Here is a 57,671-nt window from a genome sequence, read left to right on the forward strand (position 1 = left end):
GTTTCATAGCAGCTTAGCGCTCCTACAAAACGTGTTTAGATTCTTATAAAATATATCGACTCATATTCTTCACCAACGTCAATTGACAAAGAACCCATATATCGTCTTATTATTATACATTATAAATGGAGGAGGAAGAGGGATTCGAACCCCCGCGGGCGGTGAAGCCCCTGGCGGTTTTCAAGACCGCTCCCTTCAGCCAGACTTGGGTATTCCTCCGTGAGCTGACGACAAAAATAATAATATCAGCTTCCATTATAACTGTCAATAGAATTTATAAATTTTTTAAGAAATAATTGTTTTTCCACCCATATAAGGTTGCAAGGCCTTAGGCACAGTCACTGTTCCATCTTGATTTTGATAATTTTCTAAGATCGCAGCAACCGTTCGACCAATCGCTAGACCTGAGCCGTTCAATGTATGAGCAAATTCTGGCTTCTGTTTTTCCTCACGACGGAAACGAATGCCTGCTCGACGGGCTTGGAAGTCTTCAAAGTTTGAACAAGATGAAATCTCTCGGTACGTTTCATAACTTGGCATCCATACTTCAATATCATACTTCTTCGCTGCTGTAAAACCTAAATCACCCGTACACATACTCATCACACGATAAGGTAATTCTAAGCGTTGTAAAATCGTCTCCGCATGCTTCGTTAATTCTTCTAACGCTTCGTAAGAATCTTCTGGCTTCACAAATTGAACTAACTCGACTTTGTTAAATTGGTGCTGACGAATCAACCCTCGTGTATCACGTCCAGCTGATCCTGCTTCTGAACGGAAATTTGAGCTAAACGCTACGAATTTTGCAGGTAGATCATCGATTGATAAGATATCATCACGATAATAATTGGTCACCGGCACCTCAGCTGTTGGAACAAGGAAATAATCCCAACCATCAATTTTAAACGCATCGTCTTCGAATTTAGGCAATTGACCCGTTCCTGTCATGCTATCACGATTCACCATGTATGGTGGTAACATTTCTTCATACCCGTGTTCATCAGCATGCAGATCCATCATAAAGTTTAACAACGCACGTTCAAGACGTGCTCCTAATCCTTTATAAAATACAAAACGACTACCTGTGACTTTTGCGGCTTTTTCAAAATCAAGTAAGCCTAAGTTCGTTCCAATTTCCCAATGCGGCTTTAAATTTTCCGCGCTTGGTACGTCTCCCCATGAGCGTACTTCCACGTTATCTTCTTCCGTCTCACCGACAGGCGTTGATTCATGTGGAATATTTGGTATTGAGAGCATCAACTTATCGAGTTTTTCCTCAACTTCTCTTAACTCTTGGTCGATTTTTTTGATTTCTTCCCCTACAGCACGCATTTTCGTAATATAATCATCCGCATCTTTTTTCTCTTTTTTCATTTCTGCAATTTGTTTTGAGACGTTATTACGTTCTGATTTTAATTCCTCGGTTTTAGCAATTAATGTACGACGAGATTGATCCAACGTTTCAAACTGTTCTAAATCCGATAAATCTTCACCGCGTGCATGCAATTTGTCTTTAACTTCTTCAAAATGATTTCGTAAATACTTAATATCTAACATTTTAGAACCTCCTCTTATTATTTTTTCCAATTTAACGTACAAAAAAGCTCCCATCCCTAATAAACATTAGGGACGAGAACTTCCCGCGATACCACCCTGGTTGGAGAGCTCACTCTCCCGGCTTGATTTTAGATAACGGCTCTTCACCGGACATATTTTAAATCCATATGTCACTCAAGGATGGATTCGCAATTTATTCGCACTAGTTCGCACCGACCACTAGCTCTCTTAAGTCGATATAAATTGTTACTCGTTCCTCTCATCGTTTCTTTTTAATGATGATTTTTTTATATCATAGCTAAATTTTAGTTAACATGCAAGTTCTTTTTTCTGTTCTTCAACCATCTTAACAAAATAAGCCGTTAAACGGTCATCATCCGTTAATTCAGGATGAAAGGCTGTACATAAAAATGGACCTTGTTTAGCGGCTACAATCGCATCATTGTGTGTCGCTAGCACTTCCACATCGTCACCTACTTCGATAATATAAGGTGCCCGAATAAAGACTGCATCAAATGGTTCATTCATCCCTTTTAGAGAAAGAGGTGCTTCAAACGATTCACGTTGACGGCCAAATGCATTACGCTTCACTTTCATATCCATTAATGCGATATGAGGTGACGCTTCACCGACAATTTCTTTAGCTAAAAGAATTAAACCAGCACATGTGCCAAAAATCGGCTTATTTTGTTGACCGAATTGCTTAAGTGGTTCTAAAAATCCATACTGATTAATTAAGCGACGCATGGTCGTACTCTCGCCACCTGGTAAAATCAATCCATCAATATCAGCCAATTGTTCGACTTTTTTCACGATCACGGCATTCGCACCGCTTCTTTCTATTGATTTCACATGTTCTCTAACTGCCCCTTGCAAGCCTAAAACACCTATTGTAGCCATCTTCATCGTCCCTTTATCTCTAGTCTAGATTACCATCCACGATCTTGCATACGATCTTCTTTTGCAATTGTTGAAATCTCTAAACCTTTCATCGCTGTTCCAATACCTTTAGAAACCTTAGCAATTAATTCATAGTCATCATAGTGTGTCGTTGCTTCAACAATTGCACGTGCAAATTTTTCTGGGTCATCTGATTTAAAAATACCTGAACCAACAAAGACACCATCTGCACCTAATTGCATCATTAACGCCGCATCAGCTGGTGTTGCGACACCACCTGCAGCAAAGTTAACAACTGGCAAACGGCCATTTTCCTTAATTTCAAGCAACACTTCATAAGGTGCGCCAAGTTCTTTAGCGAAAGTCATCACTTCATCTTTTGACATATGCACTAACTGGCGAACTTGACCATTTACTTCACGAATGTGACGAACCGCTTCAACAATATTCCCTGTACCTGGTTCACCTTTTGTACGTAGCATAGAAGTCCCTTCACCAATACGACGAGCCGCTTCACCTAAATGACGGCAACCACAAACAAATGGTACCGTGTATTCTTTTTTATCTAAATGATATACTTCATCAGCTGGTGTTAATACTTCACTTTCATCAATATAATCGACACCCATTGATTCTAATACACGCGCTTCTACAACATGTCCGATACGTGCTTTGGCCATAACTGGAATGGATACAGCATTCATCACTTCCTCAACGATCGTTGGATCCGCCATACGCGCAACGCCACCCGCTGCACGAATATCAGAAGGAACACGCTCTAATGCCATAACAGCAACAGCACCTGCTTCTTCAGCGATTTTTGCTTGTTCTGCATTGACAACGTCCATAATGACGCCACCTTTTTGCATTTCAGCCATTCCTCGTTTTACACGATCAGTTCCTTGATTAGTCATTCTAACTCCCCCTATATTTAAATCATTGTACTAAACAAATTCAAAAATTCTAACGATTTGATTAGCTAACATTTTATCCTAACGCCTAAAGACTTGCAACATTATTTTAGACAAAAACTCAAGAACATGCGCATGTTCTTGAGTTTTATATTAAAACCATCCAGTTACAGAATCGACAACAGTTGAAAATAAATCGCTGAAGAAATCACCAATTGCCCCCATTGATAACATAAACCAATTCGCTTGTTCAACGTCAGAGGTTGCAATTAAATCAACGCGTTGATCAGATTGATCTTCGTATATATTGCCGTAATGATCTTCACCGCCATAAACAAGACGAACTTGTCCGACAACATCACCCTGTTCAATCGGTGCAACGAGTTCTTCATCATCATTTAAATAATCCGTATCGAATTCATATTCAATTGAATAGAGATCTTCCTCGCCATCTTTGACCATTGCAGATAAGTCATCAGCTAATTCAACTTCAACTGTATCTTCTCGACCTTTGTCAACATCAATCACAGACTCATCTTCTAACTGATCGCCCGCTTCGAATAATGTTTGTTTCTCGAATTCACTAAAACCATAATCTAGAAGTTCTTGAGTTTGTTCAAATCTTGCTCCATAACTATCTGTTCGCATAACAACGGTAATTAAACGTTGACCATCTTGCTCTGCTGTTGATGTAAATGAATAACCGGCCTCCGTTGTGAAGCCTGTTTTTAATCCGTCAACGCCTTCAAAATAGTATTGGGCAAAGTTTGTATTATCCCATGGTAACATCCAGTTTAAATTCTCAAGATGCTCTCCATCAAGCTCTGAAGTCAACATACTTGAAAACTCGAGTACTTCTGGATAATCATTAACTAAATGATAAGCTAATATAGCCGTAGCACGTGCTGACATCAAATTATCAGCATCTTCTGCTGTCCCTTCTGGATGCTCACCATCAAGGCTTGCGTTATTTAATCCAGTTGAATTCACAAACTCATAATCTGTTAATCCTAATTCTTCACCTTTATCATTCATCATTTCAACAAATTCTGTTTCAGAACCGGCTACCAGTTCCGCTAAAGCAATCGTTGTTGCATTATCTGAAATGATTGCCATACCTTCATACAACTGACGTACTGTATAATCTTGGCTTTGTCTTAAACCAATGCCTGAAAACGCAGGATTAGCTGATATTGCGTATGGATAATCATCGATTTGAATCGTTGTATCCCAATCGAATTCCCCGTTATCAATCGCTTCTAAAACGAGATATTCTGTCATCATTTTTGTCATACTTGCTGGCGGTAATTTAATATCTGCTTCTTTTGCAAATAATATTTCACCTGTTTCAGCATCGACTAAAATCGCTGACTCTGCCTCTAAATCTAATGATGCTGCTGATACTGAATTTAGTGAACTAGAAGTTAAAACAATCGCTATACTCATAAGTAAACTTACTGTCATCTTTTTAAAATTAATCAACTTTCTTTACCTCCAGAAAAAATGTCTACTTTATTATTCTATCACAGTCTAGGTGTGTTTCGACATCAACTTTTTGCCTATCTTTAAAATATTTTCATTATCTAAAAAACAGTTTAGCCTTTTAAAAAGACTAAACTGTTTTCATATCTTATTAAACTGAATAATTCGGTGCTTCTTTTGTAATTTGAACATCATGCGGATGTGATTCTCTTAAGCCTGCACCAGTCATTCGAATAAATTTCGCATCTTTTCTAAACGTTTCAAGGTCTTTTGTTCCACAATACCCCATACCTGAACGAAGTCCTCCAAGTAATTGATGAACCGTATCACTTAATGGCCCTTTGTAAGCAACACGACCTTCAATACCTTCTGGAACTAGTTTCTTCGTATCATTTGTATCTTGGAAGTAACGATCTTTAGAACCTGATTTCATCGCAGTGACACTTCCCATACCACGATACACTTTGTAGCGACGTCCTTGGAAAATCTCCGTTTCACCTGGACTTTCTGTTACACCAGCTAACAAGCTACCAAGCATGACAGCACTTGCACCGGCTGCAATTGCCTTAGCAATATCACCAGAATATTTAATACCACCATCAGCAATGACAGGTACACCATAAGCATCTGCCATTTCTGCACAATCATTAATCGCTGTAATTTGAGGAACACCAACACCAGCAACGACACGTGTTGTACAAATTGAGCCTGGCCCAATGCCCACTTTAATGATTGATGCACCTGCTTCAATTAAATCTTTCGTCGCTTCTTTTGTCGCAACATTTCCAGCAATGATTATGATATCAGGGTATTTAGATGATACACGTTTTACTTGATCCGTCACACCTTGTGAATGACCATGAGCTGTATCAATCACAATGACATCAACACCAGCTTCTGCTAGCTTATCGACACGTGTCATCGCATCAACGGTCACACCTACAGCTGCACCACATAACAAACGGCCTTGTGCATCTTTTGCTGAGTTTGGAAATTCAATAACCTTTTCAATATCTTTTATCGTAATCAAGCCTTTAAGCTTACCACCCTCATCGATAAGCGGTAATTTCTCAATTCGATGTTTTTGTAGAATCTTACCTGCTTCATCAAGCGTTGTGCCAACAGGTGCTGTCACTAAATGATCACTCGTCATGACTTCGGATATTTGAATCGAATAATCTTCTATAAAACGTAAATCACGGTTCGTTAAAATACCCACTAAAACTTGATCTTCTTCATTGTTAACAATCGGAACACCTGAAATACGGAATTTGCCCATTAAATGTTCCGCTGCAAATACTTGACTTTCGGGTGTTAAGAAGAATGGATTGGTGATCACACCACTTTCTGATCGTTTCACACGATCAACTTGTTCAGCTTGTTCTTCAATGGACATATTCTTATGAATAATCCCAAGTCCACCTTGACGCGCCATTGAAATCGCAAGTTCTGCTTCAGTTACTGTATCCATACTTGCACTAATCAATGGAATATTAAGGTGTAGCTGATCTGTTAGCTGCGTTTTAAGTGATACATCTCTTGGTAATACATCCGATTTAGCTGGCACGAGTAACACATCATCAAATGTTAAACCTTCTTTTTCAAATTTGTCCGCCCTCATGATTTATGAATCCTCCTTTAAAATATGGTGTTTCTATCTCTTTTAGCGATACTTATTGTTATTTACAATACGATATCACACCTTACTTTTCAACCTTTTTTTTTAGGTTTACCCATTAATCTAAAAAACGATTGTGAAAAAGCGTACAAATAACGAATTCAACAGAAAAAATACGCACCTCAATTAAGAGCTGCGCACTTCTTTACTAATTAAATAATATGTTCAATCGTGACACCATTCGATTGTTCTGCAACCGATATAATTTGTTTTGAATCATGCATTTGAACAAAGACTTCAGGCTGTTGTTCAAACCCTAATGCAACCAGAGTGCCTGTTTTGCCATTTGATAAGTAAACGTTCTTTTTTAACAACGCATCTTCCAACGTGACAATAAATACATCCAGAAAATCCGGATCAAACTGGCTACTTTTCAAGGATTGCATTTCTGGGACGACTGAGAAAAAAGGTTTTTTGTTTTGGTGATAACGGTCTGATGTCATCGCGTGATAAGCATCAGCAATCGCAATCATACGTGCATAAGGGTGAATTTTATCCGAATTAACTCCAAGCGGATAACCCGAACCATCTAATTGTTCATGATGTTGTAAAATACCAAGCTTAGCTGATTTTGTAAGTGCTGGTGATTTCTCAACAAATCGATATGAATAGGTTGGATGCTTTTTCACTTCTTCATACTCTGGTTGAGGTAGATTCCCTTTATACATCAATAGCGATTGATTCATTTTAGCCATTCCACTATCTGCTATAAGTGCTGATAGACTCACTTGAACCCATTCTTTATCGTACCCTTTTCTTTTTGCCAAGATAGCAACAAGCAAGCTTTTCGCTACACTATGGTGATAAATATAATCAGATTCTGTAGCTTGATTTGCAATTAAAAAGACTTGATCTTGATGCGTTTCTACACGTTCAAGTAGAGGGACTATCAGTTGTCTTAATGCATGAATATCAATATTTTTACCGCTCTGCCATTGTTTAAACAGACGCTCATATTCCTTGACCACTTGAACATAGTGATCAAGGAATGCATCTGGAAAGGGTGGTTCTTCTTTCTGTGTCTTTTTATGTTTAGATTCAGATGACGCTAGATGATCGGGTTTATAAGGTAACCCATTAGCTAACGTTTTTGAGACTTCAACTTCTTCAATTAAAAAACGCTGTAAAACTGTGATATGTTCTTCTGTTACAACGGTATCGCGCCTTACGATCGGACGACTCGTTTTACTATAAACATCGGATAAAATCACACATTGGGGTACTAATTGCTCCGGATGTACTCGCACACCTTCACCAACCTTACGTCAAAAGTTTAACTCTCTTGTTGATCTGATTCATCTATTGCGGTTAAATCCTCTTCTTCTAATTCATCATCTTTTTCTTCAACACAAGCAACGGTTGCGACTTTTTCATCTTCTTGTAAGCGAATCAAGCGCACACCTTGTGTATTACGCCCCGTCATCGAAATACTTTCAACGGGCATTCTAATTAATACACCTGACGCTGTCATGATCATTAAATCTTCGGTTTGATTAACCGCTTTAACCGCAACAACAGGACCTGTTTTTTCTGTAATATGGCAAGTTGAAACACCTTTACCGCCACGATTAATTAAACGATAATCTTCTGCTTTTGTCTGTTTGCCGTATCCGTTCTCTGTCACATTTAAGATGTATGCATCAGGTGCAAGAATTTCCATTGAGACTACTTCGTCACCATCACGTAACGTGATCCCTTTAACACCCGCAGCTGTACGTCCCATCGAACGGATTTGAGATTCTTCAAATCGAATTAAGGAACCGAATCGAGTAGCAATCATGATATTTTGATCCCCATCCGTTAAACGAACAGAAATTAACTCATCATCATCTCTTAAATTCAAAGCAATCAATCCGCCACGGCGAATTTTTGCAAATTGGCTCAACTGAGTCCGCTTACTAATACCGTGTTTGGTTGTGAAGAACAGGTAATGGTCATCCTGGAATTCATTAACCGTTATAACTGCATTAACCCATTCGTCCTTATCGATCTCTAACATATTGATAAGTGGAATACCTTTTGCTGTTCGAGAAAATTCAGGCACTTCATAGCCTTTCAAACGATACGCTTTTCCTTTATTCGTAAAGAATAGAACCGTATCATGTGTCGACGTTGAAATGAGATGTTCAACAAAATCATCATCATTCGTATCCATACCTTGGACACCTCGACCGCCACGTCGTTGCGTACGATACGTTGATGAAGGCAATCGTTTGACATAGCCACGATGTGTCAGTGTAATCACAATATCTTCTTCTGGAATTAAATCTTCATCTTCAAAGAAATCAATACCACCTGAGACAATTTCAGTACGTCGTGCATCATTAAATTGTTTTTTAATCGCTTCTAGTTCTTCTGTAATAATCTCTAGTAATTTCGTTTCGTTTGATAAAATCGCTTTAAGTTCTTCGATTAAATCTTGAAGTTCACTATATTCAGATTCGATCTTGCCTCGTTCTAAACCAGTTAGACGTTGCAGGCGCATATCAAGAATCGCTTGTGCTTGCTTTTCCGTTAACTCATATTGGTCTATCAGTTCTGCACGCGCAATATCAGCTGTATCCGATTGGCGAATCAATTGAATAATCGCGTCAATATGATCAAGTGCAATACGTAAACCTTCTAAAATATGAGCACGCGCCTCTGCTTTATCTAATTCAAATTGAGTACGTCGTCTTACAATCACTTTTTGATGTTCTAAGTAGTGACTGAGTGCTTGTTTTAAATTTAATACTTTCGGTTGCCCATCAACGAGTGCAAGCATATTAATACCAAAAGAGGTTTGAAGTGAAGTTTGTTTGTATAAATTATTTAATAAAACGTCTGGATTGGCATCTTTTCTGAGCTCAATCACAATTCGCATACCATTACGATCCGATTCATCACGTAAATCTGTAATACCATCAATCTTCTTATCCCGAACAAGATCAGCGATTTTCTCAACGAGTTTTGCTTTATTAACTTGATAAGGCAGTTCATGAACGAGAAGAACAGGTTTACCATTTGCCATTTGTTCAACGGACACTTTAGCACGTACTGTAATCGAGCCTTTACCCGTCTCATATGCTTTTCGAATACCTGAACGTCCTAAAATCATACCACCCGTTGGAAAATCAGGGCCGAACATATGATTTTCTATCAATTCTTCAATTGTAATCTCAGGATTTTGACTAACAGCTAAAACAGCATCAATCGTTTCACCTAATTGGTGAGGTGGGATATTTGTTGCCATCCCAACTGCAATCCCTGATGTACCATTGACAAGTAAGTTAGGGAAACGAGATGGAAGTACTTGTGGCTCACGTTCTGATCCATCATAGTTATCCATATAATCAATCGTATTTTTATTAATGTCTTTTAAAATCTCCATTGAAATTTTAGACATTTTTGCTTCCGTATAACGCATTGCAGCAGCTGGGTCACCATCTACTGAACCGAAGTTACCATGCCCGTTAATAAGCATATAACGATAACTAAAATCTTGAGCCATCCGAACCATTGCCTCATAAACAGCCGAGTCACCGTGTGGGTGATACTTACCGATGACATCACCTACGATACGTGCTGATTTTTTATAAGCTTTATCTGCATGCATACCTAAATCATTCATCGCGTAAAGAATACGACGTTGAACAGGTTTAAGACCGTCTCTGACATCTGGAATCGCACGAGAGACAATGACACTCATAGCATAATCTAAAAATGAATTACGCATTTCTTTACCAATATTAACTTCCTGTACTTGGGGACGATTTTGTTCCACCATTATTTACCTCCTATCCAACTGAGGACACTTCATTCACTGATCATTTTAAATATCTAGATTTTTAACATATACAGCATTATCTTGGATAAAGTTACGTCTTGGCTCCACTTTATCTCCCATGAGCATGTCAAAAATTTGGTCTGCTTCGATCGCATCATCCAAATTAACTTGCAACAATGTGCGGTTATCAGGATCCATTGTCGTCTCCCATAACTGCGTTGCATTCATTTCACCTAAACCTTTGTAACGTTGCAAGCCTGGTTTCGGTTGCTTTGGAATTTCGCTTAATATCTTTTCCATCTCTCGCTCATCATAAGCATAATAGGCGGCTTTACCTTGTTGTATTTTATAAAGTGGCGGTTGGGCAATATAAATATAGCCATATTCAATCAACGGGCGCATGTAACGATATAAGAACGTTAAGAGCAATGTTCGAATGTGCGCACCATCAACATCAGCATCCGTCATAATGACGACTTTGTGGTAACGAGCTTTTGATATATCAAATTCTTCACCAATACCTGTCCCCATTGCTGTAATCATAGAACGCACTTCATTATTTGATAAAATACGGTCAAGACGCGCTTTTTCTACGTTCAATATCTTACCTCTTAAAGGCAGAATCGCTTGGAAGTGACGGTCACGCCCTTGTTTAGCTGAACCACCCGCTGAGTCACCCTCAACAATATAAATCTCACTGATCGATGCATCACGTGATGAGCAGTCAGCAAGTTTACCAGGTAAATTAGACACTTCAAGTGCACCTTTACGGCGGGTTAACTCACGTGCTTTTTTCGCAGCCATACGCGCTCTTGATGCCATTAACCCTTTTTCAACGACAATCTTAGCTGAATCTGGATTCTCAAATAAGAATTTTGAAAACAGTTCGCTAAATGAAGAATCTGTGATCGTACGTGCTTCACTGTTCCCTAATTTTGTCTTCGTTTGCCCCTCAAATTGAGGATCAGGGTGTTTAATTGAAACAATCGCTGTTAAGCCTTCTCGAACATCATCGCCTGTTAAGTTTGGATCGGTTTCTTTAAATAAGTTATTTTTACGTGCATAGTCGTTAATGACACGTGTCAATCCAGTTTTGAAACCAGATTCGTGCATACCACCTTCATGTGTATGAATATTATTCGCAAATGAATAAATATTACTTTGGAAACCATCATTATACTGAATAGCAACTTCAACATTAATACCATGTTCCTCTTTTTCAGCATAAAATGGTTCATGAAGGACTTGTTTGGATTGATTTAAGTATTCAACGTAAGAACGAATACCACCCTCATAATAAAATGATTCTTTCTTATCTTCTACACGTTTATCTTCAACTGTTACTTTTAAACCTTTGTTTAAAAACGCCAATTCTCGCAAGCGATAAGCTAATGTATCATAATTGTAGACCAATGTTTCTTCAAAAATTTCTGGGTCTGGGGAGAAGTGGATTTTTGTTCCTGTGTAATCAGGGTCTGTTTCCCCAATCACTTCTAGCTCGGTATTCACAATCCCTTTCTTGAAATCTAAGTAATAAATTTTACCATCACGATAAACATGCATTTCTAAAGAAGTCGACAACGCATTAACAACAGACGCACCTACACCATGAAGACCGCCTGATACTTTATAACCGCCACCGCCGAACTTCCCACCAGCGTGTAATACCGTCATAATCACTTCAACAGCTGGACGATTCGATTTTTCATGGATCCCAACTGGAATACCACGACCATTATCCATAACTGTAATACTGTTATCTTCTTCGATAATGACTTGAATATGGTCACAATAACCTGCTAATGCTTCATCAATACTATTATCTACAATCTCCCAAACTAAATGATTAAGGCCACGTTCACTCGTTGAACCAATGTACATACCTGGACGTTTTCTTACTGCCTCTAGGCCTTCTAGAACTTGAATTTGACTCTCATCATATTGTTCAGAATTCATATTATTTTCTTCAATTGCCAATCGATTCACCTTCATTTCTGAAATAGACTCACTTACTTACATAAGAATCGTCTTATAATTATATATAAAGTCGATCACTTTTTAGTCATCGAACGAATCACCATTTGAATAATCGTCTAAATGATCAAGCGTTGAAATCATACTTGATCGTTTCTTTAACGTTAAAATCGATAATGAACTGTAATAAATACTGTCAGTTGTAATAATAATTGATTTTGTGACATCATCATCTAATGATAAATCCTCTTGAAGTTCTTCTTCGTGTTCAATCATCTCTTCGTTGATTGATGAGGAATGGACATATTGTTGATCAATCATTGCCACAATCTCTTCTGCTCGAATCACTTGATCATCGCCTATATGAATAAACATAAAATCCCCTCATTTCTGCTTCGTGATCGTTCCAGATGTGACGTTAAACAGTGCTGCTTGTTCGATCGTTTGATGTTTAATATCAGACACACTTGTTGTTGAGACAAACGTTTGAACTTTACCTTGAATCGTATCTAATAAATGTGACTGCCTATGTCTATCGAGTTCACTTAAGACATCATCTAATAAAAGAACCGGATATTCGCCGACTTCACGTTTGATCAATTCAATTTCAGCTAACTTGAGTGATAGAGCGGTCGTCCGTTGTTGTCCTTGAGATCCATACGTTTGAACATCCCGATCATTGACATAAAATAAAAGATCATCACGGTGAGGGCCAAATAATGTTGAACCTCTGTCGATCTCTTTTTCTCGATTATCTTTAAATGTCTCATGGAGACACTTTCCTATTTTTTCCTCAGAATCACTTTCTAATACATCTAAGGGCGTACTATATTGAATCGAAAGCGTTTCTGAGTGCTGACTAATCCCTTCATGAATACCAGTAGCCGCTTCTCTAAGTAATTCTAAAAAAATAAATCGTTTTGCGATAATAACACGCGCATGTTCAACTAATTGGTCTGTTAACACATCTAGCATCGTCTCATCACTTGTTTTGCGTCGTTGCAACTGTTTAAGTAAATGATTGCGTTGTTTGACGATTTTTTGATATTGACCTAAATGATAAATATAGATCGGTTGAATTTGACCAATTTCCATATCGATAAATCGCCTGCGAATTTGAGGTGAGCCTTTAACCAAATTTAAATCCTCAGGCGCAAACATCACGACATTTAACGCACCGATATAATCACTTAAACGCTGTTGTTCTAAGTGATTTAACTTTGCTTTTTTACCTTTAGCTGAAAATTGCATCTCAAGTGGAAATTGACGCGCACGTTTATGAACCGTACCTTCTATTCTAGCATAGTTTTCATCCCAATTGATTAATTCTTTATCTTTTGATGTCCGGTAAGATTTCGAGAACGCTAATACGTAAATAGCTTCCATCAAATTTGTTTTTCCTTGAGCGTTTTCACCGATAATGACATTTACTTGATGATCAAAGGTTAAATCAAGTTTTTCGTAATTGCGATAGTGTGTAAGTTTTATATCTTTTATATGCATGAAACGCTAGCCTACCTTCATGACACAATCGTTGGGTGTCTATTGTTGTATCACTCGAAATGCGCCGACTTCTTCAATTTCAACAAGATCGTTCGGATAAAGTTTACGTCCGCGGCGCTGATCTTGTTCACCATTAATAAAGACAGGGAAGTCAGCTAAAAACAATTTAACCATCCCCCCCGATTCAACAACATTGGCTAGTTTTAAAAATTGACCAAGTTGAATATACTCGCTATTTATTTCAATTTCTTCTACTTGCATAGTCGTGTCTCCTTTTTATTAAAATCATTCCGAAACATTTAAAACTCTTCTTCCTATTTTACTAAAGATTGACCGAATAAAAAAGCGCTTATGAAAGATATTTTTTTGTTAAGAGGGTTTTGACTAAATTCATTAAAAATTGAGTGACGCATGATTTTTGAAGCTACAAAAGAAGATAGAGTGCTAAAAAGACACTCTACCTTTACTTTAGTGGATTTAATATGTTCTAACGGGTAAGATCAATTGTAATATTTGGTCATTTTCATTTGGTTTAATAATGAACGGGCGCATAGCACCTGTAAAATCAATTTTAACATAATCTTCTTGAATAATCTTTAATGCATCAATCATGTACTTCGCACTAAATGAGATTTTAAGATCTTCTCCGTTAATTGAATCCGTCGTTACTTCTTCTGTAACCTGTCCAACTTCTGGAGTATTGCTACTAATTTCTAAACGATCATTCGCTTTTGTTTCTAACTTAACCACGTTATTTCGATTTTCTTTTGCTAATAAAGAAGCACGATCAATGGCCTCACGCAATTCTTTTGTTTTCGTTAGTACAGTCGTTTTACTTTGTTCAGGAATTAAGCGTGATGTTTCTGGATAATTGCCATCAAGTAATCGAGATAAAAAGTATAAATGTTTTGTTTGGAAAAGAATTTGATTTTCCGTGACGCTAATGGTGATCTCATCTTCATTATCATCAATAATCTTATTAAGTTCAGCTAAACTTTTACCTGGAATCACGACATTGTTAAAAGAAAGCTGTGATTGGTCATTTTCTAATGGGATTTTGCGCGATGCTAAACGGTGAGAGTCCGTTGCAACAAAATGCATATGTTGATCATCAATGCGCATGTTAACACCAGTTAGGATCGGTCGCGTCTCGACTGTTGAGACAGCAAAGACGGTTTGACGAATTAATTCTTTTAATAAATCATTCTTTAGTTCAAAACTATTATCTGTATGCATGACAGGAAGCTGTGGGTATTCCATCGCATCTTGACCATTCAAATGGAATTCAGAACCTCCAGAAGTGATCGTCACTTGGAATTTTTCATCCGTTGTAATTTCAAGTGTTTTTAAAGGAAGTTTACGAATAATGTCTGGAAAATATTTTGATTGAACAACGACACTACCTGGTGTGATTTCTTCTACATTCATAATGCCGTCTTCTTCTTTAGGAATAAAAGATTCGATCGATACATCTGAATCACTACCTGTTAATTTAATACCTTCAGGGGTTGCTTCAATTTTTATGCCTGTAAGTATTGGGATCGTAACGCGTGAAGAAATAGCTTTCATCACATGTTGAATACTTTCCATTAATAAATCGCGTTGAATGACAAATTTCATAACTAAAAATCCTCCTAAGGGAAGTCTATTATATATATATTATTAATAAAAAAATAGTAGTAATAGTAATAGGGCGTGTGGATATGTGGATAAGCGTGTATAATACTTGAAACTATTAAGTTATCCACTTGTTGATAGAATGTGAGTATTGCGTTTTATTTATACACATTATACACAACCTATTTTTTATAAACTTTTTAATTGTTCCTTGATCGCATCAATTTCATGACTAAGTGATGGATCTTCTGCCATCATATTTGTGATTTTCTCATGAGCGTGAATAACGGTTGTATGATCACGACCACCGAATTCTTCACCAATTTTAGGAAGAGAAAAATCCGTCAATTCTCTTGAGAGATACATGGCGATTTGACGAGGAAATGCAATTGATTTAGTTCGTTTTTTAGCAGCAAATTCTTCAAGTTTAATACTGTACTTTTCTGCAATAATTTCTTGAATCCCGCCAATTGTAATCTTTTTCGGTCGAGAGTTTGGAATAATATCTTTTAACGCTTCAGCAGCAAGTGACGCATCGATATCTTCATTAATGAGTGATGAATAGGCAACAACACGAATTAAGGCGCCTTCTAATTCACGAATATTCGTATCAATTTGATTCGCAATATATAACATAACCTCATTTGGAATGTCGAGAGCTTCTGCTTTAGCTTTCTTTCTTAAAATGGCAATTCGTGTTTCCAAATCAGGTGGCGTAATATCTGTGATTAATCCCCATTCAAAGCGAGATCGTAAGCGATCTTCTAATGTTGGAATTTCTTTAGGTGGTCTGTCACTTGAGATAATAATTTGTTTACTTTCTTCATGAAGTGTATTGAATGTATGGAAAAATTCTTCTTGTGTTTGTTCTTTTCCAGCTAAAAATTGAATATCATCAATTAAAAGCACATCAACATTTCGATACTTACTTCTAAAGTTTTCAGCTTTATTATCACGAATTGAATTAATAAATTCATTCGTAAATTTTTCACTTGATAAGTAAAGAACTTTTGCGCTTGGATTGTGGTCAAGTACATAATGACCAATCGCATGCATTAAGTGTGTCTTACCTAAGCCAACACCACCGTATATAAATAATGGATTGTAAGCTTTAGCAGGTGCTTCTGCAACAGCAAGTGAAGCTGCATGAGCAAAGCGATTTCCTGATCCAATAACAAATGTATTAAACGTATATTTATCGTTAAGCATTGTTTTCGTTTGATCAAGTTGATCGTTTTCTTTTACAGTATGCTTTTTAGGTGGTTGGTTAGGTTCTGTATCAATTGATTCTTCTGTTTCTGGAATCACAAATTTTGTTTTCAATTTCGCCCCGGTGACGTCATAAATTGCTTCAGAGATGAGCTGGCTATACCGGTTTTCTAACCAATCACGAGCAAACTCTGTTGGCGCTGTAATGATGAGTGTATCATCTTTAATCCGATCTGCTTTGGTACTTTTTAGCCATGTATCAAAGCTTGGCTTACTTACTTTTTCTTTAATAGCAGCCAAAGTACTATCCCAGAGTTCTTCTATATTCTCCATTAATAAGCCCCTTTCTATAAGTAATGGGTTATAAATTGTTCAATTTAGACATAAAAAACCTCTCGCAATCTATAAAATTTAGGATAGATCGAAAGGTTTGTCATTTAAAGGTCTGTGGATATATGAAATAGGAGCATGTAAGTTTATAAGACATCTATTCATTTTATACACAACCTTGTGGGTAAGTAGGTACACAAACATGTGAATAAATGTCCACAGGTTATCCACCGGTTGTGGATAGAAGTAAAGCGTCCATTTATTTTTAGTCAGTTAAACACAGTTATAGTATCAGAAAAACAGAAGGAATGCAAGGTGATTCGACAGTTATCCACATATTCATATCGATGTGGTCTCTTTTCATCCACAATACTAGAATTTGTGGTTATTTTGTCGATAAATGGTGTGGATAGAAAAAAAGAAGAGAAAATCTAAACACATGTGTTGTGGATAAGCTATGTAGACCTTAGAGTTTTATATGATCTTCAAGTAATGGTTGACATACAACGAGGATATTCTTATAATGAGTAAGACTGTCTAATAATAGTTATTTTGAATTCCTCAGGGAGGTGTCATATAGAATGAAACGTACATTCCAACCGAACAATCGTAAGCATAAAAAAGTACACGGTTTCCGTGCGCGCATGAGTTCAAAAAATGGACGTAATGTGTTAGCTCGTCGCCGTAAAAAAGGTAGAAAAGTATTATCAGCATAGGCCACTGAGATCATGTCAGTGGTCTTTTTCCCTTTTTAGAGCACAATAAAGATCGTCATCATGTTTTTAACTCATCCATGTGGCGATCTTTATTTTTACGTATAGAAGTAAAATGTATGAAAGATGCGAGGAGGCAATGGTATGAGAAAAAGTTACCGATTGAAAAAAGATGATGAATTCCAAAGAGTGTTCAAGAAAGGGAAATCATTTGCTAATCGACAACTTGTTTTGTATTATTTGCCTTGTGAGGATCAGACTCATTTTAGGTTTGGTTTGTCTGTTTCTAAACGCGTAGGAAATGCTGTCGTTAGAAATCGAATTAAACGCTACATTAGACAAGCCTTTTTAGAATTAGAGCCTGATGTGAAACCATCTTATGATTTTATCGTCATTGCTAGAATGCCGACAAAAGACATGGACTTTCATCAAGTCAAAAAAAGCTTAACTCATCTATTATATAAATCTAATTTATTGCAATCTAAAAATCGTCAAAATAGGAAATAATCGATTTAAATAAGTTTATCAAGATTGTAGTAATCCACACAACTTAGTGATAGAATAATTTATGAGTTTTTCATATAGATGTGAATGCAAGTTAAGGAGGAAAATCATGCGTAAAAAGGTCTTAATGATCACGGCCTTACTAGGTTTAGTGTTATTACTTTCAGGTTGTGGCGATCTTGAAGCACCGATCACCGCTGAATCTGATGGCATTTGGGATTCGTACTTTGTCTATCCATTATCATGGTTGATTGTAACAGTATCTGATTTCTTTGCAGGTAATTTCGGGTTAGCGATTATCGTGGTCACGTTAGTTATTCGTTTACTATTAGTTCCATTAAACGTTAAACAACTAAAAAGTTCAAAAGCAATGCAAGAGGTTCAACCACAATTACAAGAAATTCGTCAAAAATATAGTTCAAAAGATGCTCAAACGCAACAAAAACTACAAGAAGAGACGATGAAGTTATTCCAAGCTAATAATGTGAATCCAATGGCAGGGTGTTTGCCGATGTTTGTACAAATGCCAATTTTAATTGGTTTGTACCATGCGATCATGCGTACACCAGGATTACAAGATGGGAGCTTCTTATGGTTTGAATTATCAACACGAGATCCATACTTTGTTTTACCAGTCGTTGCTGCAGGTGCAACATTCTTACAGCAGAAATTAACGATGGCAGGAACAAGTACATCTCAAGCGGCAGGAAATCCGCAAATGACCATGATGCTTTATATGATGCCAATTATGATTGGTGTTATGTCGATGTTCTTCCCTTCAGCCTTAGCACTTTACTGGGTTGTCGGTAACGTATTTATGGTACTTCAAACAATCTTTATTAGAAAGCCGTTTAAATTCCAACAAACTTCGGGAGGAAATTAATCGTGAAACAGGTAACCGCTTCTGGACAGACAACAACCGATGCGGTCCAAACAGCGCTGGAGCAACTAAACACCACTGAGGACCAAGTCAGTATTGAAATCATTGATGAAGGTAAAAAAGGTATGTTTGGCATTTTTGGTGCTAAGCGTGCCATTGTGAAAGTAACGATTAAAGAAGATCCAATTGAAGAAGCAACGGCGTATTTAAAACAAATCGCTCGTCAGTTTTCTGAAGATGTTTCCGTTACAGTTAAGCAGTCCAATAAGTCCGTTTCATTTGATTTATCAGGTGAGAAAATTGCCATGATTATTGGTAAAAGAGGACAAACGTTAAATGCGTTACAACATCTTGTGCAAGTGATGTTAAATCGTAAAGCAAATGATCATTACCGTATTGTTGTTGATGCCGAAGGGTATCGAAAGAGACGCCAAGATACACTCGAACAATTGGCGAATCGCTTAGCTGATAAAGCTATTAAAATTAAAAAACATGTCACATTAGAACCGATGCCTTCCTATGAACGGAAGATCATTCACAGTATTTTATCGAATAACAGTAAGATCGAGACGTATTCTGACGGTGCAGAACCTCATCGACACGTCGTGATTAAACCTGTTGATTAATGTTGTCATAAGCCTTCCTTTCATATAAGGGAAGGCTTTTTTTATTTGCATTTTTTATAAAGAAAGATTAGATTTAATTTTTAGTTATCCACATGTTGGTTTTAAAGGAATTATGTTTTCCACTGTGGATAGTTAAATGCGTTTCAATTGATTAAAAAATATGATATTCTATTAAGTTAGTGACAGCTATAAAAAATTATCCACATGTTAATAAATAAATGAGTCACACTAAGTGATGGAGGTGTTTTTACAGTGTTAGATTTTGATACGATTGCAGCCATTTCAACGCCTCTTGGAGAAGGGGCGATTGCCATTGTTCGTTTAAGCGGTACTGAAGCCGTTTCAATTGCGAATCGCTTATATGATGGGCGCGATTTGGATGTAGTTGATTCACATACCATGCATTATGGTCGAGTGATCGATCCAAATACAGAGGAAATGATTGAAGAAGTTATGGTGAGCGTGATGCGAGCTCCCAAAACGTTTACAAGAGAAGATGTTGTTGAAATTAATTGCCACGGCGGTTTAGCTTCAGTTAACCGTTTGTTAGAACTCACACTCGAACTCGGTGCCCGATTAGCTGAACCAGGTGAATTCACAAAGCGTGCTTTCTTAAATGGACGCATTGATTTATCACAGGCAGAAGCGGTAATGGATTTAATTCGTGCCAAAACAGATAAGGCAATGAATGTTGCGGTTAAACAATTAGATGGGAAGTTATCAAAATTAATTGAGCGCCTCCGTCAAGATTTAATTGAAACCGTCGCTCAAGTCGAAGTTAATATCGATTATCCAGAGTATGATGATGTTGAAGATATGACAAAAGAGTTAATGCTCTCTCGAACGAAATCTGTATATCAAGAGATCGAACGATTACTGGAAATGGCCAAACAAGGTAAAATTTTACGTGAAGGCATTTCAACAGCTATAATAGGACGTCCAAATGTCGGAAAATCATCATTAATGAATGCATTAGTGCAAGAAAATAAAGCCATTGTGACAGAAATTCCTGGCACGACCCGTGATGTCATTGAAGAGTATGTCAATGTAAGAGGTGTTCCATTACGGTTAGTTGATACAGCTGGTATTCGTGATACAGAAGATATTGTTGAAAAGATCGGTGTTGAACGGTCACGACAAGTACTAAAAGAAGCCGATCTTATTTTACTTGTGTTAAACCATAATGAACGACTAACTGATCAAGACCGTCAATTGTTTGATTTGGTATCTGATTTAGGATTAATTGTGCTGATCAATAAGACAGACCTCGATCAACAACTTGATTACGATGAAGTCTATCAATTGAGTCAAGGGCATCCTGTTATTACAACTTCCTTAATTGAAGAAGCAGGGATCGATCATTTAGAAGAAGCGATTGCCAATACATTCTTTGATGGGCAAATTGAAGCGGATGATTTAAGTTATGTCTCAAATGTAAGACATATTCAATTATTAAAACAAGCCCTCGGTAGTTTAGAAGATGCAACTTCAGCGATCCATGATGATATGCCAATGGATTTAATTCAGATTGATGTAACAAGAACGTGGGAATTACTCGGTGAGATTATTGGTGACACAGTCGAAGATAGTTTGATTGATCAATTATTTTCACAGTTTTGTTTAGGAAAATAAATAGGGGATAAGGAGATCGATAATTATGTATGATGCAGGTCATTTTGATGTGATCGTGATTGGTGCTGGTCACGCAGGGGTTGAAGCAGCAAATGCTAGTGCAAGACGCGGCGCTAAAACGTTAATGCTCACATTAAATTTAGATATGATTGCGTTTATGCCATGTAATCCATCAATTGGTGGACCAGCAAAAGGGGTTGTGGTCAGAGAAGTTGATGCATTAGGTGGCTTAATGGGTAAAGTGATTGATAAAACATACATTCAAATGCGTATGTTAAACACAGGGAAAGGTCCAGCTGTTAGAGCATTACGTGCTCAAGCAGACAAGCCTTTGTATATCCAAGAAATGAAATATCAGCTTGAACGATTAGAAGATCTCACGATGAGACAAGCAATGGTTGAATCGCTAATTGTTGAAGACGGTGTCTGTAAAGGAGTTGTAACCGAAACAAAAGCGGCTTACTATGCCGATTCTGTTATTATTACGACCGGGACATTTATGAGAGGTAGCGTCATCATTGGCGATATTCAATATGAAAGTGGCCCTAATAATCAAAGACCATCTGTTAAATTATCAGAACAACTTGAAGAATTAGGTTTTGATTTAGTTCGTTTTAAAACAGGAACACCACCGCGTGTTAATTCAAATACGATTGATTATTCAAAAACAGAAATTCAACCAGGAGACGAAAAGCCAAGCCATTTCTCTTATGAAACGACAGAAGCGATTCTCGATCAAATTCCTTGTTGGTTAACGTATACAAATGAGACAACTCATCAAATTATTGATGATAATTTAGGACTCTCAGCCATGTATTCAGGTATGATTAAAGGAACAGGTCCACGTTATTGTCCGTCTATTGAAGACAAAGTGGTACGTTTCCATGATAAACCGCGTCATCAAATCTTCTTAGAGCCAGAGGGACGTCAAACAGAAGAAGTTTACGTACAAGGATTATCAACGTCGCTACCTGAATATGTTCAACGTGACATGTTGCGGTCGATTCCAGGCTTAGAAGAAACCGAAATTATGCGAGCGGGCTATGCGATTGAGTATGATTCAGTCGTGCCAACGCAACTTTGGCCAACACTTGAAGTCAAGGATATCCCTGGTTTATTTACAGCCGGACAAATTAATGGAACATCGGGCTATGAAGAAGCAGCAGGACAAGGGTTAATGGCTGGTATCAACGCTGCGAGTCGAGCAAAACAAACTGAGCCATTGATGCTTGACCGTTCTCAAGCTTATATCGGCGTTATGATTGATGATTTAGTCACGAAAGGAACGAATGAACCATACAGATTGCTTACATCTCGTGCTGAATACCGACTTTTACTGCGTCATGATAATGCAGATATTCGTTTAACAGAGATCGGTTATCAGTATGGATTAATTGATCAAGCTCGCTATGATCGTTTCCAGGAAAAATTAGCATTAATAGAAAAAGAAACGAAACGATTAGCAAAACAAACCATTAAACCATCTGATGAGTTAAACGATTTACTAGCTTCTGTAGGTGGTACACCGTTAAAAGAGCCTACAAAAGCGCTTGATTTAATGAAACGACCAGAAGTAGGGTATTCTATAGTTCATCAATTAACACCGGCTGATGACACCTTGCCTCAAGACGTGATCGAACAAGTGGAAATTCAAACGAAATATAAAGGCTATATTGAGAAATCAAATCAACAAGTCGATCGGATGAAGAAAATGGATGAAAAAGTAATTCCAGATCGAATCGATTATGATGCGATCAGTGGTATTGCAACAGAAGCTAAACAAAAGCTCAAAAAAGTGCGCCCATTATCTGTCGGACAAGCCTCTCGTATTTCTGGTGTTAATCCATCTGACATATCGATTTTACTGGTTTACATTGAGCAAGGGCAAATTGCCAAAACATCAGAAAACGCAGAATGAATCGATTAACAAGGAAGGGTGGTTCATGCCATGAATGAAGACAGATTTTTTAATGCTTTAAAAGATCAAGGCATTGAATTAACAACGGAGCAAATGAATCAGTTTAATATGTATTATGAAACGCTTGTTGAATGGAATGAAAAGATGAATTTAACGGCGATTACAGATCGAAAAGATGTTTATTTAAAACACTTTTATGATTCAATTACAGCAAGTTTTTATGTTGATTTTAATAAAGAGTTATCAATCTGTGATGTTGGAGCGGGTGCAGGGTTTCCCAGCATTCCGCTTAAGATTTGCTTTCCTCATTTAAAGGTGACAATTGTCGATTCATTAAAAAAACGAATGACATTTTTAAATGAATTAGCCAATCGATTAGGACTAACGGATGTCGCATTTTATCATGATCGCGCTGAATTATTTGGTAAAAATAAACAATTCAGACACAGTTTTGACTTGGTGATGGCTAGAGCCGTAGCTAAAATGTCTGTCTTAAGTGAACTGTGCCTTCCATTAGTTAAAACGGGTGGCTTGTTTGTCGCAATGAAAGGACCTAATGCCGAGTTAGAATTAAAAGAAGCTGAAAATGCGATTGAATTGTTAGGCGCGGAAGTTGATCAACTGGTCACATTTGATTTACCAGATAAACAAGGTGAGCGAAATATTGTTACCATTAACAAGCTAAGACAGACGCCTAAAGCTTATCCTAGAAAACCAGGAACACCGAATAAAAACCCTTTAACATAATCGGACTCATGATCTATCCATTTATTTTTTTAGTCAATATTTACGAATTTAAAGGATAATATGATAGAATAGTAGAAGTATGTTAATTGAATGAAATGGATTCGATAATTTTTTGCGCAGTTAAAATGTTTCACGTGAAACATTTTAAGATCCCGATAAATTTAAGGGTTTGCAAGAAAAGGTGGTGTTGATTATATTACCTCCATTTAGTCGTATATTTGGCATGGGTGATAGAGAAGAAGCAACAGAAGAAACATATAGTCAAAGTGAAGTCGTCTATATCGAAATAGGTGAAATTGCACCTAATCGTTATCAACCACGAACAATCTTTGAACAAGAGAAGATAGACGAGTTAGCTCAGACGATTCATACACATGGCATGATTCAACCAATTGTTGTTCGAGAGTTGGAAGAAGAGTCTGATAAAAAGTATGAAATTATCGCTGGTGAAAGACGATTTAGAGCAGTCACATTATTAGAATGGGATCGGGTTCCTGCAATCATTCGTAAAATGAATGATAAAGAAGTAGCATCTGTTGCTCTAATCGAAAATTTACAACGTGAAGAACTGACAGTTATAGAAGAAGCAAGAGCCTACGATCGTTTAATTGAAATTCATGAATTAACACAAGAAGCTCTAGCACAACGTTTAGGAAAAAGCCAATCAACAGTTGCTAATAAAATGCGCTTGTTAAAGTTGCCAGAACCTGTTCAAACAGCGATGTTGAATAAATCGATTACGGAGCGACATGCACGTGCATTAATCGGTTTAAAAGATGAAGATAAACAAATCAAACTCTTAAATGAAATTATAAATAATGAACTTAATGTTAAACAAACAGAAGCACGAATCGCTAAGATGTTAGAAGAAAAACCTAAGAAAAAGAAACCGCGTTTAAAAGGCATTAGTAAAGATTTAAGAATTGCAATGAATACGATTCGTCAATCAGTCGATATGGTTTCTGAAACAGGTGTTAATTTAGAAACCGATGAACAAGATTTAGATGATTACTATCAAATAACGATTAAGATTCCAAAACAAAATCATAAATGACGCGTAACCTATCTTTTAGTAAAGGTAGGTTTTTTGCGCGCTAAATATAATAATGTAGTGCTATACGGGTTGAATTTCCGACAAACGGGAAAGAAACGACAAAAAATATGTATGAATCATTGCGACTATTTTAATGGTTATCTTGAATAACCACTGTTTATTTTATTGAAAAGTGATAGAATAATAAGAAGAAAGACAAGATGAGGTAGGTGACATAATGGGAAGAGTAATCGCCGTCGCTAATCAAAAAGGTGGCGTAGGTAAAACGACTTCAGCCGTTAATCTAAGTGCAGGTTTAGCACATTTAGGATATAAAACACTATTAGTTGATATCGATCCCCAAGGTAATGCCACAAGTGGTGTGGGCGTTAATAAAGCAGACGTCGATCATTGTATTTACAATGTATTAGTTGAAGACTATGAAGCAAAAGATGTGATTGTTTCGACAAATGTTGATCAATTAGACTGTATTCCAGCAACGATTCAATTAGCAGGAGCAGAAATTGAACTTGTACCAACCATTTCAAGAGAAGTTAGGCTACAAAAAGCTTTAGAAAGCTCGGTAGGACTATATGATTTTATCATCATTGACTGTCCACCATCACTCGGGTTGCTTACATTAAATTCACTAACAGCTGCCGATAGTGTGATGATTCCTGTACAATGTGAATATTATGCATTGGAAGGTTTGAGTCAACTGTTAAATACAGTTCGTCTCGTTCAAAAACATTTAAACAAATCATTGGAAATAGAAGGCGTCTTACTCACAATGTTAGATGCACGAACCAACTTAGGTATTCAGGTCATTGACGAAGTGAAAAAATATTTCCAAGATAAAGTCTATCAATCGGTTATACCGAGAAATGTTAGATTAGGAGAGGCACCAAGCTATGGCAAGCCAATCTTAAGCTATGATCCAAAATCAAAAGGTGCAGATGTTTATCTAGAGTTAGCAAAGGAAGTGATCGCACATGGCGAGAGGGTTAGGTAAAGGTATTAATGCGTTTTTTCCTGATTTAGAAGAACAAGAAAAAAATGAGCAACATGTAATCGAAATCGATGTGACTGCATGTCGCCCAAATCCTTATCAACCGAGAAAAACGTTTGATGTCGATGCGATTGATGAATTAAAACAATCAATCATGACACATGGGATTATCCAGCCGTTACTTGTTCGAGAATCGATCAAAGGCTATGAAATCATTGCGGGCGAACGACGTTTTCGTGCTGCAAAAGAAGCAGGGCTAGAAACTGTTCCGGCTATTGTAAAAGAAATGGACGATAAGAGTATGATGGAACTCGCGTTATTGGAAAACTTACAACGTGAGAATTTAACATCGATTGAAGAGGCTCAGGCCTATGTGAATTTGATGGAATCTTATCAATTAACACAAGAAGAATTGGCTAAAAGACTTGGAAAAAGTCGTTCGTACATTGCGAATGTGACTCGCTTATTGCATTTACCAACTCAAGTTCGTGCAATGATCGGTAGTGGTGAACTATCAATGGGACATGGTCGTACATTATTAGGCTTAAAAGACGAGAAAAAATGCGTACCTTTAGCTGAAAAGATCACAAAAGAAAAATTAAATGTTCGTCAAGTTGAATCGATTGTCCAACGTTTAAATAATGAAAAGGCTAAAGAAAAACAAAAAAAGAAGAAAAAGGATATCTTTTTAGAAGAGCGTGAAAGTACACTAAGAGACCGATTAGGAACGAATGTTAAAATTCAAAAAGGTCGTAATAAAGGTAAAATTGAAATTGATTTTTTCTCAAATGAAGACTTAGATCGAATCATGGAACAATTTAATCTTTAAATTTTTTTAAAAAAAGTGTAGACAGATAAATCTTATGTGTTATAATCAGTTTAATCAAAATTTTCAAATAACTTATCAAGAGTGGACGAGAGAACTGGCTCAGTGACTCCACGGCAACCTACATTTGAAAGGTGCCCCTACCAGCAAAGCGCATGCTTTGAGTGATGAATGTATATGGATAAACTATCCTCCTTTCATCATTCGATGTAAGGAGGTTTTTAATTTTTTACGACAATGACAATTAAATCAAACTTATCAAGAGTGGACGAGAGAACTGGCTCAGTGACCCCACGGCAACCTACATTTGAAAGGTGCCCCTACCAGCAAAGCATATGCTTTGAATGATGATCATGCAGATTAATCAATCTCGTTTTCATCATTAGATGGAAACGAGATTTTTTTATTGAGATAAAAAACAAAACGATTAGGAGGAATAAACAATGACAGAATCAAATAGCAGTTATTCAATCGAAACCGTATCATTACATGGTGGTCAATCACCGGATCCGACAACAGGTTCAAGAGCGGTCCCCATTTATCAAACGACTTCATATGTTTTTCATGATAGTGAGCATGCTGAACGGTTATTTGCTTTAGACGAACCAGGCAATATTTATTCCCGTATTACGAATCCGACCGTTGAAGTGTTCGAAAAAAGAATGGCACTTTTAGAGGAAGGGGTGGCTGCTGTTGCGACATCATCAGGTATGGCAGCGATCACGTTATCGATTTTAAACTTAGCAAGCGCTGGTGATGAGATTGTTGCAGCGGTAAATTTATACGGTGGTACTTATAATTTATTCCATACAACATTGCCTAGATACGGCATCAACGTTAAGTTTGTTGATCCTGAAGATCCAGAAGCTTTCGAATCAGCAATTACAGATCAAACGAAAGCCGTGTTCGGTGAAATAATAGGAAACCCTAACTTACATGTTTTTGATGTTGAGCGAGTAAGTGAAATTGCTCATGATCATGGAATTCCACTTATTATTGATAATACATTCGCAACACCTTATGTGTGCAAGCCCATTTTGTTAGGAGCAGATATTGTCGTTCATTCGGCAACTAAGTGGATCGGAGGGCACGGTACAACCATTGGTGGTGTCATTGTTGATGGCGGTCGTTTTAACTGGCAATCCGAAAAATTCCCTACATTTACAGAGCCAGATTCAAGTTATAACGGCATTCGTTATGCAAATGACTTTGGAACATTAGCATTTAGTATGAAAGTTCGGGTGCAGCTATTAAGAGATTTCGGTTCTGCTTTAAGCCCGTTTAATGCCTTTCAACTTATTCAAGGATTAGAGACGTTGCCTGTTCGCATCGAACGACATAATGAAAATGCACAAAAGCTAGCTGAGTATCTAGAAGAACACCCAGCTGTTGAGTGGGTGTCGTATCCCGGACTTGATCATCATCCTTCACATCAAAAAGCAAAAGACAGCTTAAACGGAGGATTCGGTTCAATTGTTGTCTTTGGGATTAAAGGTGGGCGTTCAGCTGGTCGAGATTTAATTGATCAGGTGTCATTATTCTCACATGTTGCGAATGTCGGTGATGCCAAGTCATTAATTATTCATCCGGCTTCAACCACTCACCAACAATTATCAGAAGAACAACTTGAAAAGACCGGTGTGCATGAAGAATTAGTCCGTATTTCAGTTGGATTAGAATCTATTGATGATTTGAAACATGATCTCAATCAAGCGTTACTTAAAGCAACGAATCAAACACATTTAATTGATAAAGACATTGTGATAAATGATGAAGGCATTATTAAATGGGCACTGTCAGATCCACATAAAAAAGTTGATGGAGAAAAACAACCGAAAACGATTGCTGTAGTCGGCTTAAGCGGTAAACCAGAAAGACCAAGTTATCGATTAGCACGTAAGATGCAACGATTAGGGTATCAAATTATCCCGGTTAATCCGAGAGAAACTGAAATTTTAGGGGAAGCAGCTTATCCAGATCTAAAGAGCATTCCAAAAGAAATCGATATCGTTCAAGTGTTCAGAAGTCCTGAAGCAGCAGTTGGTATTGCAGAAGAAGCGATTGAAGTTAACCCAAATGTCTTTTGGTTACAAGAAGGTGTTGTCTCACCAAAAGCAGCAGAAATTGCAAGAGAAGCAGGGATAGAAGTCGTGCATAACAGATGTACTTATAAAGAAGCACAACGATTAAGAGGGACCATTTCTACGTACGCGTGCGAAATATAAAACAAGGGGGAATTTAAAATGAAAGTTAGAAAAATAACAGGGGTTTTGTTTGTTTTAGGATTGTTTTTTTTAGTTGGTTGTAACCAGGCGGCAAGTCAGGAAAAACCGGATACAATCCGGTTAGATTATGCTCATTATTCTCCGACAAGCCTCGTTTTAAAAGAATCTGGTTTAGTAGAAGAAGCTTTTGAAGAAGAAGGCATTGAAGTGGAATGGGTGTTTAGTCAAGGGAGTAATCAAGCACTAGAATATTTAAACAGTAATAGTGTTGACTTTGGTTCAACAGCTGGTGCAGCTGCACTCATCTCAAAATCAAACGGCTCACCAATTGAAAATGTTTATATTTACTCAAGACCAGAGTGGACTGCTCTTGTCACAAATGAAGGCTCAGGAATTGAAGAATTAGAAGATTTAGAAGGAAAAACAGTGGCTGCCACCATTGGAACAGATCCATATATTTTCTTACTTCGTGCACTAGCGACTGAAGGTATTGATGAAGATGATATTGAGCTTGTGAATTTACAGCATGGAGATGGTGCTAATAGCTTATTAAATGATCAAGTGGATGCTTGGGCAGGATTGGATCCACACATGGCAAGAATTGAACTTGAAGCAGGGGCAGAACTTTTCTATCGCGAGCCTGCATTTAACACTTACGGCTTCTTGAATGTAAGAGAAGATTTTTCAAATGAGTATCCGGAGTATGTTGATCAAGTGATCGAACTATATGAAGAAGCAAGAAATTGGATTTTAGAAAATGAAGAAGAGGCAGTAGAGCTATTAGCTGAAGAAGCAGATATTAGTGAAGAAGTTGCTGAGATTCAACTTGAACGAAATGATTTTTCAAACCCTATCCCAGGGGAAGAACATGAAGAAGCGATTAAAGAATCTGGCTATATTTTGCAAGATGGAGAGGTAATCGAACAGGATGCTGATATTGACGCACTTGTTGAAGAATTGATCAATCCTGAATTTGCTGAACGGACTATTGATGATTAGGAGGCGTTTAGATGGCGAAAACATTAAGCGAAAATCAAGCGCATATTCAAGCGTACACACCGACTAAACTAAAATCAAAGCCAAAATTTGCGCATTCGAGTCGCAAATGGCTTCTAGGAAGTTTATTTCCTATCGTTCTTATTATCATTTGGGAAACCGTTAGTCAACTAGGTGTTGTTGAATCGTATCAATTGCCGGCTCCAACAGTAATTGTAGATGAATTGATTCAACTTGCATCGACAGGTGAGCTTTTTGAACATATTTATATCACCTTGTATCGCGTGTTTGGTGGTTTCATACTGGGTACGATTGTAGCGATTGTCTTGGCCTTAGGTGTAGGTTTTTCAAAAACAGCAGAGGAACTATTTGACCCTATGATTCAAGCGTTACGCTCCATCCCTTCACTTGCATGGGTGCCATTATTTATCTTATGGATGGGGATTGGTGAATCATCTAAAATAACCATGATCGCTGTTGGTGTTTTCTTTCCAGTTTATTTAAATCTTGTGACTGGTATTGTAACGGTTGATCGTAAATTAATCGAGGTCGGAAAAATTTATCAATTATCTTTATTTCAGCAAGTCTATCGAATTATTCTCCCCGCCTCTCTCCCTAGCTTTTTGATCGGGTTACGAACAGGTCTTGGCTTAGGTTGGATGTTTGTCGTAGCTGCTGAATTAATGGGGGCCAGTCAAGGGCTTGGTTATTTACTAGTTGTCGGACAAAATACGTTGTCACCGGAGACGATTTTAGTCAGTATCATCTTATTTGCCTTTATCGGGAAAGTATCGGATTGGTTCCTAAAATTAATCGAATTACGTTTATTAAGATGGCAAGATCGATTTGTAAGGGGGAATTAGCATGAGCTTAGTTTTAGAAAATCTCTCAAGACGTTTTAAAGATACAGATGCCATTCGTGATATTAATCTTTCAGTTGAAGACGGTGAAATTGTTGGCTTGTTAGGAACAAGTGGCTGTGGTAAAAGCACTTTACTAAGAGCGATATCAGGACTTGATCAAGCTTATACAGGTACCGTTTCGATTAATGACCAAGTTAAAAAAGGCGTACATGACGCAACAAATTTTATTTTTCAGGAACCACGTCTACTTCCTTGGCTCACAGTTGAAGATAATATTATGTTTGGCTTAAAAGGAAAGCCTAAAGCATCTTTTGATCGTGCGAGACGATTCATTCATTATGTCGGTTTGTCTGGGAAAGAAGCACTTTATCCTAAGCAGTTATCAGGTGGGATGGCACAGCGAGTGGCGATTGCACGGGCACTCGTGATGCAGCCTGATATTTTGCTATTAGATGAACCTTTTAGTGCATTAGATGCCTTTACAAAAATGCAATTGCAAGATTTACTACTGGAAATATGGCACAAGTATCAAACAACGATGGTTCTTGTGACGCATGATATCGATGAGGCACTGTACCTTTGCGATCGAATTGTTGTTTTACGGGGACAGCCTGGTGAAATCATTAAAACTATTAATGTGACTGAACCACGCCCAAGAGATCGCGGATCAGTCGAACTTGCCAACTATAAAGCAGATATTTTAGATCAACTGGATCTAAATCAATAGATATAAGAACAAAGGGGACTGTTATTATGGGAGAAATTTTAAAGCCTCTAAAAGGAGACTTTCATTTAACGGATTATCAATCAGTGTATGAAACATTCAACTGGAAAGATGTTTCGTTATTTAATAAACAAACAGTTAATGCAGCTTATGAAACAATCGATCGACATGTTGAAGAGGGATATGGAGAGAAAATTGCCCTCCATTATGTCAACCAGGATAAACGTGAAGATCTTACCTTTAAAGAGGTTCAAAGACAAGTGAACCATTATGTTCACATTCTACGTTCCAATGGTGTCAAAAAAGGGGATCGTGTTTTTATCTTTCTCCCTAAAAACCCAGCATGTTATATAGCGATCTTGGCTACAATTCGTATAGGCGCGATTGCTGGCCCTTTATTTGAAGGATTTATGGAAGAAGCGATCAAAGAGCGTATCAATGACTGCAAAGCTAATGTTTTAATTACTGATCAAACTTTAGGTGAACGAATAAAAACGGAAAACATTCCGACCGTTGCAACGATTTTATATCAGGAGACAATTGAAAAAGCACCTATAGTAGAAGATCATTATGTTGAATGGATGGATCCGGGCGAAGGGATGTTAATTCATTATACGAGTGGATCAACTGGTCAACCTAAAGGGGTTTTGCATGCTCATCGTGCTGTTACTCACCATGCTCAATCTGGTAAATGGGTATTAGATGTTCATGATGAAGATGTGTATTGGTGCACATCTCACCCCGGCTGGGTGACAGGAAGTGTTTATGGTTTATTTGCACCTTGGTTAAACCGTGCGACGATTGTGATCCAAGGCGGACGATTTAATGCAAAGTTATGGTATCAAATCATTGAAGATTTGGGCGTAAGTATTTTATATAGCGCACCGACAGCCTTTCGATATTTAATGGCAGAAGGCGATTTATATAAGCAATATGACCTATCATCTCTGCGTCATATCTTAAGCGTTGGTGAACCATTAAACCCTGAAGTCATATACTGGGCTCATCGTGCATTACAATTACGTATTCATGATACGTGGTGGATGACAGAAACAGGCGGACATATTATCGTCAATCTACCTTCTGAGCCCATTAAACCAGGATCGATGGGGCGTCCGTTTCCAGGTATCGAAGTGGGTATATTAGATGAGGAAGGCAACGAATTACCAAGAGGTGAGATTGGTCAATTAGCTGTTAAAACAACATGGCCGGGTCTAATGAAAACAATTTGGAATAACGATGAGAAGTTTCGATCCTATTTCCCTTATAAGGGTTGGTATATCTCGGGTGATTTAGCTACTCAAGATGAAGATGGCTATATTTTCTTTCAAGGACGCCATGATGATATGATCAATTCTTCTGGTGAGCGGATCGGGCCTTTCGAAGTTGAAAGCTCATTAATCGAACACCCAGCTGTTAAGGAAGCGGGTGTGATTGGGAAACCAGATGAAATAAGAGGGGAAATTGTTAAAGCCTTTATTACCCTTCGTTCAAACGTTGATGAAACACCTGAATTAAAAGAGTCAATCCGACAACACGTAAAAACTCGACTAGCTGCACATTCAGCACCTAGAGAAATTGAAGTTATCAACGAATTACCAAAAACAAAAATAAGTGGTAAAATTCTCAGACGCGAACTGAAACAAAAAGAAATAGAGCGACAAGCGATTGATAAATCGTAATGAAAAACGTCTTATATTTATAAGGCGTTTTTTATAATGTTTCACGTGAAACATTATAAAAAAAGAATGATGAATGCTGTAACTGTGGGCTTTTTAACCTGATTCGTTCTTCGCTCTTAAGTAGTGGCGGTCTAAGTATAGTAGTGTACGAGCAATCGTTTCTGCCTGCTCCATCACAAGATGTAATCGGGTGTTTTGTAAGACGACATAATCTACTGGCGTTGAGGCATTAACGATTCCTGTGATATGTAGATTTCCGACTTCAGGTAAATCTTTTTTAAGTGCTAAACCTGGTTTTAATGCACCGATTGAAGCGGTAATGTGTCCAATCGAAGAAGGTTTCCCTAAACAAGCATCAATTGCAATAAAAAATGCATTTGGATGCCGATTTTGAATAACCAACAATTGCTCTTTTAAATTCACAGCATGAATAGGTTCTTTTAATGTACCATATACCTTTAGCTGTAAATGTCGCCACTTTTTTAAGAGTGAACCGGTAATCGGTCCCATTGCATCACCAGTAGAACGATCTGTACCAATACAGATGACAACGACTTCTTTTGTAGAAGAGGGAATCCAACTGTTAATGAAATCGCCTAGTTCCTGATAGATTAAGCGCGTTTGATAGTGCCTGGTAATCCGAGTCACTAACGGCTCCTTAAACGAATCACTTATTTTCATAGTTCGAATCCCTCCATCATATTTTTACTAGTATACGATGTTTGTATGCAATCTATACGTTTATGTGGAGGATTTAAATAATGAAAACAAGTTTTAAGTGGATTTCTTTAATTATAGGAACGATGATCGGTGCAGGGTTTGCATCTGGGCGTGAGATTTGGCAGTTTTTTAATGGCGGGAGTACTATCGGGATTATATTATTTGTTGGTTTATTTTATTTAAGTTGTTATCGTTTAATGTTACTGAGTTATCAAAAACAAACGACACACTATAACACTCTTTTAAAAATAATTGTGGGGAGACGAATAAGTGATATTTATGATTATTTAATAATGATTTATTTGTTCTCGATGATTACTGTTATGATAGCAGGAAGTGGTGCGGTGTTTGAAGCGATGGGGTTGTCGTATCGTTTAGGTGCGCTCGTTTTAGCGGTTATTATCGTCGTGGTGTTGTGGGGTAAACTAAGCACCTTCCTAACTATTAATGTCGTTATCTTACCTATTTTAATTAGTGGACTGGCTACTATTTTAGCTGTTTTTGTTTTGAATCGTCCTTTACCCATGATCAAAATTATACCGAGTATTGTAGATACGAGAACATTTTTCTTCACGGCGTTAAATATCTTACCGCTGATGTCAATTATTGCAACGGTAGGTGATCAAATTAAACAAAAACGTGAGGTTCACTTGACGAGCTTGATCAGTAGTTTGATTTTAGGTAGTATGATCATCTTATATGATGTCGCCTTATACCACATTGGTGACTTTATGGATACATATCAAATGCCTGTTTATCTTATCTTAGAGTCATTTGAGCCCTACGTTCGCGTATTCATGTCGACCTTACTTTGGTTAGCGATTGTGACAACAGCAATCGGTGGAATGACGAGCTTATTAGCAAGGTTCACCGCACAGGGACATGAGACTTATTATGCCTGGTTATGCTGTTTAGTGTTGCTGATGTTGAGCTTATCACAAATAGGCTTTACCTCGCTTGTACGCTATGTGTATCCAGCCTATGGTGTGATAAACATTTATCTATTGTATCAACTTATGATTTTTCCACTCAAAAAGGATGCAAAAGCTAAAATCCATGATAAAATTAGGGAAGGATAAAGCGGAATAGTAAGAAAGGGAGGATGTTATTTTGGATAAATCCTATCAATTAAATGATATAGTTGAAATGAAAAAACCGCACCCGTGTGGTGAAAACCGTTGGAAAGTGATACGCTTAGGTATGGATATTCGAATAAAGTGTCAAGGCTGTGGGCACAGTGTCATGGTACCGAGAAAGAAATTCGAATCTAAGATGAAAAAGGTGCTAGAATCAGCATCTGAGTAAATGTTTCACGTGAAACATAATAAAAAGTTTATAAAATCACATTTGTTTTCAGCAAAAAAGATCGAAATATGTATAAATAGATGATTTTTCATTTATGTACGTATATTTTGTTAACTTGAGTTTTAAATGCACGAAAATTATAATGATAAAGAAGTAACGTTCATATGAGCGGTATACCCTTAAGGAGTGGAAAGTTTTATGGCATTAACAGCAGGAATTGTTGGTTTACCTAACGTGGGTAAGTCAACGTTATTTAACGCAATTACACAGGCAGGAGCAGAATCTGCAAACTACCCGTTTTGTACGATTGATCCAAACGTTGGGATCGTAGAAGTGCCTGATGAGCGTTTAAATAAATTAACAGAATTAGTTAATCCGAAGAAAACGATACCGACGGCGTTTGAGTTTACAGATATCGCTGGTATTGTAAAAGGCGCAAGTAAGGGGGAAGGGCTAGGCAACCAGTTCCTTTCACACATCCGTCAAGTGGATGCAATTTGTCATGTTGTACGTTGTTTTCAAGATGATAACATTACACATGTTTCAGGCACAGTTGATCCTATTTCAGATATTGAAACCATCAACTTAGAGTTGATTTTAGCTGATTTAGAAACCGTGACTAAACGGATTCAGCGTGTTGAAAAAATGGCACGTCAAAAAGATAAAGAAGCTATGATTGAATTTGATATTTTGTCGAAGTTAAAAGATGGATTTGAAGAAGAAAAACCAGCGCGTTCGATTGAATTTACAGATGATCAAATGAAATACGTAAAAGGTCTTCACTTGTTAACACAAAAACCTATTCTGTACGTAACGAATGTAGGTGAAGATGAGTTGCTTGATGCAGAATCAAATGAGCATGTCCAGAAAGTGAGAGACTATGCTGAACAAGAAAGTGCAGAAGTCATCGTGATTAGTGCCAAAGTGGAATCAGAGATCGCTGAATTAGAAGGCGAAGAAAAAGAAATGTTCCTTGAAGAGTTAGGTATTCCTGAATCTGGCTTAGATCAATTAATTAAAGCAACGTATAACTTATTAGGATTAGCGACTTACTTTACAGCAGGTGAACAAGAAGTGCGCGCATGGACCTTTAGAAAAGGAATTAAAGCACCTCAAGCTGCTGGTATCATTCACACGGACTTTGAGCGTGGATTTATTCGTGCAGAGACCGTTTCATATGATGATTTAGTAAATGCCGGTTCGATGGGTGTTGCAAAAGAACGTGGACAAGTACGCTTGGAAGGTAAAGATTATACAGTGAAAGATGGCGACGTAATTCACTTCCGTTTTAATGTGTAAGTTTGGGATCAAATTAAATCAATAACGGTGTTGTTATTTTGGTGGATGTTTGGTATAATACTTGATTGTGAGTAATGAACATTATTACTCCTTGTTCTTTGGAAAGCCAAAGAGCCGCTAAGACCAAAAGGAGGTGCAAACGGATGAGAAATTATGAAATTATGTATATCGTCCGCCCAGACATTGAAGATGATGCTAAAACGACTTTAGTAGAGCGTTTTAACAAAGTTTTAACTGACAATGGTGCGGAGATTACAAAAGCTGAAGAAAAAGGCAAAAAGCGTTTAGCTTACGAAATCAATGATTATCGTGACGGCTATTATGTCTTAATCAACTTCAAAGGTGATGAAAACGCCATTAATGAATTCGATCGTTTAGCTAAGTTCTCTGACGATATTATTCGTCACATGGCTATTCGTGAAGACGATCAATAAGGAGGGATTCTCATGTTAAATCGTGTCGTATTAGTCGGCAGGTTAACGAAGGATCCGGACTTACGCTATACTGCAAGTGGTATTGCAGTTGCCAATTTCACTGTTGCTGTCAATCGACCATTTTCAAACCAGCAAGGTGATCGTGAGGCCGATTTTATTAATTGTGTCATTTGGAGAAAACCAGCAGAAAACTTAGCTAACTACATGAGTAAAGGTAGTATGGTAGGTGTTGATGGTCGTATTCAAACACGATCGTTTGATGGACAAGATGGAAAACGTGTCTTTATGACAGAAGTCGTTGCCGATTCGGTTCAATTCCTTGAATCTAAGAATAGCAATCGACAAGCATCTGGAAATGGCGGGCAAGGATCTGGAGGTTATCAACCACAAAACCAGAACCAACAAGAAGCGCCTAATCCGAACCAAGCAAATAATCCACAATCAGGTTCTAGTAACGATAACTTAGAACCTATTGATATATCAGATGATGATTTACCATTCTAAATTTTAAGTAAAGGAGTGTTTCACATGGCACAACGTCGCGGTGGACGTTCAAGACGTCGTAAGGTATGTTATTTCACATCAAATGGCATTACACATATCGACTATAAAGATGTTGACTTGCTAAGACGTTTCATTTCAGAACGTGGAAAGATTCTTCCACGTCGTGTAACTGGAACTTCTGCAAAATATCAACGTAAATTAACTAAAGCAATTAAGCGTGCACGTCAAATGGCACTATTGCCATTCGTCACTGAATAAGATTTATTTAAAAACTACCTAAATCACGTGTCTAAGGATACCTCTGATTAGGTAGTTTTTTGTATTAAAAGCTCTAAAATATATGTTGGGGGTAAAGGTTTAATTCAACACGTTGCTGTTATAATAGTTGTTGCCTTTGATTTAGAACTATCAAAAGAGTAACGGTAAATAAGGAGTGTAAAAGTTATGAAAGAATTTTTTTGTTCTAAATGGCGCAAGTTACAGTCTTCCAAATGGCGTTTTAGTATGTATGCTCTCACTGCTTTTATTGGAGTGATTATTGGAAATTTATTAGTTAACCCTCATTTATATTATATATTAGGAGCATTAAGTGGTTCACTGTTAATAATTGTGATAAACCTTATTTATGTCATTGTTAGCAGTAATAGAAATCAGAACTCAAAAAAAGACTGAAAAGAAAGACGTAAATTATATAAGCTGTTTCGCTTTTAGTTCTTACTAACAAAGCATTTTAAATCAATACATAAGGGACGAAGTAAAACATTCAGTCAACACTAATATAGTCGTCAGCTCGGACTTTTTCTTTTCATCACTTCAATAGGTCATCATGCTAGTGTTGATCACTATAGCTGATTAAAAAAATCTGAAAAATAGATAAAGGTCTATTGACAAATGTTTTATACGTGCTATGATATAGAAAATTCTAAATTATTAGATAATAAAACGTTGATGAAGTCAGATCATTCGGAGTCATGGTTTTAGAGAGCTGATGGTTGCTGCAAATCAGTACCGTGCCCGAATTTGATAGCCCTTCTGAGTTATGAAGCTGAAAAAGTATGAGTAGGCTTCGTCGTATGATGTGCGTTAAACATTCAACCAATTAAGACTGGTGAGAAATCACGAGTAAAATTAGGGTGGTACCGCGGATATAACAACTTTTCGCCCCTTACGTAAACGTATGAGGGTGGAAAGTTTTTTTAATTTCATTTTTTAAATTATAGGAGGAATGAACATGACAAAGCGAGTATTAATTAGTGATCCATTAAGTGAAGATGGTATTTTTCCACTTCGAGAGGCTGAAGGAATTGAAGTCGTTAAGAAAACCGATCTTACAAAAGAGCAATTGATTGATGAGATCAAAGATTATGAAGCACTTTTAGTTAGAAGCCAGACAAAAGTAACGAGAGAAATTATTAGTGCAGCAAAGAACTTAAAGATCATTGGTCGTGCGGGGGTTGGTGTTGATAACATCGATTTAGAAGCAGCAACTGAGCATGGTGTCATTGTCGTTAATGCTCCTGATGGAAATACAAATTCAGCTGCAGAACATACCGTTGCGATGCTTATGTCACTAGCACGAAAAATTCCACAAGCATATTATGCTTTAAAACATCAAAAGTGGGATCGTAAAACCCATGTCGGTGTTGAGTTAAAAGGGAAGACATTAGGGGTTATCGGTATGGGGCGTATCGGTCGAGAAGTCGCACTTAGAGCAAAGGGACAGCGCATGAAAGTCATTGCATACGATCCGTTTTTAACAGCAGACAAGGCAGAGCAATTAGGTGTATCAGAGGGAACTGTTGAAGATGTTATTAAAGCAGCTGATTTTGTGACGTTGCATACGCCTCTATTAAAAGAAACGAAACACCTTATTGATAAAGATGCCATCGCGAAAATGAAAGATGGTGTTCAAATCATTAACTGCGCACGAGGCGGTATTATTGATGAAGATGCTTTGTATGATGCGATTGTTGAAGGCAAGGTAAAAGGTGCGGCATTAGATGTGTTTGAAGAGGAACCAGCAGTTGAGCATAAATTGCTCGATTTACCACAAGTCATTGCAACCCCACACCTTGGCGCAAGCACAGTAGAAGCACAAGAGAGTGTAGCGATTGATGTGAGTCATGACGTGGTTCGATTATTAGGTGGCGACCTCGTTAAAAACCCAGTTAACATGCCATCGGTTCCGAAAGATATTATGAAGAAAATTGAACCATTTTTCTATTTAGCAGAAAAATTGGGTGCCTTTTTAGCTGAGTTAAGAGAAGATACCATTGAAGAAATTAACGTGTATTATTCAGGTGAATTACATGATGTTGAAGTGGGTCCTTTAACTCGAAATGCGATTAAAGGCCTGTTGAAAGATCATTTTGGCGATCATATCAATGATGTGAATGCGGCCTTTTTAGCGGAGCAACAAGGGCTTGTGATTAATGAACATATTACAAGTCAAACGGACGGATTCGTCAATTTAATTAAACTTGAAGCAAAAACAACAGCTGGAACAAAGGCTGTTTCAGGAACGCTCCTTAAAGGTTTAGGCCCACGTATTGTGAAAGTGGAACATTACAATGTAGATTTAATACCTGAAGGCCATATTGTGTTTATTCGTCACAAAGACCAGCCAGGTGCGATCGGTAAGGTTGGGTCATTACTTGCTAAAAATAATATTAATATCGCGACGATGCAGGTGGGACGTTCAGACGTCGGAGGAGATGCGATCATGCTCTTAACGATTGATGAGACAGCAACAGATGAGGATTTAAATGTTTTAACAGAAGCAGATGATATTTACGATGTTTCAGCAATAGAGCTATAAAGTAAGTCATTAAAAAAGAGGTGCAATCGATTTAAAAGTCGTTTTGCACCTCTTTTTCGTTAAGAACTCATGGCTTTTTGTTGTCTGTATATATAACGTAAGCGAAGTAAGAAGCCAACTGCAGCACCTGTTAAACCAAGTGATATGCCAATCCAAAGCCCAAAGGCATTCGCATTTGTAAAGGCCGCTAAGCTATAACCAATCGGAATACCGACTAACCAGTAGGACACAATCGCAATTAAAAAGGGCGCTTGTACATCTTTATAGCCACGTAAAACGCCTTGAATACTTGATTGAGCTGCGTCAGAAAGCTGATAAATCATCGCGATCAAGAACAATTGACTCGCAAACGCAATGACTTCTGGATCATTTGAATAGAGTCCGGCAATCGTATCGCGAAGGAAAAATAACACGACTGCAAATGTTGCGAGAATACCAATACTACTATAAATGCCTAAAAAGCTATATTGCTTCGCATCATCAAATCGCTCACCGCCAACAGAGAAGCCAACAACAATCGTTAATGCCTTTGATAGACTGAGTGGAATCATAAAGATCAGCGTCGTAAAGCTAATTACAATTTGATTGGCTGCAATCGCTGTTGTTGAAAACATAGACCCGATTAAAAGGGTCACAACAGAAAAAATGCTTGCTTCAAAGAAAATGGATAAGCCAATGGGAAGTCCTATCGCCATTTGTTCTTTCCAAGCAGAGAGCGAAGGTTTAACCCAGTCGACAAGCACTTTATAATGACGGATGCGATCAACTTTGAAGGAGACAATAATACTTGTGATCAAAATGATCCAGAATGTAATGCCTGTTGCGTAGCCAACACCGACACCACCAAGTTGAGGTAGACCAAATCGACCGAAGATTAAGCTATAATTGATCAGAATATTAAACGGAACGGCCAAGACAGTAATAAACATCGTAATTCGAGTAAACCCATGTCCATCATGAAAATTACGGTACACATTTGCAATGAACAGTGGAATAATACCGATAGCGAGTCCACCTAAATACCCTTTAGCAATCTCACTCACGCCAGGTTCTAAATCCATAAATAAAAGCACAGGATTAATTAGCATCATACCTGCTAGGATAATGACCATTCCAATTAAACTAGCTAAATAAATCGCTTGTGTAACTGTATGATGGATACGATCTGATTGTCCTCTACCTAAGTGCTGAGCAATCATCGGCGTAATCGCAAGTAACACACCGTTCATTCCAGTGAAAACAGGTGACCAGAGGCTTGTGCCAATCGCAACACCAGCTAAATCATGAGTTCCAACACGACCAGCCATAATCGTATCGACCAAATTCATTAAGGCCATACTCATTTGTGTAATGATAATCGGCCAAGCAATTTTTAAAAACAATTGCAACTTTTCTTTATAGCTTTCAGCATGATACATCCACCATACCTCCTTTTTAGCAACGTTGTACATTAAGTATCAGAATAGCTTATCAAATCCATCGAAAAAAGACAATCATATTTAGCTGAGTCCAAGAAAAAACGACAACCCGATTAGTTGTCGTTTAGCTGTTTTAAAAGTGGTATGATCTCACTTAATGATTGCACTTCGTATGTGGGTTTGATCTCATCAGCTTTTTTGCCATGGTGATTGATCCAAATGGATTGAATACCTGTTCTGTTAGCGCCTAAGATATCTGTATTTAAATTGTCGCCAATCATGATGACCTCATGAGGCTGTTTGTCCATTCGATTCAATGCATGTTCGAAAATACGTGGATCTGGTTTGCCTCGGCCAAATTCGCCTGATATGATAATCTCTTCAAAATATGGTTTTAACTCTTCAGTTAATTTTAGCTTCGTTCGCTGCAGAGAAGGTGATCCGTTCGTCAACATCAGTAACTGATAATCATTTTTTAATTCATCTAACGTCGCAAAAGTATCATCATACACGACAGGGTGTTTCATTCGTTCAGTGATAAATTGATTAGATAATTTCTTAGCCAATTCCCAATCATCAATACCACACGCTTTTAAACCATAATACCAAGCCTTTTGTCGATATTCAGCTATGATTTTAAACATGTCTTGAAAGCCTTCGCCTGGGTCATTAAAAGTACCCCATAACCCTTCAAATGGATTAATCCCAATCATTTTCGTAAAGGCATAGGTCGGGTATGTTTGATAAAGTACTTGAGCTTGTTCTCTTACATGTTTCTCTAAAACTTTCGAATCAACAGAATCGACACGTTTAACTGTTTCGTCAAAAGCGAGTTGAATACTTTGTTTATCCCATAAAAGCGTATCGTCTAAATCAAAAAATAACGTGTTAACCATAGAGATCCCCCCATTTAAAAATCGTGATGAGAACATTATAACAAGTCGACTTATGAAAGACACGCTTTTGTTCAAAAAAGTTTGACAATTGACGAGGTTAGTATTGTTTGTTATTTTACAAAAACATCGATATAATAAAATAGATATGTTCTTATTGAACGATGCTAGTTGAAGGCAAGCACAGCGCTAGAGCTGTGCTTTTTCTAAGTAAGTAAACGTATAACTTTTTTACAATGAATTAAACGAGGTGAATGAATGCAACCAGAAACAGCTCAGAAAATGAAAGAAGGGTTAATCGTCAGTGCGATTTTTGTCGCATTATTATGGTTAACGTTATATATTCCAACTTTGGAATTGGTGACAATGTTCATCATACCGATTCCGATCAGTTTATTTGCAAAGCGTCATGGTTATAAAGCGTCGATTGCTTTAGGCTTATTAATTTTACTGACGATGTTATTTTTCGCTTTGTATGTCTTTATCGTATCATTACCACTCGCTTTACTGGCGATTTTAGCCGGGACATTAATGGGGCAATCGATTCGTGATGGACGCCATCCATATGAAACGTGGGTACAAACCGCGATCGGCTTTACCATTGGTTTTCTTATTTTATTACTGATTGTCGAGTGGACAACAGATGTGAGTTTGGCGACAGAATATCAATTGTTAATTCGTGAAGCGCTGGAATCATCTAGACAAACACTTGATTCAGTCGGGATGGAAGTAGCAAACGATGAGATTACACAACTCGAAGATCAATTTATGGTCTTGTTAGATCTAATTCCATCTATTATCCTAGTAATATCAGCGTTTTTAGCTGTTGTGAGTCAATGGTTAACGTATAAAATTTTAAATAAGTGGTGGGAAAGTAATCTCTATTTTCCGAAGTTTCATACGTTACAGTTACCGAGACTGACGATTTGGCTTTACTTTTTAGTTGTGCTTATTTCACTGATTGATTTTAGTAATCAACCGACAGTCGATGCAATTGTATTCAATGTATCAACGATGCTCGGGGCTATTTTTTCACTACAAGGTTTATCGTTTATCTATTTTTATATGTACAAAAAGAACCAACCAAAGATTGTTCCAATTTTAATTACATTCTTCAGTCTAGTCTTTTTACCCGTTGGTCTGTACCTAACTCGAATATTCGGTATACTAGATGTAGGTTTTATGTTACGAAAAAGGGTAAAATAAACGGTAAATAGGTCATTTATCTAAGTAGGAGCTGACAGAAATGGGTAAACTTTTTAAAAAAACAGATATGAATTCCCATATTGTCTATATATACATCTTAGCGTTTCTATTACTAGGGTTTACCTGGTTTGTACAATGGACGCTCGGTTTAGCGATGACCTTACTACTAGCGGCTTCGCTGTATTATACGATTAAAAAAGAACAACAATTATTAGAGCAGCGCGAAGAATACATTTCAACCTTATCGCATCGTGTTAAAAAGGTCGGTGAGGAAGCTTTACTTGAAATGCCAATTGGGATTGTTTTATATAGTGAGAATTTCCAAGTTGAATGGACAAACCCCTATTTAAATAAATTCGCAGAAACAGAGAGCTTCGTAGGTGATTCTCTTAGTGTACTATCTGATGAATTAATTCGTGGGATTAAAGAAAATGAAGATCAAGTTAGCGTTCAACTAGGCGCCTGTCAGTTTCATGTCGTCATTAAACGTGAGGAAAGATTGCTTTATTTCTTTGACCGGACACAACAAGCAGAAGTACAAAGGCTTTATCGAAATGAACAAACGGTTTTAGGGATTATATTCCTTGATAATTATGAAGAAATCACACAAGCCATGGATGATACCCGTAAATCTCATGTCAATTCACGTGTTACTTCAATTTTAAATGAATGGTCGAGTCAGTACGGCATTTATTTGAAGCGGATTAGTCAAGATCGTTTCATTGCCATCTTGAATCAAAAAATTCTTACACAATTAGAGAAGACGAAATTTGAGATCTTAGATGAAGTACGTGAACTGATTTCTGATAATAAAAATATTCCACTCACATTAAGTGTCGGTATTGGTTTAGGTGGCGATTCACTTCCGACACTAGGCGAACTTGCTCAATCAAGTCTTGATTTAGCATTAGGACGTGGTGGTGATCAAGTCGTCATCAAAGATGATCAAAATAAGGTTCGATTTTATGGTGGTAAAACCAATCCAATGGAGAAACGAACCCGTGTTAGAGCACGTGTCATTTCACATGCATTAAAAGAGCTCGTAACAGAAAGCGATCAAATATTTATTATGGGACATAAGCAACCGGATATGGATTCGATCGGCTCGGCAATAGGTGTATTAAAAATTGCGATTGCTAATGATGTGGATGGCTACATCGTGATTGATGAAAATGACCTCGATACAGGTGTTGAGCGATTAATTGATGAAGTGAAAAAGACAGAATTGTGGGATCATTTTATTTCACCAGAAGAAGCCCATGATATGGTATCGAAATCTTCGCTTCTCGTAGTTGTCGATACGCACAAGCCATCGCTCGTCGCTAATGAGAAATTGTTAAGTAAAACCAATTATGTCGTCGTGATTGATCATCACCGTCGTGCTGAAGAGTTTATTGATCACCCGACACTTGTCTATATGGAGCCGTATGCATCATCAACGGCTGAACTTGTCACAGAGTTATTGGAATATCAGCCAAAATCGATGAAGTTATCGATGTTAGAATCGACAGCGCTTTTAGCTGGTATAACAGTTGATACGAAAAGCTTTACACTTCGTACAGGATCAAGAACGTTTGATGCAGCATCGTACCTTCGCTCTAAAGGCGCAGATACAGTGATGGTTCAGCGCTTTATGGAAGAAGATTTAAATATATACATTAGACGAAGTCGTTTAATTGAAAGTGCGAATATTTATCATGATCGGATTGCGATCGCTAAAGCAAAACCAAATGATATTTTTAATCCAGTTGTCATCGCACAAGCTGCGGATACACTTCTAACGATGAGCGGTATTGATGCATCATTTGTTATTTCAGAACGAAAAGATGGGCGAGTGGGTGTGAGTGCACGCTCATTAGGACAAATTAACGTCCAAGTTATTATGGAAGAAATGGAAGGTGGCGGACACTTAACAAATGCCGCAACACAACTTTCAGATCTATCAATAGATGAAGTTTATGAACAACTCTTAACGATTATCGACCAAAAGCTTGAAGGAGGCGACGCGTCATGAAAGTAATTTTTACAAAAGATGTTAAAGGGAAAGGTAAAAAAGGCGAAGTCAAAAATGTTTCAGAAGGGTATGCGCGTAACTACTTGCTAAAAAATAATTTGGCAGTTGAAGCAACACCAGGAAACTTAAAAGGTCTTGAAGCGAAGAAAAAGAAAGAAGAACAAAAAGAACAAGAAATTGAAGATGAAGCAAAAGCATTGAAAGAAAAACTGAAAGACTTAGAAGTGAAAATTCCAACAAAAGCAGGCGATGCAGGTCGTTTATTCGGCTCAATTACATCTAAGCATATTTCAGAAACGTTAAAGAAAAGCTATCAAATTGATATTGATAAACGTAAAATTGAACTCGATAATCCAATTCGTTCATTAGGCTACACGAATGTGCCAGTGAAATTACACCATAATGTAACAGGTGAAATAAAAGTACATGTTGTAGAGAAGTAAATTTAAAAAAGGGGGGAGTTTTTCCCCTCTTGTTTTTGTACAAAAGCAATTGGAAAGGCTAGGAGGATGTACGATGCCAGAAGCATGGGAAGAAAATCGAACCCCACCTCATAATATAGAAGCAGAACAAGCTGTATTAGGTGCGATCTTTTTAGAACCAGATTCAATGTCACAAGCATCTGAGTATTTAATGCCAGATGACTTTTATCGAGCCGCACATCAACGCATTTTCCAAGTCATGATGCAGCTAACAGATAAGGGTGAGCCGATTGATTTAGTGACGGTGACAACAGCCTTACAAAACGGTCAACTGTTAGATGATGTAGGCGGTGTTTCTTACTTAACAGAACTTGCCGAAGCGGTACCAACAGCTGCAAATATAAGTTATTATACAAAAATTGTGGAAGAGAAGGCGCTTCTTCGTCGTTTAATCCGAACGGCAACAGACATTGTTACTGAAAGTTTCACAAAAGAAGATGAGATTGAAGAAGTATTAAGTGAAGCTGAGAAGAACATTTTAGAAGTCAGTAATCGAAAAAATTCAGGTGCATTCAAAAATATTAAAGATGTACTGATTGAAGCGTATGATAACATTGAACAATTGCACTTACAAGATGGAGAAGTGACGGGGATCCCAACAGGCTTCTCAGACCTTGACCATATCACCTCAGGCTTTCAACGCAATGATTTGATCATTGTCGCGGCACGTCCATCAGTTGGTAAGACGGCCTTTGCTTTAAATATCTCTCAGAACGTTGCGATTAATACAGATGAAAATGTCGCGATCTTCAGTTTAGAGATGGGGGCAGATCAGCTCGTTAATCGTATGCTTTGTGCAGAGGGCAACATTGACTCACAAAGACTTCGTACAGGACACTTAGAAACAGAAGACTGGGGTAAATTGACGATGGCAATGGGCTCCTTATCAAATGCAGGGATTTTCATTGATGATTCACCAGGTATTCGTGTGAACGAGATTCGTTCTAAATGCCGTCGTCTAAAACAAGAACATGGCTTAGGGATGATCTTAATTGATTACTTACAGCTCATTCAAGGTAGTGGTGCATCAGCTAAAGAGAACCGCCAACAAGAAGTATCAGAGATTTCTCGTGCCTTAAAAGGGCTCGCTCGGGAATTGAACGTACCTGTTATCGCATTGTCTCAGCTATCTCGTGGAGTTGAACAGAGACAAGACAAGCGTCCGATGATGTCGGATTTACGTGAGTCAGGAAGTATTGAGCAAGATGCCGATATAGTTGGCTTTTTATATCGTGATGATTATTACGACCAAGAGTCTGAAAAACAAAATATTATTGAAATCATTATTTCAAAACAACGTAACGGTCCTGTTGGTACAGTCGAACTTGCATTTATTAAAGAATATAATAAATTCGTCGATTTGGATCATCGCTATAACAGCGCAGACGTACCTCCAGCATAAAACGATCCCTTTTAGGGGTCTTTTTTTTATAGTTAAAAATAAAATAAAAATCGACAGTATACGCCATGATCTGCTATGATAACGTTAACAAAAACTTTGTATTACCATTAAACAAAGGTGAGTTTTAAAGGGGGGATGGGTGTGTTATTTAAGGTTGTTACAAGTCTGACTACGGTGTTCATCGTCACGTCTTTAGCATTTTCGATCTATTATTTTCAAGAAGTAAGAGAGATAGATGAAGAGATTGCAGCAGTGCGTCGTGACTCAGAAGAAGACAGGGGATATCGCCTTGCATTGATTACAGAACAGATGGATCATGAGTACTGGCACATTGTTGAAGAAGGCGTCAGAGAAGCGGAAACAGATTTAGATGTCGATGTTAAATATTTAGGCACGAGGCGAACCAATTATGAAGAACAATACCGTTTAATGGATATGCAAATTGCTGGTGGTGTGGATGGTATTATTGTTCAAGCGGTCAGTGAAGAGATGTTTCAGCCCCTTATTAATAAAGCGATCGACCGCAACATACCTGTTGTCACCATTGATACAGACGCCCCGTCGAGTAACAGACTAAGTTATATTGGTACAGATAATTACCAAGCAGGGTTTACAGCTGGTGAAGCTTTAGTCAACGACTTAGGCGAAACAGGAAATATTGCGATTATCACCAATAGTTTAACCTCAACGCATCAAAGACTAAGAGTCCAAGGGTTTGAAGATGCGATTAGTGAATATGAAGAATTGGAAATCATTCGAACTGAAGTCTCGAATAATACACGGATTGAAGCAGAGCAAGAGGCTCTAGCCATATTAAGAGAAGAAGAAGAGGTGGATGCTTTTTACGGAACAAGTGCACTAGACGGACTAGGTATTACCGAGGCACTTAAAGAACACCCACAAAAAGAAGAGATTTATACGATTGTTTTTGACTCTCTTGATGAAACATTAGCTTTATTACGAAGTGGTGAAGTGGATACGATTATTTCACAACAACCTTATGAAATGGGGTACAAAAGTGTCGAAACATTAGTGGGACTGCTAAATGGTGAATCGTATCCTGAGATTCAACACACGGTTGTTGATGTATTAAGGCAAGATAATTTAGCAGATTTCCCGTTTGACGGGAGGGATCCTCGATGAAATTAAGAACAAAACTGCTGATTTACTTTTTCGCTATTATTACATTAGCGGGCGGAGTATATGTGCTGCAACATCGAACAAATGAACAAGTTTTTCAGCTGTATGAAGATAATTTAGACCTATTCCTCCAGCTGAATCAAGTGTCTAATCAAGCGCATGAAACCTATGATTCTATGCATTTGTATGCTTTAGAATCCGATCGCTCGCAATATTTGAACTATGTAAGTGAACGAGAACGCTTAGAAGAGATGATTACATGGGTTAACGACCTGATTGATACGCTACCGTACTCATTCGAATTGGAAAATTACCGGCATATGCTCATCAGTTTAAATGAAGAGCTTGCTTTAGCTGAAACAGGTGTTGTATCGAACAATGTTCAAACCTACTCCAGGCATTTAAATGAAGCTGAAACCATTGTTCAATATATCGATGAAATGACATTAACATTGATTGATCATGAATTAAACGAATATGAGGAGATCTTTCAACTATCTGATGCTAAAGTGACGACCGTTCAACAAGCAGGGATTGCACTAATTGTATTTGTGCTATCAACTGGTTTTTTAATTGCGTATTGGTTTACATACCGGTCTACGTCTACCATTGAAAAAATGACCGAATCAGCTAAAGAAATTGCCTTAGGAGAATTTGATGGACCAGATGTAAAGACAAAAGTAAAAGATGAGCTGTGGTTTTTATCTGAAACATTTAATGACATGAAGCGAAATGTTCAACAAAATGTGGCAGCAATTGAAGAAAAATCACGTTTATCAAGGTTATTAAAAGAAGCAGAATTAAAAAGCCTTCAAAATCAGATGAATCCTCACTTTCTATTTAATACACTCAACACGATCTCACGCCTTGCTTACATTGAAGGCGCAAAGGAATCGAGTGAATTGATGAATAGTGTATCAAAATTGTTACGTTATAACTTAAGAGATATTGAACGGCCAACGACTTTAGGCAATGAGCTTGAAGCCATCCAAGATTATTTACTCATCCAAGAAACGCGCTTCGGTGACCGACTATCTGTTCAAATTGATATCGATGAATCATGTCTAGATATACCGATCCCCGCATTAACGTTACAACCGTTAATTGAAAACGCATTTATCCATGGAACAGAAGGGATGGTTGAAGGGGCTAAAATTGTAGTTTCTGTAGAAGAAACAGATGGTGATGTGTATATCTCTGTTTCGGATAATGGAAAGGGCATGTCAACAGATACAATTGAGTCAGTCTATCAAAAAGCGCAAGAAGGTGCAGTTACAGCGACTGAGGGTAAAGGTCATTCAACTGGCATTGGCTTGCCTAATGTGATGGCAAGGCTCAATCATGTGATGCCCGATGCTTACTTCGAAATAAAGAGTACTGAAGGTAAGGGTACGGTCATAACCATAATTATACCGAAAACAATTCAAGATAAGGAGAGCGAGTCATGACGATGAAGATCCTATTAGTAGATGACGAAAAGCTGGAGCGCGTTACCCAACGAAAGTTTATAGAAGTGAATCGCCCTGATCTTGAAATTTGTGGTGAGGCAAGTAATGGTGATGAAGCGATTAAGTTGATTGAAGAGCATAAGCCAGATTTAATTTGCTTAGATATTCAAATGCCAGGTACAACAGGTGTGGATGTCGTTAAAAAAAGCAAAAAGATTCATCCAGACGGAAAGATTATTATGGTGACAGCGTATGATACATTTGAATATGCACGTCAAGTGATGAAATATGGCGTGAAAGAATATTTACTAAAACCAGTAAAAGAATCCGAATTTTTAACAAGTATCGATCAGGTTTTGTTTGAACATCAGAAGGAACAAGCAAAAATTATTGAAAGACAAAGGCAAGAAGAACGAATCGATACGTATATGTCATCACTTAGAGCTAATCGCATATTAGGTCTTTTAATGGATTATCATGTTGATGGGATACAAGATGAAAGTTTAGATGAATTAATGCAAATGGATGTATTTGCTGCTGTTGTTTCGCTTAGAGAAGGTGGACATGATGAGTTGGCTAGGATACGAAAAGCAATGGAAGAAGAATTGTTACATTCTCATCCTAAAACGATCACAGGACCAGTGCTCGGCACACATATCCCGGTTCTACTTGTACTAGAAAAACAGTCTGAATCCATGGAAAAGCGTGTACAACATCTCGTATCTAGATTGAATAAACGGATCGGTGGACTTGGTGTTTTAATGGGAGCAGGGCGCATGATCCAACAAAAAAGTGAATTTTCTAGATCGTATGAAGAAGCTATTTCAGCTCTTTCTATTGTTAGGCAATCAGAAGGCGCTAGGTTCCATATTCATCATCAAGTGGACACAGAAACGGCTCATCATGATTTCGCGAAAGAAAGTCGTTTAATTGAAGCGGTTAAGCAAGGCGAAATACAGTACATCGAAGAAGAATTTCTACGTTATATCACGTCAGTGTCTGAAATGAATGGCTTTCGTTTTAATGCAGTCAAAGCCCGTATTGAAGAATTTTTTGTTGTCTTACACCGAGCTCTAGAAGAATTAGGCGTCCATAGCCAACGTTTTTCATCAGATATGATTTCGAATTTAACACAATTACGAGAGCAGACGCATCAACATATTAAATCGGTCACAGAAGATGTCAATCGTTGGCGTGCAGATGATATGACCCATGCACTCGATCAGCTGAAAAGCTATATTGATCATCACTATCATGAGGGTATTACATTAGAAGAAGCGGCCGATCAAGCAGGTCTAAGTATGTATTATGTTAGTAAACTATTTAAAGAACGCTTTGGCAAGTCTTTCATTCAATACGTAACAGAGCGTCGTATAACAGAAGCTAAAGATTTATTAAGCCATACGAAACAATCTTTAAAAGAAATCGCACTGGACTTGGGCTATAAAGATCCAAACTATTTCAGCCGTGTTTTCAAAAAAGAAACCGGCATGAGCCCAAGTGAGTACCGAGAATCTAAGATGAAAAGCAACCAGTGAATAGAAGACAGAGCATCCTGACACTTATCGGGATGTTCTTTTTTATTTTCCTTTCACAAAATTGTCTAGGTCTTTGCTAAAAATTGAAGATGAAAACGCATACATTATGCTTGATAACTTGATAAAGTGTAATTAACCGCAACGATGGATTGTGGACATCTCATAATTTAAGAAGGGGGAAATAGTAATGAAAAAGATGGTAGGCGTTTTATTAATTAGTATGTTAGTTTTTGTTTTGGCAGCGTGTGGTCAAGACGCACAAGAGGATTCAGCAGATGATGCAAGTGATTTAACAATTGGGTTATCAGTGGCCGATTTAACATTAGAACGTTGGCAACATGACCGTGATATTTTCGTAGAAACGGCTGAAGAACATGGAGCAGAAGTCATTGTCCAATCAGCAGATGGGGATGAAGCAGTTCAAACGAGTCAAGTTGAGAATATGTTAACCCAAGGTGTCGATGTTCTTGTTATTATTGCACATAATTCAGATAGTATTGGAGCAGTCGCGCAGGAAGCGGTTGATGAAGGTGTTCCAGTAATCGCTTATGACCGTATGATTAACAATGCTGAAATTGATGCGTATATTTCATTTGATAATGAGCGTGTAGGTGAAATGCAAGCAGAATATATCGTAGACCAAGTACCTGAAGGTCGCTACTTCATGATGGGTGGTGCTCCAACAGATAATAATGCACAAATGTTCCGTGATGGTCAAATGAATATTATTGAACCACTTGTAGATAGTGGTGATATTGAAATCGTGGGTGATCAATGGGCTGATGATTGGTCTGCATCTGCAGCACTAGAAATTATGGAAAATGCCCTCACAGCAAACAACAATGAAATTGATGCCGTTGTCGCATCAAATGATAATACAGCTGGTGGTGCGATCCAAGCATTAGCTGCTGAAGGTTTAGACGGAGAAGTTGCTATTTCAGGTCAAGATGCGGACTTAGCAGGTGTACAGCGTATTGTAGAAGGTACACAAACGATGACCGTGTACAAACAAATTCACCTGATTGCATCAGAAGCAGCAGAGTTAGCGGTATCTGTTGGTACAGGTGAAGACATTGACTTTGATGATGAAATTGAAAATGGTGTCATTGATGTACCATCTGTTCTGTTAGATCCAATTGCAGTTGATGAGTCAAATGTAATTGAAACAGTTATCGAAGATGGATTCCACAGCTTTGAAGATGTTTATAGCAACGTACCTGAAGATGAAAGACCTGATTACGACGGTGAATAATTTAGGATAGATGGGGGGCTTTCCTCCCATCTTACCTTTTCATATGTGAGAATTAAGGTGGTGACATAATGGATACGATATTAGAAATGAAACAGATCACAAAAGAATTCCCGGGGGTTAAGGCACTAGATGATGTCACATTCAAAGTGAATCGAGGTCAAATTCATGCACTTTGTGGTGAGAACGGTGCTGGAAAATCAACATTAATGAAAGTGTTAAGTGGTGTATTTCTATATGGGGATTATAATGGTGATATTGTGATTAATGGTAATGTTCAAAAATTCCAGTCAATTAAAGACTCGGAAAATGCGGGTGTGACCATTATCTATCAAGAACTTGCACTTGTGAAAGATATGACGATCGCTGAAAATATCTTTTTAGGTAACGAAAAAGCTAAAAAAGGGATTATTAGCTGGGAAGATATGAATGAATCAGCGAATGAATGGCTGAAAAAGGTAGGATTATCAGTTGAAGCAATAGAAAAAGTCGGTTCATTAGGTGTTGGTCAACAGCAACTTGTAGAAATTGCGAAAGCATTATCAAAAGATTGCGAGATCATCATTATGGATGAGCCAACAGCTGCATTAGCAGAAGAAGAAGTCGAGATTTTAATGGAGATTTTAAATCAACTAAGAGAACAAGGGATTACAGTTATTTATATTTCTCATAAACTAAAAGAAGTTATGCAGATTGCTGATGAAGTTACCGTTTTAAGAGACGGTCAAACGATTGATACAAAAGCAATTAGTGAAGTAACTGAAAATGATATTATTTCGCTGATGGTTGGTAGAGAACTAAAAAATCTCTTCCCTTATCAAGATAATCGAAAAAAAGAGACGATTATGAAAGTAGAAGATTTTGCTTTCAAATTAAAAGGGTCAGGCACGCCTGTGACATCACATATTAACTTTGATCTTAAAAAAGGTGAGGTACTTGGCATTGGTGGTTTAATGGGTGCAGGGCGAACAGAGCTTGCTATGAGTCTATTTGGTGGCTATGAAGGAAAAGCAGAAGGAACCGTTGAAATTGACGGAAAACGCTACGGTATAGCAGGCCCCAAAGAAGCGATTGATTACGGATTAGCCTATGTGTCTGAAGATCGTAAGCGCTATGGTCTTGTTTTAGGCATGGATGTCGCTCAGAATACAACATTAGCCTCCCTTGGCAAAATTTCCTCACTTTCATTCCTGCAAAAAGAGCAAGAAGTCGTTCAAACAGAACACTTCAATGAGAAAATGCGTGTTAAAACACCATCACTTGAGACGCCTGTATTAACGCTTTCTGGTGGTAACCAACAGAAAGTCGTTTTAAGTAAATGGTTAATGACCAATCCAAAAGTGCTTATTCTTGATGAACCGACACGTGGTATTGACGTAGGGGCGAAGCAGGAAATCTATAAGTTAATCAATGAATTAACAGAACAAGGTGTCAGTGTTATTATGATCTCCTCTGAACTACCAGAACTGCTAGGCATGTCTGACAGAGTGTTAGTGATGGCAGATTATAGCATTACGGGTGAATTAACACGTGAAGAGGCGAATCAAGAAGCAATATTGAAGCTGGCAACAGGAGGCGAAACCCATGAAAAATAAATTGAAATTTAAATTTGATATGCGGGCATACACACTAATTATTGCCCTGCTTTTAATCGTTGCAATTTTTACGATTATGACAAATGGGGACTTTATTTCCTCACGTAATATTACGAACTTAACAAGACAAATGACAGTTATTGGTGTTCTAGCTGTTGGGATGACACTCGTCATTGTAGCCGGTCATATTGATTTATCTGTCGGGTCCATTGTTGGTCTAACAGGTGGTATTGCAGCGATCCTGCAAGTATGGCATGGATGGTCAACGTTACCTGTTATTCTCGTTACAATCCTCGCAGGTGTTGTTTTAGGATTATGGCAAGGTTGGTGGGTTGCCTACAAAGGTGTTCCCGCATTCATTGTCACATTGGGTGGCATGTTGATTTTCCGTGGTATTTTACTCGGGATTAGCGGCGGTCAAACCGTTGCCCCAATGAATACCTCATTTAGAGCGATTGGTCAGGCGTATATTCCATTCGCATTAGGCTATATTCTTTTAGCTGTACTGATTGTATTAGGTTTTGTATCGATAATGCGTAAACGAAAACGTCGCGCAGATCTCAACATGACGGTTATACCACCCGTTGTTGATTATGGAAAAATGGTGGTTTTCTCAGTACTTGTGACAGGATTTGTCTACATGCTAAGCCGTTATCAAGGTGTACCTGTTCCTTTATTAATCTTGCTCGTCATTGCAGGAATATTCATCTTCATTTCAAGAAACACCACATTCGGTCGCCATATTTATGCGATCGGTGGTAATGAAGAAGCAGCGAAACTCTCAGGGATTAACATTAAACGAAACTTACTCTATGTATTTATCTTAATGGGTGCACTTGGTGCTGTTGGTGGTATCATTTTAACAAGCCGATTAAACGCTGGTACGGTTGGTGCGGGTGATATGTACGAACTTGATACGATTGCAGCTGTGGTCATCGGCGGAACGAGTTTAGCAGGTGGTGTGGGTACGATCGTCGGCTCGATTTTAGGTGCCCTTATTATGGCTAGTATTGATAATGGGATGAGCATGATGAACATTGCTCCATTCTGGCAGTATATTGTAAAAGGTTTAATTCTAATCTTTGCTGTTTATTTAGACATTGCATCAAAGAAAAAGAATAAATAATAATGAATCTTTAACAAATTATAAACATTGGTTTTACCCCCTTTTATAAACCCGCTCTTCTCATGAGAAGAGCGGGTTTAGTTTGTAATCGCATAAATAGATTAAACTAATCACCTGAATAGATCGAACACGAACGTTGAGTTAAATATATTGATAAATGTTCGTAATTAAATTGACTAATGCGTTAGTGATTGCTAAAATGATCTATGTTATCGAATTAACTCGTACGTTTATTAAATCAATCGGTGGAGGTCAAAACATATGTCATCAGTTGTTGTAGTCGGGACACAATGGGGAGATGAAGGAAAAGGTAAAATTACAGATTTCTTATCCCAAAATGCAGAGGTTGTTGCACGTTACCAAGGTGGAAATAATGCCGGACATACCATTAAGTTTGACGATGTCACATACAAATTACATTTAATCCCCTCAGGTATTTTTTTCAATGAAAAGGTCAGTGTATTAGGAAATGGAATGGTGATTGATCCGAAAGCACTTGTTAAAGAACTTAAGTATCTACATGATTTAGGTGTGAAAACGGACCAATTAAAAATTAGTAATCGCGCCCATGTCATTTTGCCGTATCATATTAAACTGGATCAGCTACAAGATGAAGAAAAAGGTGCCAATAAAATTGGGACAACGATGAAAGGGATTGGGCCTGCCTATATGGATAAAGCTGCTCGTATCGGTATACGAATCGCTGATCTTTTAGATTATGAGCTTTTTCAAAATAAATTAACTCAAAACCTGAACGATAAAAATCGCTTACTTACAAAAGTGTACGACCAAGAAGCGATCAAAGTCGAAGATATTTTGGATGAATACTACCAGTATGGCCAAGAGATTAAACATCTAGTTGCTGACACATCGGTTGTATTAAATGATGCTTTAGATGCTGGGAAACGTGTTTTATTTGAAGGTGCTCAAGGGGTAATGCTAGATATCGATCAAGGGACTTATCCGTTTGTGACCTCGTCAAACCCAATTGCAGGTGGCGTGACGATTGGGTCTGGTGTCGGCCCTTCTAAAATCAATCATGTCGTAGGCGTCTCAAAAGCGTATACGACACGTGTCGGTGATGGCCCGTTCCCAACAGAATTACATGATGAGATCGGTGATAAAATTCGTGAAGTCGGAAATGAATACGGTACGACAACAGGACGCCCGCGTCGTGTCGGTTGGTTTGATAGTGTAGTTGTTTCTCATGCTCAACGCGTGAGTGGCATTACCGATTTGTCACTGAACTCGATTGATGTGTTAACGGGTATTGAGACATTAAAAATTTGTGTGGCTTACCGTTACAAAGGAGAAGTGACGCGAGAATTCCCAGCCAGCTTAAAAGAACTAGCCGAATGTGAACCGATTTATGAAGAGTTACCAGGTTGGGATGAGGATATTACAGGCGCTAAGAGCTTAGATGATTTACCAGCGAATGCGCGTCACTATATTGAGCGTATTTCCCAGTTAACGCAAATCCCTCTATCGATCTTTTCAGTCGGCCCGGATCGTAATCAAACGAATCAAGTGCGAAATGTTTATCGATACGCTTAAATAGCATAAGAATAAGGTAGGTTAATGGATTATAACAATCCTATAACCTACCTTTTCGTTTACTGTTTATCTTTTTTGTTAGTTGTCTCAGCTGTGAACTGTGTACGTGTCATATCTCCCCAACTTTTTTTACCCCTTCTGTACTCGAAAAAAGCTTTGCAACGCCACCAAGCATTCATTTGTCTATATCCGACATTTTCTAATATGCTATATAGAATAAG

At 37.8% G+C, this 57,671-nt stretch carries 51 protein-coding genes, 1 tRNA gene, 2 riboswitches and 2 other annotated features (1 of these 56 running past the window's edge); of the genes, 34 read left to right on the plus strand and 18 right to left on the minus strand.

Features of this window, described 5'->3' with window-relative positions:
• Nucleotides 1-126 precede the first annotated feature (126 nt).
• The 14 genes from BLR62_RS09670 to dnaA form a co-directional block, all read right to left on the minus strand.
• A tRNA-Ser gene (locus BLR62_RS09670) sits at nt 127-219 on the minus strand.
• A 66-nt stretch (nt 220-285) separates the two neighbouring features.
• On the minus strand, nt 286-1,557 hold the full coding sequence (gene serS, locus BLR62_RS09675) for a serine--tRNA ligase (protein ID WP_090796330.1): 1,272 nt from the start codon (nt 1,555-1,557) through the stop codon (nt 286-288).
• A gap of 65 nt (nt 1,558-1,622) precedes the next feature.
• Nucleotides 1,623-1,829, minus strand: a binding site (T-box leader).
• A 37-nt stretch (nt 1,830-1,866) separates the two neighbouring features.
• Complete coding sequence (gene pdxT, locus BLR62_RS09680) at nt 1,867-2,457, minus strand: pyridoxal 5'-phosphate synthase glutaminase subunit PdxT (protein WP_090796332.1); 591 nt, start codon at nt 2,455-2,457, stop codon at nt 1,867-1,869.
• Between the two features lie 29 nt (nt 2,458-2,486).
• A complete protein-coding gene (pdxS, locus tag BLR62_RS09685; RefSeq protein ID WP_090796334.1) occupies nt 2,487-3,371 on the minus strand; it encodes a pyridoxal 5'-phosphate synthase lyase subunit PdxS in 885 nt (294 codons plus the stop codon).
• 150 nt (nt 3,372-3,521) lie between these two features.
• Nucleotides 3,522-4,850 carry a serine hydrolase gene (locus tag BLR62_RS09690; protein WP_245719450.1) on the minus strand — a complete coding sequence of 443 codons (1,329 nt, stop codon included), beginning with the start codon at nt 4,848-4,850 and terminating at the stop codon, nt 3,522-3,524.
• 151 nt (nt 4,851-5,001) lie between these two features.
• The gene (guaB, locus tag BLR62_RS09695; RefSeq protein WP_090796336.1) at nt 5,002-6,471 is read right to left on the minus strand and encodes an IMP dehydrogenase; all 1,470 of its coding nucleotides are present in this window, start codon (nt 6,469-6,471) and stop codon (nt 5,002-5,004) included.
• 209 nt (nt 6,472-6,680) lie between these two features.
• Nucleotides 6,681-7,775 (minus strand): HD-GYP domain-containing protein, encoded by a 1,095-nt coding sequence (locus BLR62_RS09700; protein WP_090796339.1) that lies wholly within the window; start codon nt 7,773-7,775, stop codon nt 6,681-6,683.
• A gap of 26 nt (nt 7,776-7,801) precedes the next feature.
• The gene (gene gyrA, locus BLR62_RS09705) at nt 7,802-10,294 is read right to left on the minus strand and encodes a DNA gyrase subunit A (RefSeq protein WP_090796340.1); all 2,493 of its coding nucleotides are present in this window, start codon (nt 10,292-10,294) and stop codon (nt 7,802-7,804) included.
• 45 nt (nt 10,295-10,339) lie between these two features.
• Nucleotides 10,340-12,250, minus strand: coding sequence for a DNA topoisomerase (ATP-hydrolyzing) subunit B (gyrB, locus tag BLR62_RS09710; protein WP_176759277.1), 1,911 nt, complete (start codon nt 12,248-12,250; stop codon nt 10,340-10,342).
• Between the two features lie 102 nt (nt 12,251-12,352).
• Complete coding sequence (gene remB, locus BLR62_RS09715; protein WP_090796345.1) at nt 12,353-12,643, minus strand: extracellular matrix regulator RemB; 291 nt, start codon at nt 12,641-12,643, stop codon at nt 12,353-12,355.
• A 9-nt stretch (nt 12,644-12,652) separates the two neighbouring features.
• Nucleotides 12,653-13,771 (minus strand): DNA replication/repair protein RecF, encoded by a 1,119-nt coding sequence (gene recF, locus BLR62_RS09720; RefSeq protein ID WP_090796348.1) that lies wholly within the window; start codon nt 13,769-13,771, stop codon nt 12,653-12,655.
• Between the two features lie 39 nt (nt 13,772-13,810).
• Complete coding sequence (gene yaaA, locus BLR62_RS09725; RefSeq protein ID WP_090796350.1) at nt 13,811-14,032, minus strand: S4 domain-containing protein YaaA; 222 nt, start codon at nt 14,030-14,032, stop codon at nt 13,811-13,813.
• Between the two features lie 216 nt (nt 14,033-14,248).
• Nucleotides 14,249-15,391 (minus strand): DNA polymerase III subunit beta, encoded by a 1,143-nt coding sequence (dnaN, locus tag BLR62_RS09730; RefSeq protein ID WP_090796353.1) that lies wholly within the window; start codon nt 15,389-15,391, stop codon nt 14,249-14,251.
• Nucleotides 15,392-15,577: 186 nt separating this feature from the next.
• Nucleotides 15,578-16,930, minus strand: coding sequence for a chromosomal replication initiator protein DnaA (gene dnaA / locus BLR62_RS09735; protein WP_090796355.1), 1,353 nt, complete (start codon nt 16,928-16,930; stop codon nt 15,578-15,580).
• A gap of 578 nt (nt 16,931-17,508) precedes the next feature.
• Here dnaA and rpmH point away from each other — a divergent pair.
• The 15 genes from rpmH (at nt 17,509) to acsA (ending at nt 33,305) form a co-directional block, all read left to right on the plus strand.
• A complete protein-coding gene (gene rpmH / locus BLR62_RS09740; protein WP_090796357.1) occupies nt 17,509-17,643 on the plus strand; it encodes a 50S ribosomal protein L34 in 135 nt (44 codons plus the stop codon).
• A gap of 141 nt (nt 17,644-17,784) precedes the next feature.
• Complete coding sequence (rnpA, locus tag BLR62_RS09745) at nt 17,785-18,147, plus strand: ribonuclease P protein component (protein WP_090796359.1); 363 nt, start codon at nt 17,785-17,787, stop codon at nt 18,145-18,147.
• A 106-nt stretch (nt 18,148-18,253) separates the two neighbouring features.
• Nucleotides 18,254-19,027 carry a YidC family membrane integrase SpoIIIJ gene (spoIIIJ, locus tag BLR62_RS09750; RefSeq protein ID WP_090796361.1) on the plus strand — a complete coding sequence of 258 codons (774 nt, stop codon included), beginning with the start codon at nt 18,254-18,256 and terminating at the stop codon, nt 19,025-19,027.
• Between the two features lie 2 nt (nt 19,028-19,029).
• Nucleotides 19,030-19,650, plus strand: coding sequence for an RNA-binding cell elongation regulator Jag/EloR (jag, locus tag BLR62_RS09755; RefSeq protein WP_090796364.1), 621 nt, complete (start codon nt 19,030-19,032; stop codon nt 19,648-19,650).
• Nucleotides 19,651-19,902: 252 nt separating this feature from the next.
• The gene (gene mnmE, locus BLR62_RS09760) at nt 19,903-21,282 is read left to right on the plus strand and encodes a tRNA uridine-5-carboxymethylaminomethyl(34) synthesis GTPase MnmE (RefSeq protein WP_090796365.1); all 1,380 of its coding nucleotides are present in this window, start codon (nt 19,903-19,905) and stop codon (nt 21,280-21,282) included.
• A gap of 22 nt (nt 21,283-21,304) precedes the next feature.
• Nucleotides 21,305-23,200, plus strand: coding sequence for a tRNA uridine-5-carboxymethylaminomethyl(34) synthesis enzyme MnmG (mnmG, locus tag BLR62_RS09765; RefSeq protein ID WP_090796368.1), 1,896 nt, complete (start codon nt 21,305-21,307; stop codon nt 23,198-23,200).
• Nucleotides 23,201-23,230: 30 nt separating this feature from the next.
• Nucleotides 23,231-23,947 carry a 16S rRNA (guanine(527)-N(7))-methyltransferase RsmG gene (rsmG, locus tag BLR62_RS09770; RefSeq protein ID WP_090796369.1) on the plus strand — a complete coding sequence of 239 codons (717 nt, stop codon included), beginning with the start codon at nt 23,231-23,233 and terminating at the stop codon, nt 23,945-23,947.
• A 193-nt stretch (nt 23,948-24,140) separates the two neighbouring features.
• Nucleotides 24,141-25,001 carry a nucleoid occlusion protein gene (gene noc / locus BLR62_RS09775; protein WP_090796496.1) on the plus strand — a complete coding sequence of 287 codons (861 nt, stop codon included), beginning with the start codon at nt 24,141-24,143 and terminating at the stop codon, nt 24,999-25,001.
• Nucleotides 25,002-25,218: 217 nt separating this feature from the next.
• Nucleotides 25,219-25,992, plus strand: a complete 774-nt coding sequence (locus BLR62_RS09780; protein WP_090796371.1) for a ParA family protein — start codon at nt 25,219-25,221, stop codon at nt 25,990-25,992.
• Entirely contained in the window at nt 25,973-26,818 is an 846-nt protein-coding gene (locus tag BLR62_RS09785; protein ID WP_090796373.1) for a ParB/RepB/Spo0J family partition protein, read from the plus strand. Before BLR62_RS09780 ends, BLR62_RS09785 begins: the two co-directional genes overlap by 20 nt.
• Nucleotides 26,819-26,887: 69 nt before the next feature.
• Nucleotides 26,888-26,989: riboswitch (SAM riboswitch) on the plus strand.
• A gap of 78 nt (nt 26,990-27,067) precedes the next feature.
• Nucleotides 27,068-27,169, plus strand: a riboswitch (SAM riboswitch).
• 89 nt (nt 27,170-27,258) lie between these two features.
• Nucleotides 27,259-29,040 (plus strand): PLP-dependent aspartate aminotransferase family protein, encoded by a 1,782-nt coding sequence (locus BLR62_RS09790; RefSeq protein WP_090796375.1) that lies wholly within the window; start codon nt 27,259-27,261, stop codon nt 29,038-29,040.
• Nucleotides 29,041-29,058: 18 nt separating this feature from the next.
• Nucleotides 29,059-30,039 (plus strand): aliphatic sulfonate ABC transporter substrate-binding protein, encoded by a 981-nt coding sequence (locus tag BLR62_RS09795; RefSeq protein ID WP_090796377.1) that lies wholly within the window; start codon nt 29,059-29,061, stop codon nt 30,037-30,039.
• Nucleotides 30,040-30,050: 11 nt separating this feature from the next.
• Nucleotides 30,051-30,899 (plus strand): ABC transporter permease, encoded by an 849-nt coding sequence (locus tag BLR62_RS09800; RefSeq protein WP_090796379.1) that lies wholly within the window; start codon nt 30,051-30,053, stop codon nt 30,897-30,899.
• Nucleotide 30,900: 1 nt separating this feature from the next.
• Nucleotides 30,901-31,626, plus strand: coding sequence for an ABC transporter ATP-binding protein (locus BLR62_RS09805; RefSeq protein WP_090796382.1), 726 nt, complete (start codon nt 30,901-30,903; stop codon nt 31,624-31,626).
• 26 nt (nt 31,627-31,652) lie between these two features.
• Nucleotides 31,653-33,305, plus strand: a complete 1,653-nt coding sequence (acsA, locus tag BLR62_RS09810) for an acetate--CoA ligase (RefSeq protein ID WP_090796384.1) — start codon at nt 31,653-31,655, stop codon at nt 33,303-33,305.
• 93 nt (nt 33,306-33,398) lie between these two features.
• Here acsA and yyaC read toward each other — a convergent pair whose 3' ends face one another.
• Nucleotides 33,399-33,986, minus strand: a complete 588-nt coding sequence (yyaC, locus tag BLR62_RS09815) for a spore protease YyaC (RefSeq protein ID WP_090796386.1) — start codon at nt 33,984-33,986, stop codon at nt 33,399-33,401.
• Between the two features lie 80 nt (nt 33,987-34,066).
• On the opposite strand from yyaC, the gene BLR62_RS09820 reads away from it, so the two are divergent.
• The 8 genes from BLR62_RS09820 (at nt 34,067) to serA (ending at nt 40,385) form a co-directional block, all read left to right on the plus strand.
• Nucleotides 34,067-35,104 (plus strand): YkvI family membrane protein, encoded by a 1,038-nt coding sequence (locus BLR62_RS09820; protein ID WP_090796387.1) that lies wholly within the window; start codon nt 34,067-34,069, stop codon nt 35,102-35,104.
• 31 nt (nt 35,105-35,135) lie between these two features.
• Nucleotides 35,136-35,330 (plus strand): DUF951 domain-containing protein, encoded by a 195-nt coding sequence (locus BLR62_RS09825; RefSeq protein WP_425438878.1) that lies wholly within the window; start codon nt 35,136-35,138, stop codon nt 35,328-35,330.
• Nucleotides 35,331-35,528: 198 nt separating this feature from the next.
• Nucleotides 35,529-36,629 carry a redox-regulated ATPase YchF gene (ychF, locus tag BLR62_RS09830; RefSeq protein ID WP_090796392.1) on the plus strand — a complete coding sequence of 367 codons (1,101 nt, stop codon included), beginning with the start codon at nt 35,529-35,531 and terminating at the stop codon, nt 36,627-36,629.
• A 143-nt stretch (nt 36,630-36,772) separates the two neighbouring features.
• Complete coding sequence (gene rpsF, locus BLR62_RS09835) at nt 36,773-37,063, plus strand: 30S ribosomal protein S6 (protein ID WP_090796394.1); 291 nt, start codon at nt 36,773-36,775, stop codon at nt 37,061-37,063.
• Between the two features lie 12 nt (nt 37,064-37,075).
• A complete protein-coding gene (ssb, locus tag BLR62_RS09840; RefSeq protein ID WP_090796397.1) occupies nt 37,076-37,567 on the plus strand; it encodes a single-stranded DNA-binding protein in 492 nt (163 codons plus the stop codon).
• Between the two features lie 24 nt (nt 37,568-37,591).
• Nucleotides 37,592-37,825, plus strand: a complete 234-nt coding sequence (rpsR, locus tag BLR62_RS09845; protein WP_090796399.1) for a 30S ribosomal protein S18 — start codon at nt 37,592-37,594, stop codon at nt 37,823-37,825.
• A gap of 186 nt (nt 37,826-38,011) precedes the next feature.
• Nucleotides 38,012-38,239 carry a hypothetical protein gene (locus tag BLR62_RS09850; protein WP_090796401.1) on the plus strand — a complete coding sequence of 76 codons (228 nt, stop codon included), beginning with the start codon at nt 38,012-38,014 and terminating at the stop codon, nt 38,237-38,239.
• A 264-nt stretch (nt 38,240-38,503) separates the two neighbouring features.
• Nucleotides 38,504-38,736, plus strand: a binding site (T-box leader).
• A 62-nt stretch (nt 38,737-38,798) separates the two neighbouring features.
• On the plus strand, nt 38,799-40,385 hold the full coding sequence (gene serA / locus BLR62_RS09855; protein ID WP_090796403.1) for a phosphoglycerate dehydrogenase: 1,587 nt from the start codon (nt 38,799-38,801) through the stop codon (nt 40,383-40,385).
• 59 nt (nt 40,386-40,444) lie between these two features.
• On the opposite strand, the gene BLR62_RS09860 is transcribed toward serA, so the two are convergent.
• Both BLR62_RS09860 and BLR62_RS09865 read right to left on the minus strand, forming a co-directional pair.
• A complete protein-coding gene (locus tag BLR62_RS09860; protein WP_090796405.1) occupies nt 40,445-41,803 on the minus strand; it encodes an MATE family efflux transporter in 1,359 nt (452 codons plus the stop codon).
• Nucleotides 41,804-41,916: 113 nt separating this feature from the next.
• Complete coding sequence (locus tag BLR62_RS09865) at nt 41,917-42,699, minus strand: HAD family hydrolase (protein ID WP_090796407.1); 783 nt, start codon at nt 42,697-42,699, stop codon at nt 41,917-41,919.
• 255 nt (nt 42,700-42,954) lie between these two features.
• Between BLR62_RS09865 and BLR62_RS09870 the strand changes: the two genes are divergently transcribed.
• The 11 genes from BLR62_RS09870 (at nt 42,955) to BLR62_RS09920 (ending at nt 57,450) form a co-directional block, all read left to right on the plus strand.
• Nucleotides 42,955-43,902, plus strand: a complete 948-nt coding sequence (locus BLR62_RS09870; RefSeq protein ID WP_090796410.1) for a YybS family protein — start codon at nt 42,955-42,957, stop codon at nt 43,900-43,902.
• Between the two features lie 40 nt (nt 43,903-43,942).
• On the plus strand, nt 43,943-45,916 hold the full coding sequence (locus BLR62_RS09875; protein WP_090796411.1) for a DHH family phosphoesterase: 1,974 nt from the start codon (nt 43,943-43,945) through the stop codon (nt 45,914-45,916).
• Nucleotides 45,913-46,359, plus strand: coding sequence for a 50S ribosomal protein L9 (gene rplI / locus BLR62_RS09880; RefSeq protein ID WP_090796414.1), 447 nt, complete (start codon nt 45,913-45,915; stop codon nt 46,357-46,359). The genes BLR62_RS09875 and rplI overlap by 4 nt, the downstream gene beginning before the upstream one ends.
• A gap of 73 nt (nt 46,360-46,432) precedes the next feature.
• Complete coding sequence (dnaB, locus tag BLR62_RS09885; protein ID WP_090796416.1) at nt 46,433-47,800, plus strand: replicative DNA helicase; 1,368 nt, start codon at nt 46,433-46,435, stop codon at nt 47,798-47,800.
• A 141-nt stretch (nt 47,801-47,941) separates the two neighbouring features.
• Nucleotides 47,942-48,943, plus strand: coding sequence for a sugar-binding protein (locus tag BLR62_RS09890; protein ID WP_176759273.1), 1,002 nt, complete (start codon nt 47,942-47,944; stop codon nt 48,941-48,943).
• Entirely contained in the window at nt 48,940-50,388 is a 1,449-nt protein-coding gene (locus BLR62_RS09895) for a sensor histidine kinase (protein ID WP_090796420.1), read from the plus strand. The genes BLR62_RS09890 and BLR62_RS09895 overlap by 4 nt, the downstream gene beginning before the upstream one ends.
• Nucleotides 50,385-51,926 carry a helix-turn-helix domain-containing protein gene (locus BLR62_RS09900; protein WP_090796423.1) on the plus strand — a complete coding sequence of 514 codons (1,542 nt, stop codon included), beginning with the start codon at nt 50,385-50,387 and terminating at the stop codon, nt 51,924-51,926. The genes BLR62_RS09895 and BLR62_RS09900 overlap by 4 nt, the downstream gene beginning before the upstream one ends.
• Nucleotides 51,927-52,113: 187 nt before the next feature.
• On the plus strand, nt 52,114-53,178 hold the full coding sequence (xylF, locus tag BLR62_RS09905) for a D-xylose ABC transporter substrate-binding protein (protein WP_090796426.1): 1,065 nt from the start codon (nt 52,114-52,116) through the stop codon (nt 53,176-53,178).
• A 68-nt stretch (nt 53,179-53,246) separates the two neighbouring features.
• Nucleotides 53,247-54,770, plus strand: a complete 1,524-nt coding sequence (locus BLR62_RS09910; RefSeq protein WP_090796428.1) for a sugar ABC transporter ATP-binding protein — start codon at nt 53,247-53,249, stop codon at nt 54,768-54,770.
• Nucleotides 54,760-55,896: a sugar ABC transporter permease gene (locus BLR62_RS09915; RefSeq protein WP_090796430.1), complete on the plus strand. Its 1,137-nt coding sequence runs from the start codon at nt 54,760-54,762 to the stop codon at nt 55,894-55,896. The genes BLR62_RS09910 and BLR62_RS09915 overlap by 11 nt, the downstream gene beginning before the upstream one ends.
• Nucleotides 55,897-56,157: 261 nt before the next feature.
• The gene (locus tag BLR62_RS09920; RefSeq protein ID WP_090796431.1) at nt 56,158-57,450 is read left to right on the plus strand and encodes an adenylosuccinate synthase; all 1,293 of its coding nucleotides are present in this window, start codon (nt 56,158-56,160) and stop codon (nt 57,448-57,450) included.
• 59 nt (nt 57,451-57,509) lie between these two features.
• On the opposite strand, the gene BLR62_RS09925 is transcribed toward BLR62_RS09920, so the two are convergent.
• Nucleotides 57,510-57,671 carry the 3' portion of a glycosyltransferase family 2 protein gene (locus BLR62_RS09925; RefSeq protein ID WP_090796434.1) on the minus strand. 1,281 nt of this gene lie beyond the right edge of the window, so 162 of the gene's 1,443 nt are visible here — the last part of the coding sequence; the start codon falls outside the window, past its right edge — the gene reads right to left on this strand; its stop codon occupies nt 57,510-57,512.

This window comes from Pelagirhabdus alkalitolerans, assembly GCF_900096905.1.
Taxonomy (GTDB): Bacteria; Bacillota; Bacilli; order Bacillales; family Amphibacillaceae; genus Pelagirhabdus; species Pelagirhabdus alkalitolerans.

Coding starts and splice junctions, on each gene's coding strand:
- gyrA (WP_090796340.1), bottom strand. CDS start 10,294: ATGGTGGAACAAAATCGTCCCCAAGTACAGGAAGTTAATATTGGTAAA.
- guaB (WP_090796336.1), bottom strand. CDS start 6,471: ATGAGGGCGGACAAATTTGAAAAAGAAGGTTTAACATTTGATGATGTG.
- recF (WP_090796348.1), bottom strand. CDS start 13,771: ATGCATATAAAAGATATAAAACTTACACACTATCGCAATTACGAAAAA.
- pdxS (WP_090796334.1), bottom strand. CDS start 3,371: ATGACTAATCAAGGAACTGATCGTGTAAAACGAGGAATGGCTGAAATG.
- yyaC (WP_090796386.1), bottom strand. CDS start 33,986: ATGAAAATAAGTGATTCGTTTAAGGAGCCGTTAGTGACTCGGATTACC.
- BLR62_RS09900 (WP_090796423.1), top strand. CDS start 50,385: ATGACGATGAAGATCCTATTAGTAGATGACGAAAAGCTGGAGCGCGTT.
- BLR62_RS09805 (WP_090796382.1), top strand. CDS start 30,901: ATGAGCTTAGTTTTAGAAAATCTCTCAAGACGTTTTAAAGATACAGAT.
- BLR62_RS09865 (WP_090796407.1), bottom strand. CDS start 42,699: ATGGTTAACACGTTATTTTTTGATTTAGACGATACGCTTTTATGGGAT.
- ychF (WP_090796392.1), top strand. CDS start 35,529: ATGGCATTAACAGCAGGAATTGTTGGTTTACCTAACGTGGGTAAGTCA.
- acsA (WP_090796384.1), top strand. CDS start 31,653: ATGGGAGAAATTTTAAAGCCTCTAAAAGGAGACTTTCATTTAACGGAT.
- gyrB (WP_176759277.1), bottom strand. CDS start 12,250: ATGAATTCTGAACAATATGATGAGAGTCAAATTCAAGTTCTAGAAGGC.
- rpsF (WP_090796394.1), top strand. CDS start 36,773: ATGAGAAATTATGAAATTATGTATATCGTCCGCCCAGACATTGAAGAT.
- xylF (WP_090796426.1), top strand. CDS start 52,114: ATGAAAAAGATGGTAGGCGTTTTATTAATTAGTATGTTAGTTTTTGTT.
- dnaA (WP_090796355.1), bottom strand. CDS start 16,930: ATGGAGAATATAGAAGAACTCTGGGATAGTACTTTGGCTGCTATTAAA.
- rnpA (WP_090796359.1), top strand. CDS start 17,785: ATGAGAAAAAGTTACCGATTGAAAAAAGATGATGAATTCCAAAGAGTG.
- serA (WP_090796403.1), top strand. CDS start 38,799: ATGACAAAGCGAGTATTAATTAGTGATCCATTAAGTGAAGATGGTATT.
- dnaN (WP_090796353.1), bottom strand. CDS start 15,391: ATGAAATTTGTCATTCAACGCGATTTATTAATGGAAAGTATTCAACAT.
- BLR62_RS09915 (WP_090796430.1), top strand. CDS start 54,760: ATGAAAAATAAATTGAAATTTAAATTTGATATGCGGGCATACACACTA.
- rplI (WP_090796414.1), top strand. CDS start 45,913: ATGAAAGTAATTTTTACAAAAGATGTTAAAGGGAAAGGTAAAAAAGGC.
- BLR62_RS09860 (WP_090796405.1), bottom strand. CDS start 41,803: ATGTATCATGCTGAAAGCTATAAAGAAAAGTTGCAATTGTTTTTAAAA.
- BLR62_RS09875 (WP_090796411.1), top strand. CDS start 43,943: ATGGGTAAACTTTTTAAAAAAACAGATATGAATTCCCATATTGTCTAT.
- rsmG (WP_090796369.1), top strand. CDS start 23,231: ATGAATGAAGACAGATTTTTTAATGCTTTAAAAGATCAAGGCATTGAA.
- spoIIIJ (WP_090796361.1), top strand. CDS start 18,254: ATGCGTAAAAAGGTCTTAATGATCACGGCCTTACTAGGTTTAGTGTTA.
- dnaB (WP_090796416.1), top strand. CDS start 46,433: ATGCCAGAAGCATGGGAAGAAAATCGAACCCCACCTCATAATATAGAA.
- BLR62_RS09870 (WP_090796410.1), top strand. CDS start 42,955: ATGCAACCAGAAACAGCTCAGAAAATGAAAGAAGGGTTAATCGTCAGT.
- BLR62_RS09800 (WP_090796379.1), top strand. CDS start 30,051: ATGGCGAAAACATTAAGCGAAAATCAAGCGCATATTCAAGCGTACACA.
- ssb (WP_090796397.1), top strand. CDS start 37,076: ATGTTAAATCGTGTCGTATTAGTCGGCAGGTTAACGAAGGATCCGGAC.
- BLR62_RS09920 (WP_090796431.1), top strand. CDS start 56,158: ATGTCATCAGTTGTTGTAGTCGGGACACAATGGGGAGATGAAGGAAAA.
- BLR62_RS09785 (WP_090796373.1), top strand. CDS start 25,973: ATGGCGAGAGGGTTAGGTAAAGGTATTAATGCGTTTTTTCCTGATTTA.
- BLR62_RS09850 (WP_090796401.1), top strand. CDS start 38,012: ATGAAAGAATTTTTTTGTTCTAAATGGCGCAAGTTACAGTCTTCCAAA.
- rpmH (WP_090796357.1), top strand. CDS start 17,509: ATGAAACGTACATTCCAACCGAACAATCGTAAGCATAAAAAAGTACAC.
- BLR62_RS09820 (WP_090796387.1), top strand. CDS start 34,067: ATGAAAACAAGTTTTAAGTGGATTTCTTTAATTATAGGAACGATGATC.
- serS (WP_090796330.1), bottom strand. CDS start 1,557: ATGTTAGATATTAAGTATTTACGAAATCATTTTGAAGAAGTTAAAGAC.
- yaaA (WP_090796350.1), bottom strand. CDS start 14,032: ATGCAAGTAGAAGAAATTGAAATAAATAGCGAGTATATTCAACTTGGT.
- BLR62_RS09790 (WP_090796375.1), top strand. CDS start 27,259: ATGACAGAATCAAATAGCAGTTATTCAATCGAAACCGTATCATTACAT.
- BLR62_RS09780 (WP_090796371.1), top strand. CDS start 25,219: ATGGGAAGAGTAATCGCCGTCGCTAATCAAAAAGGTGGCGTAGGTAAA.
- rpsR (WP_090796399.1), top strand. CDS start 37,592: ATGGCACAACGTCGCGGTGGACGTTCAAGACGTCGTAAGGTATGTTAT.
- BLR62_RS09795 (WP_090796377.1), top strand. CDS start 29,059: ATGAAAGTTAGAAAAATAACAGGGGTTTTGTTTGTTTTAGGATTGTTT.
- BLR62_RS09910 (WP_090796428.1), top strand. CDS start 53,247: ATGGATACGATATTAGAAATGAAACAGATCACAAAAGAATTCCCGGGG.
- BLR62_RS09895 (WP_090796420.1), top strand. CDS start 48,940: ATGAAATTAAGAACAAAACTGCTGATTTACTTTTTCGCTATTATTACA.
- pdxT (WP_090796332.1), bottom strand. CDS start 2,457: ATGGCTACAATAGGTGTTTTAGGCTTGCAAGGGGCAGTTAGAGAACAT.
- remB (WP_090796345.1), bottom strand. CDS start 12,643: ATGTTTATTCATATAGGCGATGATCAAGTGATTCGAGCAGAAGAGATT.